Below are 57,671 nucleotides of genomic sequence, written 5' to 3' on the forward strand. Positions count from 1 at the left end.
CCTGGGTGCCGGCGGCCGGTATCCTAAGGCGCTGTGGGGCCTGACCGTATTGTAGTGACGCCGCCAGCGTTCGATTAGGATTTGGGCCTCGCGTAACGTGGTGAAGACCTCGCCATTGAGCAGCTCATCCCGGAAACGGGCGTTGAAGCTCTCGCAGTAGCCGTTCTCCCACGGTGAGCCTGGGGTGATGAATGCGGTTTTCGCGCCCACGGCACCGATCCAGGCGCGCATCTTCTTGGCGATAAATTCTGCGCCATTGTCCGACCTTATGTATTCCGGCGGACCGCGGAGGATGAACAGATCCGTCACCTGTCAAGCGACACCCACTTTTACGAGCTAATGTGACACCCAGTGTTATGAGGTTCGGCTCGACGGTAGCGGCTACGGGGTTCGCGCTGACCGCCACGAGTCAGAGCGCGCACCCCGTGGCCGCGGGATCGTCGTGATGGGGTCAGCCTTTCAGGGCCTCTTCGAGATCGCGTAGCCGATAGCTTCGGCCCTTGATGTTGAGGACGTGGGCGCGGTGAAGGAGTCGATCGAGGATGGCAGTCGCCAGCACTTCGTCGCCAGTGAGCGGTTCGGTCCAGTCTCGGATGCTTTTGTTGGTCGTGATGATCATGGCAACACGGCCGTAGCGATAACTGACAAGGCGGAAGAACAGGCTAGCCACATCGCGGTTCATCGGGTTGTAACCCCATTTCGTCAATCAGCAACACCGAACTGGACATGTACTTTTTGCTCTTCAGTCGGGAGGGTGGAATATGTGCGTCGGCCCCCAGCGCAGTCAGTAACTCGTCGAAGCGGTAGTACTGGACCGAGAAACCGATCTGGATCGCGCGGATTCCGAGGCTCACGAGGAGGTGGCTTTTCCCGATTCATGTCGCTCCCGGGCCAGATCCGAATGTCGCTGGACAATGCAAAAAATTATGCCGGTGGAATGCCAGTTTCAGAACGATTTATCCGTTGATCAGGCGCATGTAGCGTGACCTTGGCACATTGTGCTTTCGCAAGACACGGCTTTCCGTACGTACGATCGCGCGATCAAAGGTGTTGCGAACCCGTTGTGTTCTGCTTTTGCTTAGCCGAACGGGGTTTCCAACTGATATGCTAATCGTCAGTGATTCCCCATTGCCATACTCAAAAACTTTTCCGTCCAGTAAGTTCTGAATTTTATCCTCCAACTCAACGGAGGTCTCCAGGTTTTCTTTTCCGGCAACGACAATAAAGACACCGCTTCCAGTATAGGCCATCATGTAGTCATACCTTCTGAAGGTATTGCTGATTGCATCGGCCGTCTGAGTAAGTATGTACAGAAATTCTTCTTCAGACGCACGCGTATAAATCCTTTCGATTGTATCAATTTTGATGCCGACAACCTGCGAACAGACCATATCACCCTCAGGAATTTGATTCATGTAGTTCGCTAAGGCCATGTATCTGATAAGATATTTTATACCATGAATCGAAATTTCATGAGAAAGCGCAAATGAATGTTCATCTGCGTTAGGAAGCTCTCCTCCGTCAATTCCGGTTGCGTGTGCTGCCGTCTCGTTCAGCGTTGTCCATAACTTTTTTGCCATGCGGAGACAGGCCTGGAATACAGTAATATCGAGGGGCTTTTTCACGTAATCCGTAGCGCCCGCACCAAAAGCGCGATTAATGAAATCTCTTTCAGTCCTTGCGTTCAGAATAATGATCGGAATTTTACTGTAAGCAGGAATTTTACGCGCCAAGCTGCAGAGTTCAATTCCATCCATACCCGGCAAGCTGATGTCGAGAAGCAGGCAATCAAAACTGATGTTTTCATTACGCAGCATGTCCAATACTACTTCACCTGAAGCCGCAGTCGAAATCTCCGGAAAATCTGCTTTGGCAGCCATCTCAGACAAAAAATCAAGGACAAATGGATCGTTATCAACAGCAAGAATCTTCATATAGGATTCCTGTATTTTACATACTGTACCATATTGAGGATAACTCTATAGGTTATAGAAGGTCGTGTGAATGATTTGGGCGCGTCGATACAGGGCTATCGCGTTTGAAAATTTGAGCGTGAAGAGCGTGAACTTTTGGGCTCTCTCGCTGCGTTCGTGGTCAGGTTTCGATGATTTTCGACCTCTGCGTGACGAGACAGACCCAAACGCGATTCCCCTGCGCGTCGATAAGCTATCACGCTTATTGTAAATATACGAATAAGTATTCTGATTTTTGCTCTCACACCATGCCATCATCGGGACCGCAGGGACTGCTGTCCAGCACCTTAGGATGCGACGGGAAGCATGGAAACGGCAACCCACTTACTCGGCCACAATTTATCCGCAATTTGGACATATTTTGCTTTTAAGACCTGTTCGGCTGGTAGGAACACGTGGATCATAAGGCGGTACCAGCGAGAGGTATGAGCGCTTCAGTCCACTTGTGGGAATGCGCGCATCTGTCCTTGTTGCTGTCAGTTCATAGAGTGGTTACCACTATATGTGGCATCGAAAGGATGTGCGGTGTGATGTCACCTAAAGTACAGAGACCGGCAGTACGCTTCGGCGCGATCGCTTTTATAATGATGGTTGCGATGGTGAGCGGTTTACTTGCCTCAATCGCGACAGCAGACGAGATAGTGAGATTGGACATGCCTCCAGTTCCCGTCTCGCAAGTTCGCGCGCTAGACGGGTTAACAATCACGCGAGGTCACGCCCAGATCATTCGCTATACGCAAGAGCCGGGAACTGTAATTGTCGGGGATGCGGAGGTCGTGGTCGCGTCGATCGCCGCGTCGGACATCCTTATTTTGACGGGGCTGCAGGTGGGCGTGACGAATGTCATCGTACTGGACGATGACGGCGCTCAGATTGATCAGTTCGTACTGCGCGTCGCCCTGCCAGGAAGTAACGTCATCGTTCGGCGGGCGCTTGAGCGGCAGATTATGCGGTGCAATCCCCTTTGTGCGCCGACTGAAGAGGCGACCACAGCAGTCGAGCCCACTTTACCCGTTCTTGCGCCCCCGGTCGCGGCACAAACGTCTGAAGCCGCCCCGGGGCCCGGTGCCTGAAACAGGCGGGTACGGTCGGAGCTGTTCCCCCCCGTGTCAGGGAAGTTGTCCGCCGCTCCACTTTTCCTCTATCTTACAGGTGGGCGGGATAGGACAATGACTTGGGATATTCACCGGAACGTACGGATGATGTTGAGAAGCCCCTTTTTCCGACTTTTTCAGGTTGGCTTGGGTTTGGGCGGTTTGTCCCGCCAGGCTTCGACCATGCGGGCATAAGAAGCCTCTGAATTGGCGACCAGCTCCATCTCGCGGTGTCGGATCTCCTTTATCCAGTAGTCCCGCCCAGGTCCCGGCTTGTTGCCGTGCTGCTTGGTCGCTCCAGCGCGCAACTCGAGTTTGCGCATCTTCATCGCCACGAAGACCGGTCGGGCCCTGCGATACGGTTCTTCTTTCGCGAGGAGTGTCCAGATCAGCGTAGCGATCTTGCGCGCGGTGGCGACAGCCGCGACGTTAGAGACTGTGCAGAATTTTGTGCCCTGGCGTGGTAACCCCATGATGAGGAGACCCACGTATGAGCATCGACAAAGACCTTCTGGACCGGCTGATGGAAGGCCGTTCGCCCGGCGATCTGTTTGGCAAGACAGGCATACTTTCCGAGTTGACCAAGGCGCTGGCAGAGCGCGCGCTGAGCACGGAACTGGACGTTCACCTGGACGAGGAGCGCACGGACGATGTCCCTGAGGGCCAGAACCAGCCCCCGAACCGGCGCAACGGTCGCAGCCAGAAGACGGTGGAGTAACGCGCGAAAGTTGGTGATGCCCTGAGGGGCGGCATATCAAGGCGGTGTCGAGTCGCCGTCAATTCTCGATTCTTCGCCCAGATCGACAAGGAGGAGGTCGACCCGCTTCTCAGCATCACCACAAAAGCCGCATGATCATGACCTCAGGCCATCTCGTAATTTACACCACCTTGACGGACGTGACCCGGAATTTTGTCACTGCGATCAGCGTTGAACGTGTGCGGTATTTATAGCATCCTCAAGAGAATAAGCCGTGACCAATATCAGCCGAGTGGCGCTCCGTGCAACAAGGCTGTGCTTCAGTATGAATGTAACATATCGCCGTGGAAGCCCAGAGCGGCATCGTGTACCTTAAAAAGGTGCAGGGCATAGACACAGGTAAATAGTTGAGCGCGAAATCAGCAAATCTAGTGAGCTTTGTCATTCCGGTTTACAACGAAGAGGCGGTCTTGCCGGTTTTCTTTGAACGGATGGACGCGCTCTTGGGCGAGTTTGGCGCCGACGTTGAGGTCATCTTGGTCAACGACGGCAGCGTTGATGCGTCGCTGGATCTGTTGCGCGGCAAGTCACAGACCGATCCGCGCTATATCACGCGGGACCTATCACGTAACTTCGGCCACCAGATTGCCATAACCGCCGGGATCGATGCCGCCCGGGGCGATGCGGTGATTATAATGGATGCCGACCTGCAAGACCCGCCTGAGATCGCGCTGGAAATGATTGCAGTCTGGCGCCAAGGTGCGCAGGTTGTGTCGGCCCGCCGCCGCCGGCGCGAAGGCGAGACATTTTTCAAGCGCGCCACGGCCAAGCTCTATTATCAACTCCTGTCGCGGCTCTCGCCCGTGAAGATGCTCGAGGATGTAGGCGATTTCCGCCTGATCGACCGGCAGGTGGTCGACGCGCTGCGGTCGATGAAGGAACACAACCGCTATCTCAGAGGCATGATCTCTTGGGTTGGCTATAAGCATGCCGAGGTGCTTTACGACCGGCACGAGCGCGCGGCAGGCGCGTCGAAATACACCCTGAACAGCATGGCTTTGCTGGCCAGCAACGGGGTCATCGCTTTTTCTGAGGTGCCCTTGCGCATCGCGCTGTGGTTCGGACTTTGCGTTTCAATGGCTTCCTTCGCCGCAGTGATTTGGGTTCTGCTCGGCGTCATTCTTGGGGGCGAGATGGTCTCGGGATGGGCCTCGACCATGATCATGCTGTCGCTTCTGTCAGGCGTGCAGCTTCTGACCATTGGCGTCGTGGGGCTTTACGTGGGACGTATCTATAACGAGGTTAAGGGACGGCCGCTCTATTTTGTGAACGCTGAGATGGATGTCGCGATTCAACCTGCGGTAGAGTTCTTAACCGCGCCGACGGCGCGCCAGACATAAGCGGGAGTGGCAATGCAGGTTGTCTTGTTGTGCGGCGGGGTGGGGTCGCGGTTTCCTGAGGAGACCGAAGTGCGCCCGAAGCCGATGATCGAGATCGGGCACAAACCGATCCTGTGGCATATCATGCAGATATATAGTCATTTCGGCCATGACCGGTTCGTGCTCTGCACCGGCTACAAGGGCGACGTAATTAAGAAATACTTCCTCAACTATCGACACTTTAGCCAGGATATCGAGGTCGATCTCGCCAAGGGCCAGGTCCGCACCATTGGCGAGACCGTCACCGCGCCCCCCTGGTCGGTGCGTATCCAAGACACCGGCGTCCACACTATGACCGGCGCACGGCTGAAACGGGCGATGCGCTATGTTGATGACGACATCTTCCTCGCCACCTATGGTGACGGGGTAGCCAACGTGGATATCCTTCGACTGGTCGAAAAGCACAAGGAATCGGGAAAGCTGGCCACTGTAACCGCCGTGCGCCCCTCGTCACGCTTTGGCGAACTGGGGCTTGAGGGCGATCTGGTGACCTCGTTCCAGGAAAAGCCGCAGACCGGTCAGGGCTGGATTAACGGTGGCTTCTTCGTCTTCTCGAAATCCATCTTCGAGTCGCTACCCGACGACCCCTCGATTACCCTCGAGGAGGGTATATTACAGGATCTCAGCCGTAGCCGCCAGCTGGGCGTTTACGTGCATGACGGTTTCTGGCAATGTATGGACACGTTGCGCGAAAAGGCATTGCTTGAAAGCTACTGGAAAGCGGGCAATGCCCCGTGGAAGCTGTGGTGATGAGGTCTGGTGATTGGCAGGGTCGGCGGGTCTTTTTGACTGGCCATACCGGTTTCATGGGTGGGTGGCTGACGACCTATCTGATGATCCGCGGGGCCGAGGTACATGGCTTTGCGCTCACGCCCCCCACAGATCCATCCTTCTTCGACGTCACAGGGCTGGGCGCGCGCATGGCCTCTTCGACTATCGGCGACGTGCGTGACTTAGACAGCCTGACCCGTGCGATGCGCGCCGCCGCGCCAGAGGTGATCTGTCATCTCGCCGCGCAACCGCTGGTCCTACCCGCCTTTGAGGATCCGAAAACCACGTTCGAAATCAACGTTATGGGGACGCTCAACCTGATGCAAGCAGCCCGTGAACAAGAGGGGCTGGCTGCAATGCTGCTGGTGACCACTGACAAGGTTTATTTCAACCAGAACTGGCACTGGCCTTACCGCGAGAACGAACCCTTGGGCGGCCGCGAGCCCTACAGTGCCAGCAAGGTGGCTAGCGAGATGGTAATCTCGGCATATGCCAATAGCTATTTAGACGGTGTCGGCATTGCAGCACTGCGTGTAGGCAACATCATCGGCGGCGGCGATTGGGCGCGCCACCGGCTGATCCCCGACGCCGTGCGCTGCTTTTCAAACGGCGCACCGCTGGTCCTGCGCCACCCGCATGCTACCCGGCCGTGGCAGCACGTGCTCGACCCTCTGCCGGGGTATCTGGCATTGGCCGAGGCGCTCTTGCACGATCCATCTGGGTTCTCAGGTGGATGGAATCTTGGCCCGATCCAGCGGGATTGCCAGCCCGTGGACAGGGTGGCATACCTGATGACAGAGGCTTGGGGCGGGAGTGCCTGCGTTGCTGAAACTGGCGCCTCCGATATCTACGAAGAAACATTCCTGTCACTTGACAGCTCGAAGGCCACTCAACGGCTGGGGTGGGCGCCGCGTTGGAACTTGGAGACCGCCATCGCGCGGTCGGTCGAATGGTATCAGGCCGCCGCCGCAGGGCAGGACATGGCCGCACTCACGCAGGCCCAGATCGACGCCTTCGACAAGGCAGGGTAGGGGAACAGGATGCGACACACGTGCCGCTTCTGCACCGAACCGCTGACCGAGGTCGTGGCCGATCTGGGCTTATCGCCAGTCTCGAACCACTTTCGCTCGGCCGAAGCCGTGCGGCATGATGGGCGGCCGTTCTTTCCGCTGGTGGTAATGGTCTGCACATCGTGCTGGCTGGTACAACTGACCAAGGTGAAAACACCGCCGCACTTCCACGACGACTACGTATATTTCTCCAGCTTCTCCTCCTCGTGGCTGCGCCATTCGGAAGTCTATGCAAAAGCGATGATCAAGCGACTGGGTCTCGGGGAGGATAGCCTCGTGGTCGAACTTGCTAGCAATGACGGCTACCTTCTGCAATACTTCAAGGCTGCTGGTGTGCCCGTGATGGGGGTGGAACCCTCATGCAACGTGGCCGAACAAGCCAAGATGACCCACGGCATCGATAGCATCGTGGAGTTCTTTAGCGATGCGCTGGCCCGTAAGATGGCTGCTGATGGCCGGATGGCCGACCTGATCGTGGGCAACAACGTACTGGCCCATGTACCCGATATCGGCGATTTCGTCTCGGGCCTGCGGCACATCCTGAAATCCGAAGGCACCGTGACATTCGAGTTTCCGCACCTACTGAGGATGCTCGAAGAGGGACAGTTCGACACCATTTACCACGAGCATTTCAGCTATCTGTCGCTCCTGGCTGTGGAAAAGGTCGCCACCGCTTATGGGTTGGAGGTGTATGGCATCGAAGAACAGGGCACGCATGGCGGATCACTGCGGATCTACCTACGCCACAAGGATGCTGACGTCTCGGACATAGGGCTGGCCGAGGGGCTAGCCAAGGTGCGCGCCGACGAGGCTGCCGCAGGTCTCGACACGCTCTCACCCTACCGTGTGTTCCGCGCGCTTCCCGCGACTCGCAAGATGGCGTTGATGGAGTTCCTGATCGACGTCCGCCGCGCGGGCAAGACAGTGGTAGGCTATGGCGCGCCCGCTAAGGGCAACACGTTACTGAATTATTGCGAGATTGGGCCGGAGCTTTTGCCATTCACCACCGATCTCAACCCCGCCAAGCAGGGTAAGTACCTGCCCGGCGTCAACATTCCCGTCATGGCACCAGATGAGATCGACCGTGTGAAGCCCGACTACGTGCTGATCCTGCCCTGGAACCTGCGCGAAGAGATTGCCGAACAATTGGCCCATATCCGCGATTGGGGTGGGCTGTTCGTGGTCGCTATGCCCACGCTCGAGGTGTTTTGATGGAGTTCTTGCCCACCTCTCTGCCCGGTGTGACAATTATCCGCCCAAAACTAATGCGTGACGCGCGAGGACTCTTCGCGCGAACCTATTGCGCAGAGGCCTTCAGGAAGGCCGGGCTCGATCTGACTGTGGAGCAGATGGCACTGTCGCAGAACACGCTGCGCGGCACCCTGCGCGGATTGCACATAATCCCGGAAGCGGTGGGTGAGGTCAAGCTGGTGCGCTGCACCCGTGGTGCAGTTTTTGACGTGGTGGTTGACCTTCGGTTTGGCTCACCCGCTTTCGGGCAATGGATTTCGGTGGAGTTGAACGCGAAGAATTATCAGGCGCTTTACCTTCCCAAGGGGTTGGCGCACGGCTTTCTGACATTGGTCGACGATACCGAGATCGCCTACCAGTTCAGCGAACCGCACCGGCCTGGCATCGAAACCGGTTTGCGCTGGGACGATCCCGACCTCGCCATCAATTGGCCCTTTGCGCCGATCGTCTTGTCGGACCGAGACAGGGGCCTGCCGCTGCTGGCGGAATCAGAGTATGCGCCATGAGCCTGCGTATCCTCATGACCGGAGCGACCGGCTTTGTCGGGCGGGCCATAATCTCGCATCTTGGCGACGCAAACCTGCACATCGTGTCCCGGCGTCCAGTGACAGGCACGGGCCATTGGCACCACGCTGACTTGCGCGATGCCGCGCAGGCCGTGACACTCATCAGAACAGTGCGGCCCGATATCTTGATCCATGCGGCTTGGGAAACCGAACACGGGGCCTTTTGGCATGCCGACAGCAACCGCGATTGGCTGGCCGCAGGCAAGGCGATGTTCGACGCAATGAAACGCATGGGCGGGCAGCGGATCGTGTCCCTAGGCACTTGCGCCGAATACCCGTTCTCCAACCACCCCCTGTCCGAGGACAAGGCCGGTCCCGCGCCTGCCACGGTCTATGGTCAGACCAAGCTAGAGCTTCTTCGCCATCTCCACGGGCTGGGTATCTCTTACGCCTGGCCGCGCATCTTTCACTGCTACGGTGCGGGCGAGGACCCCCGCCGCCTTGTACCGAAAGTAGTCGCCGCGCTCGCGGCGGGCCAGCCTATCGCCTGTTCCTCAGGCACCCAGAAGCGCGACTTCATGGAGGTACGCGATACGGGCCGGACGGTCGCTGCGCTGTCGCTGTCGAATGTAGACGGCGCGATCAACCTCGGCTCAGGTGAGAGCGTGACCATAGGTCAGGTAGCGGGCACGCTTGGTGCCATCGCCGGGCGGCCAGACCTGATCCACCTCGGTGCGCTGCCCGACCGACCCGGCGATCCGCCCGTGCTGGTCCCCGACCTTACCCGCCAGCGCGAAAGCTTACGCTTTTCGCCGAACATCCCGCTGAAAACTGGCCTGCACGACGCCTTCGCCCATTGGTCCCAGTCACTTCAGCCCACCCCATCCTCCTTGACGGAGAAGACATGACAGATCCAAGCTTTGAGGCCGAGCGTCGCAACAACATCGCCCGCATGGCTGCCGACGACGCCTTGACGGCCAAGACGCTCGACTGGCTGGCCCATGCACAGGAGCGCAAGTATTCCTATCAGTTTGACTGGATGGGCCTGCCCCTCATCCAGTACCCGCAGGACGTGGTCGCCATGCAGGAACTGGTCTGGTCGCTGAAGCCCGATCTCGTGATTGAAACCGGCATCGCACGCGGCGGCTCTGCAATTTTCTACGCCTCGCTTCTGGAGATCAACGCCATGTGTGGCGGACCAAGCGATGCGGAAGTCGTAGCGATCGACATCGACATCCGCGCCGATAACCGCGCCGCGATCGCGACGCACCCCATGGCGAAACGCCTAACCATGCTGGAAGGCTCCAGCGTGGACAAGGGCATCGTCGCACAGGTGGCCAAGATGGCCGAAGGCAAATCCTCGGTCCTCGTCTGCCTCGATTCTGATCACACTCACGATCACGTTCTGGATGAACTGAAGGCTTACGCACCCATGGTCACTCCTGGCGGCTATTGCGTGGTCTTTGACACGCTGATCGAGGACCTACCCAAGACCGCCATCGGTGACCGCCCCTGGGGTGTCGGCAACAACCCGATGACGGCGCTCGACGCCTACTTAGCCGAGGACGACCAGTTCGAAATCGACAATGCGCGCCATGAAAAGCTGCAGATTACCGTGGCCCGCCGAGGATTTTTGAAACGCAAGGGATGATGTGAGCAGTTTCAGCGTCCTCGTACCCGTCCTGAACGGCGCCGAGCATATCGGTGACGCACTCAATTCCGTTGCCAATCAGACGCACGGAAACCTGCGCGTGGTGGTCAGCGACAACGCCTCGACCGACGCCACGCTCGAGTTGCTCGATAGTTGGCGTGACCGGCTGGATTTGAAGGTGATCCGGCAGCCTGAAACGCGGCCCATGCAGGAGCATTTCAACGCCATACTCGACCAGGTGCGCACCGATCACTACATGCTTTTATGCCACGACGACTACCTAGCGCAGCCGGATGCAGTGGCGCTGGCGGACCAGGCACTGATTGATCACCCCGACATCCCGGCGGTCTATTGCGACCTGGAATACGTGAACGCCGACAAGCGACGGCTTGCCACCCGCCGCTTTCCGCGCGGGGCACTCTTTGCCGCCGACACCGCCGGACGCGAGACCCTGCGCACAGCGCGCAACATGTTCGGCGTTCCTATTGGTGTACGCCGGTCCGCCTTGGGTGACCTGCGCTATGATCCGCGCTTTCACTACACAATGGATGTGGACTTGTCTTGGGCCATGGCGCGTGGGCAGATGCTAGTCCACATCGCCCAACCTTTGATCGCCAACCGCTACCGCGCGGGCAACACCACTTGGCAATTACTCAACAAGTCCCGCGGCGAGTTTCTCGCACTACACGACAAGTACGGCATACCGCTGAACCCCGTGGAGCACGTGCAGCTCAGCGCACGTATCTGGGCGGTGAACCAGCAGAAAAAGATCTTTGGACTTTTCGGACGGATGTTTGAATGGCTGGGCTGAAGCTGCCCTTTACCGGCCAGCTAGCCCGGTTTGGGGCGGTGGGGCTGGCCAACACCGCGCTCAGCTACGGCTTCTATGTACTGGGGCTGGCTCTGGGGCTGCCCTATTGGGCGGCAAGCCTCGTGGCACTAATCTTCGGGATCATTACCGGGTTCTTCGCCCAAGGCAAACTGGTGTTCTGCGCATCGACACAAAGGCGTTTCCCGTACTTCGTTGCGGTCTGGGCAGTGCTTTACTGCGTAAACGTTTGCCTGATCTTGGTTTTTTCTTGGCTGGGGTTCGACTACTACACTGCGGGTCTGATCGCGCTGATACCCACGGTATTGATGTCCTTCCTGCTAAATCGCGCGGTGGTGTTTCGACCATGAGCGCAGCTCGTCCCAATCGCCTACTAACGGCGCTCGTCCTCGCAGTGGGGTCGGCGCAGTTCGTCCTGATCTTCCGGTTCGAGGTGAACTGGGACGAATTTCTAAACCTTTCGATGCTCTACGAACACCAACGCGGAGAATTGCGCGAGATCCTGCAAACCGCCTTCATCCACCTGTTCCACTGGGTACCGCTCTTGTCCCAGAACGAGGTCACCCAGGTGATCGCCGCGCGCTGCCTTGTGGCGGGGTTCGCGCTGGTCACCTCGCTGGCGATCTGGGCCACCGCGCGGCATCTGACCAACCACGACGGCGGAAAAATCGCCGTCTTTGCCTATTGGAGCGTGAGTTACGTCATGCAGCACGGTCTCGCGTTGCGCACTGATACGCTGGCAGCGGCCCCTATCATGGTCGCGCTCTGGCTGACGGTCACCCGATGGCAAGACATGCGCGCGATTCTGGGCGCCGGCCTGCTTCTGGGGCTGGCGAGCGCGCTGACAATCAAGGCCGTCTTCTTTATGCCCATGCTGTTGATCGTGGCGTTGGTCCAGATGTGGGGCAGGATACCGGTGACCCAAATCCTGTGCTGGGTCCTCCTGGCGGGGCTTGCCGCGACATGTGCGTTTCTGGCAATCATCGGCCTGCACAGCCTGACCTTTAACGGTTTCGACAGCCCGCTGGCGTTTCTCGACCGCACCAAAGACGCAACCCTTCAGGCGCGGGACTACTCCATCTTCCGAAGTTACGCCCTTTATGGTGTCTTTCATAACCCCCTGTTCTTTGTGTTGCTGTTCATCGGGGTCATCCGTGCGCTGGAACAGCTTGCTACTCCTGCCGCGCGTCGCATGGGGCTTGTCAGCCTCGCCCTACTGGTCCCGCTCTTTGTGCCACTGGTCTATCGCGACATGTACCCTTATTTTTATGCACTTCTGTTGCCTCCAGTGGCCGTGGCAACCGCCTATGGGTTGAATACGTTTCAGCGGTTCAGTCATGTCACAGTCGCCGTTCTGGTTGCCTTCTGGGTATGGAACCTTGGCAATGCACTTTACCAGTCAAACGGTCACCAAGCGCGAATCCTCGATGTGGTACACCAAAGCTTCGCGCCGGAAAGCACTTATCTCGACGGGCGATCGATGGTATCGTCCTATGCCAAGAGGGGCCTCTTCATGAGCACATGGGGCATGACCGACTACCGCGCGCAGGGCCGCGCGATTTACACCGACCTCCTGCGCCGTGAGACGCCCGTTTTCCTTCTGGTCAACGCCGCTGCACTGTATTTTGATCGCTTCAATCCGGAAGCGGTCGAGGCGCATCCCCACGGACTTCTAGCCGAGGATTTCACCGTGTTGCATGACAGCTTCGTGCCCTTCTGGGGCCCGATCCGAGTGCCCGGTCGTGTCGTTGATCCCGAAATGGATGCTATTGAGATATTCACGCCCGGCCTTTACGCAAACCGCGGTCCGGGGATTCTTACGATTGACGAGATGACGCTCGATCCGGGGGCCGAGGCGATGCTTGATGCCGGTCATTATCGGGTCAAGACGTTAAACACGTCGACACTGGCGCTTGCCGTTAATCCTCCGACTGAGGCGGCCCCTAAGGGTCCGGTGTTCCACGGCTTCATGTACGCGCCTTTTACCCTGAGTGGGGGGCCTCTAGTCATGCTAAGTTTGAGCAAGACCCGCTTAACACTATTAGGCCCTACCGGATCGAAGCTGCGAAAGTGGCCAGAATTTAGAACATTTGTGAACACTGTTAATCTTGGGCTGCTTCATTGAGCGCCCGGTAGACGCTCATGCGTGAAATCTCCCCCGTCAGACGCACAGCAATAAACCAACAAAGCAGAGCTAATAGCACGCCAGCATAGACGTCAACTGCATAGTGCCAAGCCAAAAGGACAGCCCCGATTGCGATCACTGCTGCAAATCCTGTCAGCAGCCATCCAGCCCATTGGGCTCGGCGGAAGCCATATAGCGCCAGTAAGGTTGCACTAGCCATATGCATACTAGGCATCGCAGAAATTCCTGCTACAGAGCCGTCGTAGGCATAGCCCTGCCAGAGCATGTCCTGCGTCTTAAGACCCGGGTTGAGTATGATCCTGTCGAACTCGGCCAGCGTAGTATTAAGTTGGGTAAAGTCAGTGCCAAAACCGAGTTTCTCAAAATAAACTGGCCCACCTGACGAAAATACAGTGGCCATTATATTTCCACCCAACGCCCAAGTCAGAACAAACGCCACTAGGAGGGTATTGCGCGTCTTCTGCTGATCAGATTCAGTTGTAAAACATGCTAAGAAAACAACGAAGAACATAACAAAGAACCAAGCTTGGTAGGCGGCGTTGACCATACTTACAAGGCGGGGCGTACCAAATACCTGCATCAAGTATTGATACGGTGCCACACCACCATGCAATATCACGTCGAGCCGCGCCAGCGCAGGGTCCCAGCTAAACGGATTCAATTGGGGAATGATCTCCTTAAAATAACTGAAAGACCCGGTAAAAACCGCAAGCATTAACAGGGTCAGACCGCCCTCAATCAGGCGATTACCATCGCCAAAGATACGCCAGAGATCCCGCGCAAACCATCGGATTGGCCGCTTTGGCTGGACCCTCACCGCCATGTAGCAGAACCGCCAGATAAATATTACGATTACAAAACAGGGCAGCAGTAACCCGAAAAGAAGCGAAAGCGCGTTGAAGGTTCCCATTTTGAAGGGCACCTCAGAAATTTGTCCTGCAGCCAAAGTGGCGACAAAATGCAGGCCGATCAACCCGATTAGTACTCGGTTGCGCCACACACCCTGCGACAGATACTGCCAAAGAGAAGGATTAAATTGGCTGATATAGCCAAATGGCTTCTCCGTCATTATTATCTGTACCTTCCCACTACTCGCTGGGGTTACAACATGGCCAGCGCCAGCCTCGCAACAATAATACTCTGATACAAGCAACATGTCACATCCCGGAAGGTAGTACGGCTGTTTTTGAACAGTTCCGGTTTGAGTTTGTGCCAGTCCTTCATCGCTTGCAAGGATGTGGGACTTGAGTACGCACTGGAGTGATGCCCAAAAGTTAGTGACGGCTTGATCAGGCGGCGTTTTGTAATTGCTTGATACCGTCCTTGAAGGCAATACCTTGGATCACTTCGGCAGGGGAATCGCGTTTGGAACTGAAGGCGTGAACGGTCGCTCTTGCCTGTGAGGGCGAGATGGATTCTGAACTGGGGATTGGGTTCACGGAGTCCTCATCATCATGCAGATTTTTCTATCCGCCTTCGACGACGTCCCCGATCCGCGGGCCAGTAACGCCCGCCACGACCTTGGGGAACTGCTTGTCATCGCTTTCGTATCGGTCCTGTGCGGGTCAGCCTCGTGCGCCGAAATGGCCGCCTTTGGTCGCGCAAAAGAGCGCCTTTTCAGAGACTTCCTGAAGTTGAAGCATGCCATCCCTTCGCATGACACCTTCTCTGAGATCTTCCGGGTGATCGACCCAAAGGCACTCGATGCCGCCTTTGGCAAAGTGCTCGCCGATGTCGCAGCTCTTCTCAAGGACGGCGATGTCATCGCCATCGACGGCAAGGCATTACGCGGTGCTCGTGACAAAGGTGAGAGTGCCCGGACGCGCATGATGGTCTCAGCCTATGCCTCGCGGCTGCGCCTCACGCTGGCGACAGTGACCGCCGACCGGGGCACAGAGCTCGACGCGGCCATCGAGGCTCTGGGACTGATTGCGCTCAAGGGCAAGGTGGTGACCGGTGACGCTCTGCACTGCAACCGCCGCACAGTGGCCGCTATCAACGCAGGGGGCGGTGATTGGTGCCTGGCGCTGAAAGGCAATCAGGAGTCCCTTCTGTCAGACGCCCGCGGCTGTTTCAGCAATCTGAAGGATGGCCACCCCGTGGCCAGCTCCGCGGACACGGCCCATGGTCGCAAAGAGACCCGGACCGGCGTGGTCGTATCGGCTAAAGCATTGGGTGAATATCATGAATTTCCCGGTCTCAAAGGGTTCGCCAAGATTGATGCAACCCGAGATACCGGAGGCAAAGTGACCTCCCAGACACGGTATTTTGCCTTATCCTGGATGCCGACACCCGAGGTCTTGCTCGCCACGGTGCGCGACCACTGGGCCATCGAAAACGCTTTGCATTGGCAGCTTGACGTCTCGTTCCGCGAAGACGCCGCACGCAACCGAAAGGACAACGGACCGGGCAACATCGCCGTGCTGCGCCGCCGCGCTCTGGATGTCGTCCGACGCGACACATCCAAAGGCTCTCTCAGCATCAAACTCAAGCGAGCTGGCTGGGACGAGGCATTCTTATGCAGCGTTCTCAATGGGCTGTAAGACGCATGATGCCAAACGCGATTGCCCTGCAAGGTCGTGGCGGGCGTTACTGACGCGCGGATCGGGGACGTCGTCGAAGGCGGATAGAAAATCTTCATGATGAGGAGGACTCCATGAACGCAATCCCAGATTCTTTCGTATCATCTCGCTCAGGCCATATTTGACCCATAATTTGAACAACTTTTGATTCTACGTCTGTCTGAGGCAAACGGTGAAAATGGTGATCCGAGAATTTGAAGTGTAAATAAGGCGATACCCTGCAAGAGCTCTGCAGATTGAAAAAAAAGTCGCCCCAAACCTCGAAGCGGATGTCGACCGCACGTGTTTTAGACTGCCTGACTACCCTCATCATCTGACAACCAGCAAGGAATAAAAGAAGTGAAGCTCATCAATAAGTTTATCCGTGACGAAAACGGTGCCACCGCCATCGAATACGGCCTGATTGCCGGCCTGATTGCAGTTGTGATCATTGTAGCCGTCAGAGCCGTTGGCGCGGATCTGCTTGTCAAATTTAACGCAATCAGCAGTGCTTTGTGACTGCTCCGTAATACGCCAACCTATCCTGATTGGATCGGCCGCAAAAAGTCGGCCGATCCTTCTCTTTAAGGTGTGCCAATGCTCCAGAAATCCAATGGTTTCGGTCGCAGAAGTGGCTCTTTCGACCAAGCATCTCAGCGCGTTCAAGCCGAGCCAGTCAGCAAAGCCACGGTGACGACACCACCCGTCCAACCTAGTCTCGTACAGGTGGCGCCTCTCGTTCTCAAGCGTACCGATGCCGAAACCGAACTGTTTCGCGACATCAAGCAGCAGCTGTTTTCGGCTCTCGTTGATCTCGTTGATCTTCCGGCACTCTCGAAGCTCACACCAGAGGCGGCCCGAGGGGAGATCGAACAGATACTCTCCGAGATTATTGCGGACCGTCAGATCGCTGTGGTCAGCAAGGACCGCGTCCGGATCGTCGCAGAAATTGCCGATCAGGTTCTCGGCTACGGACCATTGCAGCCCCTTCTTGATCGCGACGACATTGCCGACATTATGGTGAATGGGGCCGGCCGGGTTTTTATCGAGGTGGCCGGTAAAACACAGCAAACCGATATCGTCTTCGACAGCAACGAGCAGCTTCTCAACCTGTGCCAGCGCATCGTCAGTGCCGTTGGCCGCCGGGTTGATGAAAGCTCGCCGATCTGCGATGCCCGCTTGCCTGATGGTAGCCGGGTCAACGTCATCGCACCGCCTTTGGCGATTGACGGTCCCACGCTGACGATCAGAAAGTTCAAGCGTGACAAGCTCACGCTCGATAGTCTGGTTCGGTTTGGCTCGATCACGCCCGAAGGTGCAACGATCCTGCGGATCATTGGCCGGGTACGCTGCAACGTTCTAATCTCGGGTGGCACGGGGTCAGGCAAGACGACGTTGCTGAACTGCATGACCGCTGCGATTGACGCCGAGGAACGTATTGTGACCTGCGAGGACTCGGCCGAGCTGCAGTTGCAGCAGCCGCATGTCGTCCGGCTCGAGACCCGGCCCTCCAATCTCGAGGGCGAGGGCGAAGTCACCATGCGTGATCTCGTCAAAAACTGCCTTCGGATGCGGCCAGAGCGGATCATTGTCGGCGAAGTCCGTGGCCCTGAGGCCTTTGATCTGCTTCAGGCGATGAATACGGGTCACGATGGCTCCATGGGCACGCTGCACGCCAACAGCCCGCGGGAGGCGCTTTCGCGGCTTGAGTCGATGATTTCTGTCGGTGGTTTTAACCTGCCTTCCAAGACCGTTCGGGAAATGATGGTGTCCTCGATTGACGTAATCGTGCAGGCGTCGCGGCTTCGGGATGGCCGTCGTGTCATCACACACATCACCGAGGTGATGGGAATGGAAGGTGATGTCATCACGACGCAGGACCTCTTTATTTACGAAATCACCGGAGAGGATGCGAACGGTAATATTTTGGGCCTGCACCGCTCGAACGGCAATGGTCGGCCGCATTTTTGGGAGCGCGCGCGCTACTACGGTGAGGACGTCCGTCTGCTCAACGCCCTGGACGGATCCGAGCCACGTGAACGACGCCGTGACATGGACGACGACCGCACGTCTTTTGGAAAAGGCCAATGAGCCTGATCCATCCTGTTTTCGCACCCTTTGTCATCGCGGGGCTGGTTCTTGTCGCTGTCTCTGCTGGAATTTGGGCCGTTTTTTCCAAACAGGTGGCCGAACGGGATCGCTCTTACCGCAGGCTTCGCCGTTTTGTGACGTCCGCTGCCTCCTCGGGGCAGCAGAGTGAAAGCAGTGAAGACGAAGTGCGGCGCAATTCGAAAGAAATTCTGGCACGCCGGCGGACTGGCCGGGGCATGTCATTACGAGCCACGCTCCAACAAGCGGGACTGCTCTGGCCCGTTTGGGCGGTCCCAATCGTTGTACTCTGCCTTGCTTTACTGCTGGGCGGCGGCAGCCGCCTGATGGGCCTTTCGCCCCTGATGGCCGGTATGTTCGGCCTCACAACGGGCCCCGGTGCATTTCTTATGTTCCTGCGCGTCCGGCGAAATCGTCGCAAGAAGGCCATGGAGAAGGATTTTCCGGCGGCCCTCGATATTATCGTCCGGGGTGTGAAGACCGGGCTACCGCTCAACGATTGCCTGCGCATGGTGTCGCGCGAAATCGCGGATCCTCTTGGCGCTGAATTTGGCCTGATGGTCGAGCAGCAGAGCCATGGTTTGCCAATGGCGGAAGCCGTAGATCGTCTGGCCGATCGGGTCCCGCTCACGGAAGCTGGTTTTTTCGCGATTGTCATAGGTCTGCAAACCAAGACAGGTGGCCGTCTCGCTGAATCCCTCGACAATCTTGTTTCCGTGCTGCGCGCGCGCGTGCAACTGCGGGCAAAAATCCGATCCATGAGCTCGGAGGCGAAAGCGTCGGGCGGCATTATCGGGGCACTCCCTGTGGTCGTCACGCTGCTCGTCTATATTACGAGCCCGGATTATATCGGACTTCTCTTCACGGAGCCGGTTGGAAATGTTGTCTTGGTCGGTTCCGGTCTGTGGATGCTCATCGGCGTGTTCGTGATGCGCAAGATGATCGCATTCGATTACTAGGAGCGGCAAGCATGAACCTCCTCGACATCATTTACAGCGTCCTTGATGACCCGACGCGCCTTGCGCCGGTTGTTGCCGCGGTTTCGGCTGTCGCAACAGTAACGGCGTTGTCCTGGCCATTTCTTGATGCGCAGAGCCGCCGGCATCGGATGGCCCGCGCTACAGGCTCTGAGCGCTATTTGCGTGATCGCGCCACTGAGGCCCGTAACAAGAATCAGGATGAGGTGATCAGCTTACGCCATGCGGCGCCGCGCCGGCTTTATACGGTGATCGTCGAGCGGCTAAATCTGGGGAAGTTGATCCAGAACCCGCAGACCCGGGCCCTGATCCACCAGGCCGGTTATCGTGGTCCTGCCGCTGCCATCAAGGTGACCGCGATGCGGGTGCTGCTTGGTCTTGGGTTTGGGGCGGCTGCAGCGTTTTACGGTACTCTCGTCTTCCAGGTTGCGTTGCAGCTGCATGCGGCCATCATTGCAACTGCCGCTTTTTTTGGCTGGTACTTGCCTATCGTATTGCTGAAAAACCGGCTCCAGAAGCGGCGGACAGAGATTTCGCGGAACTGGCCTGACGCGATGGATCTGCTTCTTATCTGCGTCGAGTCGGGCATGTCGATCGAAGCGGGCTTTCGTAAAGTCGCCGAAGAAATCTCGATCCAGAGCCTTGTGCTCAGTGAAGAGCTTTCACTCACGACGGCCGAGCTTACCTATCTACCAGACCGACATGCAGCCTATCGTCGCCTGGCGGCGAGAACCGATGTCGAGGGTGTTCGGTCGGTTGTCACCAGCCTGATCCAGTCCGAAAAGTACGGCACGCCGGTGGGTCAGGCGCTCCGGGTGCTTGCACAGGAGAGCCGGTCCTTACGGATGGCCGCGGCGGAGAAAAAGGCTGCGGCACTGCCCCCGAAGCTGACAGTCCCGATGGTCCTGTTTTTTCTGCCGGTTCTGTTTGCCGTCATCATGACGCCCGCAATCATTCAGATCATGCGGAGCTGAAGGTGGGATTGCATATGATCATTTTTAAAAAACGCGGCACATGGGGACGCTTCGCTTGTGATACCCGCGGCGCGGTGGCCGTGATGGCGGCCTTGGCTTTTCCAGTGTTGGTCGGGGGAATGGCTCTCGGAACTGAGGCAGGCTACTGGTATTTGAGCCAGCGCAAGCTGCAGCAGGCAAGCGATCTTGCGGCCTACGCAGCTGCGGTACAACTGCGGTCGGGGCGCGGCAGACCTGACATGGTGGCGGCCGCGTCAGATATGGCAGTCGCCAGCAACTTTCGTCTCGGTAATGATACGATGGACCTCAACCACCCGCCGACAAGCGGAAGCCGAACCGCCGATGCGAAGGCCGTTGAAGTCGTCCTCAACCGTCAGCAGGTGCGGTTTTTTACCCTGATCTACGACACCGATCCGGTTGCTATATCGGCACGCGCGGTGGCCGAGATCCGCGGCGGCGGAGATGCCTGCCTGCTTACACTTGATCCTACTACCTCAGGAGCAATCACCGTATCAGGATCATCGGAAATTATCTTTCAGGGTTGTGACGTCGCCACAAACTCGAACGCCCAGGACGCTTTTTTGATGTCAGGCGGCAAAGTCGAACTGACGGCGGGTTGTGTCCATAGTGTCGGCGGCGTCAGCGCTACTTCCGGTCTCACGCAGACTTCTTGTACCGGCGCAAACACGGAGTCGCCGGTTATCCGCGATCCCTATGCAGACCTTGCCGAGCCGCTGAACGTCGGAACCTGTGTCCCAGGCAGTGTGGGAAGCAACAACGCCACAACGACTGTGACCCCCACTGAAACCCATCCTCTTGGCATGCCGCTGCGCCGGTATTGTGCCGGCCTCAACATCAGCGGAAACGTGACCTTCGGAGCAGGTCTTTACATCGTGGACGGTGGGACACTCCAAATAAATGCCTCTACAGACGTATCGGGCAATGGCGTGACGTTTTTTCTGACCAATGGAGCCACGCTGGCCATCAATGGAGGGGCAACCCTCAACCTGTCTGCGCCAGAGTCTGGCCCGCTGGCGGGTTTGCTATTCTACGCCGCGCGCGGCAGTGTCGGAGTAAAGCATTCCATCAATGGTACTGCAGGCTCGACCCTCAACGGTGCGGTTTATTTCCCGACCAGCGATCTGGATTACAGTGGGAACTTCAGCGGAACCTATGGCTGTACGCAGATCGTCACCCGTCGCGTCACATTCACAGGCAACTCCTCTCTCAATGTCGATTGCTCGGCGGCAGGCACGCGACGCATTCCTGTAGCCGAGACGATTGCATTGGTGGAATAGGGAGCCCTGTCATGATCAGCATCTGGATATACGCGACCCTCTTCTTGGGATTTATGGTGCTTGCGGCGCGGAGTGACGCCCGGGATCTGCGGATTTCAAACAGGCTGACACTGACGATGGCTGCAAGTGGCCTGGCAGCCGTTGGGCTGTTGGGTGGTGGTGCAGCCGCTCTGCTTGTCGCAGCCGCTACGGGCGCTGCAACGCTCGCCATCGCCTGGGTTTTGTTCGAGTTTGGCTGGCTGGGCGGTGGGGATGTCAAGCTTGCCGGTGCCGCCGCGATCTGGCTCGGACCGGAAGCAACACTGGCCTTCGTGCTTGCCACAACGGTTTTTGGGGCAGTGCTTGCCGTGCTGCTGCTCGTACTCAGCCGGTGGGACATGATGCTTGAGATGGTGGGGTCCCATTGGCGCACCCGGCTGACGGCCGACACCATCAGCGTTCCCTATGCTCTGGCGATGGCACCTGCGGGTGTTCTGGCAATACTTGCCCGCTTTCCCGACCTGTTCTGAGGAGACCTCGAAATGATGCGCCTTATTGTTGTTCTGATCGCGCTCCTCGCTGGGGGTGGTGCCGGCTGGCTCGCCCTTGAAGCCACCTGGCGGGAGCCGCCCCTGCAAGAGACCATTGCCATAGAAGCGCCGAAGGTCGATGTCCTGACCCCCAGACTTGACCTTATGCGGGGGGCCAAACTCGACAAATCCCTTCTCACTTGGGCGTCCTGGCCCGCCGATCGGGTCTCTCCGGGCATGATCCTGAAGGATGAACAGCCGGAGGCTCTCTCAGACCTGTCAGGAAGTGTTCTGCGTTCCAACCTTTATGCCGGCGAGCCGGTCCGCTCGCAGCATCTTTCTGAAAATGCCGGCGGGTTCATGTCTATGGTCCTGCAGCCAGGAATGCGTGGAATTGGCATCCAGATCAGTGATGACAAGACCGCGGGTGGCTTTGTGCTTCCGAACGACCGTGTTGATGTGCTCCATACCGTCGTACGGGACGTTGATCGCGACGGAGCCGCAACGGGGACCACACGCACAGTTCTAACCAATATTCGGGTTCTTGCGATCGGGCAGGAGAGCTTCGATGAGGGCACTCTGGTCGAAAGCGAGACAGCCGGGGAGGCTCCTGCGACCAGTGATGCCGATCAGTCCACATTGATCGGAACGACGGCAACACTGGAGGTAACGGCAGAGCAGGCGGAAATCTTGATGGCTGCGGCGGCATCGGGTCAGTTGGCCCTTGCCCTGCGTGCGGCTGACGATTTTGGTCTGAGTGGCATCGGTGACCTGGCGATGCTCGAAGGCATGGCACCCGAGACTTTCATAGAGCCCAAACCGGAACAAAGCGCACCTCCTGTTGAAACTGCCGAAGTTGGAGCAAGCCAGCGTGAGATAACAATCATCTCGACGGGAGTTCCGACGACTGTGCGTACAACCACAAGAAGGGTTTCCCCATGAGCAGCGTGCAAGCCATTTATGTGAACCCAAAGGTCGCGCACAAAAATGAAATACAACCTCAGCACAATGAGACTTTTCGCGAGATCGAGACAAGCGACGCAATAACCACTGAAGCCTTTGATACTGAAAACGGCGCGGCGCAGATGCGTCTCATGCTGCCCAGGATCCGCATTGATGCGTTCATCGCATCGAAAGACCTTGCATCGGTCTTTGGCCGGGTTGCCGCAGACCGACGTGCCGCACGTGCAGAAGTGGTGCTTCATCAAGGCGGGTTCAAAGAGGCCATTGACCAGTTTCGCGACCGGTCACCAGCTCATCTCATCGTTATAGAGGATCCGGGATCCGGCAAAGATCTGGAACGTAACATCGAAGCCCTTGCCGATTACTGCCCGTCATCGGCCCGGTTAGTTATTATCGGGTCCCGGAATGACATCGCACTCTACCGCAGGCTGACCCGGATCGGGGTCAGCGATTATCTTGTTCAGCCAATCAGCCCACGTGACCTTCTTGGGTGTATCCTGTCGATTTTTGGGGATACCGATCAGAATGAGCTGGGGACCGTATTGGCCTTCATCGGCGCGCGCGGAGGATCTGGTGCATCTACCGTTGCACATAATGTCGCGGCCTCACTGAGTGGAACATCTGAGGCGACAACGCTGCTGATTGATGCTGACATTTTTGGAACGGCGGCATTGCAGTTCGATTTCAGTACCCCGCAAGGATTTGTGGAGGCGGTAAAAGAAGGTGAAGCGCTTGATTACGAGATGCTCGACCGTCTCGTCCATTGGCGCGACAAGCGCCTGGGTGTGTTGTCCGCACCTCACAGGCCAGATGAGAGCCTGGCACCTGATGCAGGGTCGCTCCGGCATCTTATCGATCAAGCGCGCCGCATGGCTCAGTTCGTCGTTCTGGATTTGCCGCACGGCTGGAATCCCTGGATCGCCGCAGCGCTTGCTTCGTCTGATCGTATTGGTCTTGTCACGACACCGGACCTGCCATCGCTGCGCAATTCCCGCACGTTGCTTGACCTGATTCAGAAGCTGCGTCTGAACGATCGTCCACCCGAAATTATCCTGAACCGGGTTCCGCCACGGGGCAAGCCGCCGGTTTCCCCAGCCGACTACGAGCGTATACTGGGCAGGCAAATGGCCACTACGATCCCGCTCGATCCAGCGGTTCCATCAGCAGAGATGTCAGGCCGCGTCCTGATCGAAGGTGCACCAAATGCGCCTGCGGCAAAGGCTATAGGCACCCTTACAGCGCAGATGATAGGACGCGGCCCTATTGTCGAAGGAAAAAGTACTTCGATGAATGTATTAAGACGGCTCTTGAAGGGAAAGCGGAAATGAGACGCCAGCGTCGCGGTTCATCTTCTGGCACTGCCGGACTCGAATTTGCGATTATCGCTCCCGTTCTCATTCTTGCTGTGCTGTCGACAGCCGATATCGGCCTCGCAATCCATGAATCGTTCGAGGTTGACCAGGCCCTGCGGAACGGCGCTGAAGTGGCCCTAAGTGATCCGGGTGAAAGCCGCGTCGCGGCTATTTTGAGTGCTGTCGATGACACTAGGGGGGAGCAGCTAAGTACAACTTGGGAGGTTAATCGCTATTACGCGTGCTCCGAAACACCCAACACGAAATTGGAAGTTGATTCCCGTAACTGTAGTGGAAAGCGTCCCACCGCCATTTTCTATGAAATAAAAGGTGTGCGTGCCTACCGTGGATTTCTTTTGCCAGCCCGGAATTTAACACGTCTTGCGTCTGTTCAAGTGCGATGAAAGGCCCCCGGCATCTTTTAAAGAGTCAACGCGGTGCTGCTGCGGTGGAATTTGCCCTGATCGGGCTCCCCTTTATTCTCTTGCTGCTGGGTCTCATAGAGTTCGGCCGCGGCCTGTATATTCGCAACGCTCTAGACTCCGCCGCTGATCGGGCGCAGCGGGTCATTATAATCAATCCTTCGGCAAATACAGATACGCTTGAACAGACTATTCGTTCTGCATTCCAGGCGGGACCTTCAGAATCTCTTACCCTCAGCTATGCAGTAGAAACCATTGACGGTGTGAACTACCGACGCGTGTCTCTTGAATACTCCATGCAACTCTTGCTACCCGCCCCACTTGGGCGCACAGTAAATATTGTTTCATCTCGTCGTGTTGCTCTGCCCAGCTGAACAACAGTTTTGAATTTTTGCATTTCAGCAGCCGCTCCCAACGCATTCGGTCTACTTCGGCTTACTTTGACCGTGCCAAAAATCTGGCTCCGACAGTTACTTGTCTGCAAATAGGCAACTTTGCCATCCTCTCACCACATTTTGATCGCAAAATTAATTAGAATTTCAGTCATCACTGTCAAAATGCATTTAAATGGGTCGAAACAAGAGTTCCATGACTGGGTACTTACTTATAAGCATGATCGCGGGCTTTATCGCCTTTCTGATGACCTATGTCGCAGGTGCCAGCTTAGGTCTGATGGTGTTTTCATACGCTTCGGTCGGCGGGATTACCTTTACTTTTTTTGCTATACTCGTCTTTGTCACTGAGATGATCAAGCGGATGGTGAGCGATAAGAACCATGGCGATTACCGAGCTACAGTCGAACAAATCAAGCAGTCAAAGCCCCTTCGGATAGGAAATGGATTATCGCCCGAATCCACACTCAAGATTCTTGCTGTTGACGACGACCCGCTGATACTCGAACTCATTTCGATGATCGCGCCGACAGATGCAGGATTTGATGTTACGTCGGTAATATCAGCGGACGCCGCCCTTAAGTATCTGGCCAAAAAAAACACAAAGATCGACTGTTTTTTACTAGATATAAACATGCCTGGCATGAATGGCATCGAACTGTGTCGCGCGATCCGCGCAATATCGGGCTATGGTCATACACCAGTTATCATGCTATCCGGGGTGCGAGATGCATTTAGTATGGCCGAAGCATTTAAGGCTGGGGCAACAACCTACGTCACTAAGCCTTTCGACGTCGAAGAGTTCATAATGCATCTTCAATTCGTTTACGAAATCAAGCTGTCGCGAACTGCTGATCCGGGCGCGTCTGATGTTCCAGCAACCTTGGCTCAGCACTTGGTACCGGCGCGCAAGTCGTCGTTCACTGCGCCATTACCAGTGCAAAATTTCATGGTCGATATAAACATTGTAGCCGATTATCTTTCGCAACTTCCGCCGAAGATCGCGCAGGAGATTCAGGTTTTTGGGATTTCATTTACACAGTTGAAGTCTCATACAAGAGCGCTTCCGCCGCTACAGATGGAAGCATTTAATTATAATGTCACACTTGCCGCGAAAAATTGCTTTGATGTAGAAGTGTTCCTAATTGCCAATTTTGATAGTGATAGCTTTGTATTAGTTACAACAGGGGTCAATCTCTCTCAGATCCGAGAACTTGAAAAAAATATTGAGCGCAAGTTGGCTCAGCTCAATTCTTTGAACAGTGAGTTAAGCGACTTGTATTTTTTCACCGCGATCGGCGGACCTCTCCAACCGCAACCCTTATTGCCAAATGATGCTGAATCGCGGATCACTCGCTCGGTCCGAATGGCGCAATGCCGGGCAAGAGGTCTCGCTGAAGCCGTTGTCGCTTAGTCTCTCGCCCGGCTCTTTGTACAGAAAGGGTGAGGGATTCATGTCGTGAATCCCGTGTGGTAGCTCGCCCGCATGAGCAAACTGTCATCGGCTACCTACAAAACCACAAACTATGCAGTCCGCACTGAAGCGCTGAAGCGCACGGGTCATTGGTCTGGCCAGATCAGGGGGCGGGCGTCAGTTTTGCAGACCATGACGCCTATCTGGCCTGTGGTGTGATCGATATGCGCAAGGGGGATCGGGGGGTTGGACCTATAGTTCATACCCATCGTCGATCCCCCTACTCAGCTCGCGTTCCAGTTCCAGCGCCTGCACCCGTTGTTCCTTGATCTCGTTAGCACGTGCGTTGGCCGGATCTGCGATGTCACCAAAATCACAGCCAAAGCGATCAGCGGCGGCTTCGACCTGCGAGATCAGCGCCTTTTGCCGCGCGTCGCTCAGATCCCCGTCTTCGATCTCACGACTGTCCTGCCAGGCGCGGGCGATCTGTTCGATGAACTGTGCCCGCTCGGCCTCCAGCACCGCCAACCGCTCCACCTCACGCGCCTGCGACCTCTCCTCCGCCAAGGCCCGCTGTCGCTCTGCCTCCTTCCCCTGATAGGCCCGGCTGAAACTGGCGGCGAAGTCCCTGGCCCCTGCCCCGGTAAAAAGCGCCCGCGCCGCTTCAGTAGCTGCAGACAACCGACTGACGTCCGCCTCGCGCGCCGCGGTGTAGATATCGCGGGCCTGCACCATGCGCTCCAGCAGATCGGCCATGAGACTGCGCTGCTGACGGACCCCGTGCACCTGCGCCCCGCGCTGGGTGACGGGGGTATAGTCCGTGCCGTCGATCTCAGCCACGCGCCGCGCCTTGCGCTCCATGGCGTTGGCGGCTGGTCCCAGCTTGATCTCGGGATCGCGGTCCAGCGTCATGGCGACCAGCTCCTCGCCGCGATCCAGCGCAGCCTCGCGCTGGTCCTCCAATGAGCGGTGATCAACCCGCGCCTCCAGCCCGGCCAGCTCAAGGGCATGGTTCTGCATCTGCGCCCAGAGGCCGCGCATGTCCTCGATCTCGGCCCCGCCGGTCTTGGCCGCGTCCAGGATGCGGGTCTTGTCGGTCAGACCGTCGGCTGACAGCACACGGGTCGTGGTCAGGATGTGGGCGTGATGGTTGCGCTGATCGCCCTCGCGGTGCGGGGCATGCAGGGCAACATCCGCGGCGATGCCGTAGCGGTCGACCAGCGCCTGGGCGAAGTCCCGCGCCAGGGCGGCCCGGCCTTCCACCGAGAGCTCTGACGGCAGGGCCAGCTCCCACTCGCGGGCGGTGACGGAGTTCTTGCGGGTCTCGCGCGCCTCGGCCGCGTTCCACAGACCGGCGCGATCGGAGGCCCATTCGGGGGCGCCGGTAGGCACGAGGATGAAAGCATCCTCGATACCCTGCTTGCGGGTATAATCATGCACCCGGCCCTCCCGCTCGCAGGACAGGCACTCGCCCGCCCGGTAGGCCGCAGCGGCCGTCGCCGTACGCCCAACGCTGCGCTTCACAGTCTTGACGCTGAGGTGGTAGCTCGCCATGCGCCCTACCCCTCCAGCAGACCGGGACAGGCGGCGGACACCAGCCCGCCGCGGCCTGCCAACACACAACGCAAACCCCGGCACCAGCCACAGGGATGCGGGGTGCGTGGCCCGGTCTGTCGCCCGGCGCGCCGCGCCCCGCAACGCGGAGCGGGCCGGGCGACAGGAGGCAGCAGCGTAGGCGTCCATCCGGACGGCAAGCCGCTGCCTGCCCCGTCGCATCCCTCACTCTGACCGGCCGCACCTGGGCGGTCAGAGTGAGGGACAGACAGGACCGTTTGCCGGACAAGCGCAGCGCGGCAAACGTGGCGAGGAACCGGGCCACAAGGCTCGCTGTTCCGACGCCTCCGGGCTGACGAAGCTGTCAGCAGACCCGGCACCCGCAAGGTGCCACGGTCGCACTGGCGGCGCGTCAGCCCGGCACGCCATCCAATCGCGCAGGTTGGTCTGGGAAGGTTTGGAAGGGGCGATGCGCCCTTCCATTCCAATGTGCATAGCTTCATTGGACGGGGACGCTGTCGGCGGGGGCTCTGCCCCGGTGAGACCGCACGCAAACTTGGCAAGGAACGCAGTGACGGACAAGTTTGCATAAGTGCGCCATTCAATCCTATCGGCTTTCATGGTAGCCCTCCCTCAACGTAGCGCACCACCCCCTCAAAAGGAACCCCGTCATGGCCGACCCTAATCTGGAAAAGCTCGAACGCCAGTACGAACAAGCCAAGGCACGACTTCAATCCGCACGCGCCCGAAAGGCGACACAGGACCGCAAGATCGATGCCCGGCGCAAGATTGTCCTCGGCGGTGCCCTCATCGAACGGGCCAGCCGCGATCCCGATGTGACCCGGTTGCTGAAGTCCCTGGTGGAAGGTCTCGCTCGTGCTCAGGACCGCAAGGCCTTCGAGGGATGGTCTCCCCCAGCTTCGGAGGCAGACAGAGACATCGACACTGTCCTGAACGGAGGTGGAGGCGCGGACAGTGCCGGTGCCCACAGGGGCGATGTCGAGGGGGCGCATGCTGACGATCCGTCGCGAACATCGGACCCTGCAACGGCCAGCAATCTGAATGCCGCGCAAAGTGTCCGGATGGAGAAACCGTCATGAGCGACATCACCGATGCCGAGCCGGACCAGACACCGGAGACCATGCCCAGTTTACGGGATATTTTCTACAAGGAGATCACGACCAACGGTGGTGACAGCGCCGCGGCCTTCATTGAGATCTTGGATGAACTGGACAGCCGCACCGGGGTGACGGACCAGCTGATCGAGCAGGTCAGCCAGAACTTCGATCTGCTCGTGAAATGGCTGATCACGGTAGATGGACGGCTGAAGAATATTCCAGACGACATTGAGACAAGCACACAGGGCGCCACTGACAGCCTGAGCGCCGCAGCAGAGCGTGGGGCAGCCACAGGGGCCAAGCAGGGCACTGCACCCTCACACGACGCCCTGGAGGCCCTCAGGGTGGCCGTGAAGGACTACGCAGCCCGTGAGGCCGTCATCAAGCAGCGCGCCGCTGTAGGGCTGCCCCTCGTCTTTGGCGCAGGTCTCATTGTAGCTCTATTCCTCGGCAGCGTCCTCATCCCCGCCCTGCCCCAGCACTGGCAATGGCCCTGCAAGATCATCGGGGCAGAGTTCAGGCCAAACATCGATCCAGACAGGACGACGACGTTCTGCGTGATCGTCAGGGAGTGAGACATGGCTTTTCTGGGCTCTCAGCATCTTCGGTGCGTCTGTTCTGACAGGTCGCTTCGAGGTGAAAAATGGGCTGATCTTGGCCACGCCCGATCAAGCTGGGTGTTATATATGTGTTAGAGTCTGTGTTACGCGAATCAGTGAGGTTGTTAACCAATTGATTTAATGTCTTTAATCAGCCTGTTTTTTGGCTCCCGGTGGGTGATATTACGAAAGACGGTGGGTGATATTACGAAAGACGGTGGGTGATATTACGAAAGCGTTCCGGTGGGTGATATTACGAACCGCTTGCATCGGTGGGTGATATTACGAATATTGTAGGCATGGTGGGTGATATTACGAAACAGGACAGGACGCCTCTGCTTCCCTTGCGACACGCGCAGGGAGACTTTTTTGTTTGCGATATTTTCGATGCCGCACCTAAGGGTGACATGGCTTCCATGGCGTACCCCATCTTCACCCTTTCGACTAAGCCGGACACAAAAAAACGGCGTTACGTGGCCACCGACGGCAAGAGCTACGTCGAAGTCCGACCAAACATGATCGGTCTCGCCACAGTTCATGACCGCGACGTGCTGATCTATTGCATTTCGCAGGTCATGTCGGCACTGAACGATGGGAAGCAGGTCCATCGGACCTTGCGATTCAAGGCATACGATCTGCTCGTTGCAACCAACCGGCCCGTCGCCGGAACCGGCTACATCGGCCTCAAGGCCGCGCTGGAGCGGTTACAGGGAACCCAGATCGAGACGAACATCACCACAGGCGGTGTCGAACAGATTGACGGTTTCAGCCTGATTGATCGCTACCGGATCGTGCGTGAAACCCGTGACGGCCGGATGCTCGACCTCGAAGTCACCCTCTCGGATTGGGTCTTTAACGCGATTGCCGGTGATGATGTTCTGACACTGAACCGTCGCTATTTTCAGCTCCGCAAACCTCTGGAACGCCGTCTGTATGAGCTGGCTCGCAAGCAATGCGGAACCCAGCCGGAATGGAAATGCGGTCTTGAAAAGCTACAGGGCCGCACCGGCTCGACATCGTCGGACAAGGAGTTCCGGCGTCTCGTAAAAGCGATCTGCAAGGCCGATGAGGAACATAATCACATGCCGGATTATGCTTTCCGACTGCAAGCCGACATATTGACGGTCACGCCGAAGCGCGAGTTTCTTGATACCTATGCGGCGAAACCCCAACAGGATCGGTTGACCGGCGGCTATATCCTGCCCCTCTCGCCTGATACCCTCGAACGGGCGCGGGAGCTGGCCCCGACATGGGACATCAAGGTTCTTGTCGGGGAATGGCGAACCTACGCAGCAAGGCAGAAAGAGCCTCCGAAGAACCCGGACGCCGCATTCCTCGGGTTCTGCAAGATTTGGTATAAGAAACGTGGCCGCAGCGGGTGGTAGAGTAAATACTCAAAAACTCATTTACTCAAATACTCAATCCATAATTTACGGGTGATGCTGGATATGGTTTGGCCTTCTTCCGCCGCCCGCCCCTTGATGCGACGGTAGAGCGAGTCCTCGATCTCCGCGTTCAGACGGCGCTTTTTCTCGTTGGTTTCGGTCACATCGTTCAGGAGCTTGGACTTGATCTCGTCACGCTGGCTTGGGCGTTTACTGGAGAGTGCCATCATGCACCCTCCGCGTGGACGAAGGCGAGAATTTCGTCCGTAAGGGCGTTCATCTCCGCCAGTGCATCGGCGTTCCTGCCGTCGAAAACCGTACCCCCTTCGCTTGCTGTCTGGGGATAGACCTGTCGCTGCGTGATATGTGTAGTGAACACACCCAAACCCTGTTCCGCGAGTGCCCTGCCTATCTCGTCGCCAAGACGTGTTCCAGCGATTGCGCGGCTGATGATGAACCGGGCCGCAGGTTTGCCGTCTGTCACTTCCTGACGGGCCTTGATGAACTCCACCAAGTCCGACGCGGCCCAAAGATCATAAGGGCTTGGTGTGACCGGAACGAACACAAAATCGGCGATCTTGATGCTTGCGGCGATCATGTCCTCCAGCTTAGCTGCGCCATCCATTATGACAAAATCGTAGGCGGCAGCGACATCCGACAGGCTTTTGACGTTGTTTGCCCGATCCAGGGCGACGAGGGGGAGGGGATTCTCTTCGTTGGCCGCGTGCCAGTCGCGGGCGCTGCCCTGCGGATCGGAATCGACTATCAGAACTTTGTGGCCGCGTTCATGCAGCGAACGGGCAAGATTCGTGGCAATGGTAGTTTTTCCGCTGCCGCCCTTGGGATTCAGTATCGCGATAATCGGCAAGTTAGTCACCTTGTGTAAATGAGTTTTTACTCAAATGAGTATATACTCATTTCTGGATGGCGCAATTACCGTTTTGGCAGAAGGCCTACAGCCGGTCCTTCAGCCGTCGCATAAAATCCATCCGCTCGTGTAGGATGGCGATAATGACCGGCCGATCTCCGTCCAGCCAGAAGATGTAGTGGTGCTCGCAGCGATGGATCCGAATACCGTTCGGCAGTCCGTCGAGTGTCTTTGATTGCGCATGTTTGCGTCCAACGGCTTCGCAACACGCCTCAATCCGGTCAAAGTATGTCTCGGCCCGCTTGAAGCCCCAAGTCTCGTAAGTATAGCGCCAGATGCCGCGCAAATCCTCTTCGGCGGCAAGCGTGAGGTCATGGAACTGCATGTGGGCGGCTATCGACCGGCCTGTTCGTGCGCTTCGCGCCGGATGTCGGCCATCGACTTCGTGGAAAGTCCGCCGCGCCGCGCCTGCTCGATCCGGGGACGGAGAAAGTCGGACAAGGCGGCAACCGCCTCGTCTTCGCTCAAGTTATCCAGGGCAGGGGCATCGCCAAGGGTGCGCTTTAGCACATAGTCCTTGATGCTCTCGCCTTTCAGCGCAGCGATGGCCTTCAGCTTCTGATGTTCTTCTAGAGTGAGATCGATCGAGAGTCTGGGCATACTCAGAAGGTAGCATAACATGACCAACAAAACAACATTTGTTGTCTAGAAAATTGACAAACGGTAGTGTCGTTAAGTCCGAACGATAACGAATTGAGCAGGGCAGGGCGCAGCCTTTACCTGAGCGCCGCAAAGTGTCCCGCTAAAATGCAGAAGCACGGCTCACGCCTCAAACATGTCCAATTGCTGCGGCTCGACCCAATACCCGCGCCGGCGCTTGGCGGCTTCCAGCACGATGAGCGCCCCCACGGCAAGGTCCTCGCTGTCAAACCACTCCATGCAGACCTTGCCGCCCTGGCCGATCCGGCCCCACTCGCGGTACAGGGTCCAGGCCCCGAACAGGTTCGGCAGCACCAGCATGCGATAGTACCGGGCCTGATTGGTCGCCGCGTCACGCTTTTCGAGGTAGGTTTGCATGGGTCAGAGGTGATACTTGCGAGCGATATCGAGCGCCTCGGCCTGTTCGGTGCCGATGTACTCCTTGGTACTCTCGATGCTGACGTGTCCCAGCAGGAGCTGGGCGGCACGCAGGTTGCCGGTTTGCTGGTGGATGTACGTCGGGAAGGTCCGGCGCAACGAGTGCAGCCCGTAAAGGGCGGGATCGAGCCGGGCCCGGACCAGCCAGCCTTTGAACAGGCGCCAGAGCTGGCTTTCGCTCAGATGACTGTTGGACCACCGCACGCCCTGTCCGGTGAAGAGCCAACCGTGCAGCGGCCGCTCGCTGACCGCGAGATAGACCCGCAGGCTGTCGCGCGTCACGGCCGACAGCCGGGCCTGCACCGGACGGGCATTCCGGGTCTCGGTCTTCTTCTGGCGGATCTCGACAATCTCGCGCACGCCGAGCGGGGTGGCCACATCGGCCACCCGCAGGCGCACCAGGTCGGAGCCCCGGAAGCAGGTATCGAGGCCAACGTTGAACAGCGCCAAGTCGCGCACCGCCGCCGGCTGGGTCCGGCTGTCCTGCCGCAACAGCAGGCGGATCAGGCTGACCTCGTCGGGGGTGAGGGGGGGCTTCTTGCCCACCACCTTGCCGCGGTTCCAGGCCGGTTTCGGAGGGGGTATCATGAGGCCGATCCTTGCAGGCTATACACTCACCATGGCGGCAAAGCGTGCATGCTGGAAGAAGCAAAGTGCGAAGAACCTATGAAACCCCTACTTTACAAGGCTGCAGCCCACTGGTCGCCATGCGAGCTAATAGTCAAAAGCTTGCATAAAGATCCTGAAGGAGGATACTGGAAAGCTAGACGCAGCAGGTACGCAATTTCGACCTTTCGCATTTGCACTCAACCGGTTCGATCCGACGCAAACGGCCCTAGGCGTCTGACCGCCCAAACGGCTAAGACTCGTCAAAAATCCCAATCTCAGCCTTAGAATTCCATTCTAACCCCGCCGTCAGGCGCGTTTCCACACGCTCTGGAGCGTTTCGGGTAGAAATTTAAAGCGCCTATATTGAGCGCGTTGGCCATCAATCCATCAAACACGTAGCTACCAACTACACCTGCCGGTTGAAACACAGATGGGCAGGTCTAACAGGCTGCTGAAATAGTCCCGCCTCGACAGTAAATTGAGAACATGATTCACTCTCCGCACGGCAATGTCGGGGGTGAAGATGCGCGGGACAGACGAGACGAGCGGGTCGCTGTTTAGCTATGTCGATCTCGAGGAGCGCATCCCTGCCAAGCATCCGCTGCGCAAGATCCGGCAAGTGGTCAATGACGCCCTGGCCAGCCTCGATGACGAGTTTGCCTCACTCTATGTCGACTTCGGCCGTCCTTCTATCGCACCTGAGCGGCTGATCCGGGCCAGCTTGATCCAGATCCTGTTCTCGGTTCGGTCCGAGCGCCAGTTGATGGAGCAGATGCAATACAACCTGATGTTTCGCTGGTTTGTCGGCCTTGGTATCGACGCCCCGGTTTGGGTCCCCACAGTGTTCACCAAAAACCGCGACCGACTTCTGACGACGGACATATCGCGCAAGGTGATGGCGGCAATTCTGGCACACCGCGAGGTGGCACCGCTGTTATCGGATGAGCATTTCTCGGTCGATGGGACATTGATCAAGGCATGGGCTTCAATGAAAAGTTTCCAGCCGAAGGCGGGCGTCACGCCACCCGACGATCAAGGACCGGATGATCCGCCAACGTCCACCATCGCCCCTGACAACCAACCCACCCAATCTGAGCCCGAGACCGAACCGATGCCCCGCCCCCATCACCGCAACCGGAATGCCGAGGTCGACTTCAAGGGCGAGAAGCGCTCGAACGCTACCCACGCGTCAACCACGGATTCGGAGGCACGCCTCTACAAGAAATCGCCCGGCGCCGGCGCGACACTGTGCTTCATGGGCCATGCGCTGATGGAGAACCGCCACGGTCTGGTTGTTCAGGGCGACTTGACGCAGGCAGACGGCCATGCCGAGCGGCGTGCCGCCCTGGACATGGTGCATCGCCACTCTCCCGGATCAACCCGGCGGCTGACGCTTGGGGCGGACAAGGGGTATGACGCTGCCGAGTTCGTCTCTGACCTCAGGGAGGCCTGCGTCACACCGCATGTCGCGCAGAAATCGCGATACTCAGCGATCGACAGGCGCACGACCAGACATCAGGGCTACGCCTTGTCGATCAAGCACCGAAAGCGGATCGAGGAAGCCTTCGGTTGGGCCAAGACCGTCGGCGGCATGGCGCAAACCGTCTATCGGGGCGTCGAACGGGTGCGATCCCGCTTCATCCTGACGATGGCCGCCAATAACCTGGCCCGACTGCCCAGATTACTGGGAACATGAGGCGGAAGACGACTGAATGGGGGTTGAAAGTTTCGGACCCTTGTTGACGAGCGAAGCGCGCAATCACCCCACAGGCAGATCAACGTTCCCGCGCATCGACTAATTCAGCGGCCTGCTAAAATGCTTGACCTGACACCTTCAACCGAACGAAAATTCATTGAAATCGATAATTTTTTAGGTTTAGGGATATTTGATGCTGAGAGACTTACTGAAGGCAGATGAAATCCAGTCAGGGGTTTCCGCTCAGGAAATAGTAGATATCGCAATTTCCAACATCGGCATCGACTGGACAATCGATGGGTGCACCGATTTCGTTTGGGGGGTCTCCAACCTCGCCGGTGCTCCGTTCTTCGATTTGAAGGACAACACCATCGGCGGCGACCCGGCTCAACCGCAGGATATCACCTACATTGTACCGCACTCGCCGGGCATCAAGTCTGGCACCGACGACGTGGCAGGCGATGGCTGGAAGTCGATCTTCGTAGGGACCTCGGCCAGCGCTATGACGGCAGCTCTGCGACCGGGCGACGTGGTGCGGGTCTACACGGCGGGCAACGCTGCGGAGGAATCGCTGTTGCCTGGTGGAGGCTATGGCGCGCATTCGTTCGTTGTCGCCTCGGTCACCGAGGCGGGCGTCGAGGTGGTGGATAACTGGAACACCGCCGGGATCGTGCGGCATTCGCTCGACGACATCACGGCAGCATTCGCGCCGGGCGGTCAGTTCGAGGCGGCGTTCGTGTCGAGGCTGGATGATGTGTACATCGCTGCGACCTTCGAGAACGACCTAGGAGGAAACGGGTTCGGATCGTTCTCAGGGCTCGTCGATTCGGGTGGGAGCCATTCTACACCGGTCGACGGAGGGGGCACACCGAGATCAATTTCCCTGCGCGACAGCTTCCAATTGAACCAAACGGAAAGCGGTCCGCAATGGTATAGTAAACTCGTGCCGTTATCAGACTCGAACTTTCTTGCCGTTTGGCGTTCTACGGACGCTCCGGGCGGGACCTACGCCCGGCTCATGAATAGCGACGGGCCATTGACCGACGAAATCGCTGTCTCTGAAAGAGACTCTGATTTTGGGCTTTTCAAGTTGACGTCTGGAGACATTGCGCTTGTTCACACAAGCGCTGAATACTTTAGACCAGTCGTTTACATTACTATGATTAGGTTAGACGAAGAGACAGCACAAATTTCGGCCGACACGGTCTCAACTAGAATTGATTCTGACGGAACAATGGGAATTGATCGTCTGAACGTGAATGATCAGGTCTCATTGGGCTTGCAAGACGGCGGCCTTACTCTCATTCTGACAGAGACGACTGAAGAAGACTTCATATTCTTGAAGTTTGATCAGGATGGAGCGCTTGAAATCGAGGCGCGCCTTGATTTGAAGGTGCAAAAGACGTCAGATATCCCAAATGGATTTCTGATAGCGACAGAGCTATCTTCGGGCGACCTGATGTTACTTTGGGGTGAGGCAACAGGAGATCCATTTGATCACGACCCGGTGCGGTACTACGCCCAAACTCTTTCGATATTAGGCGAACCTGTTGGCGATCCAGTTTTAATAACGGACAAAGGTGCGCGTTTTGCGATAGGCTTGGAAGTGCTGAACATGGAAGATGGCACTCTTTTTGTGTCATGGCGAGAGCGTGATCCCGATACCACGACATACACTCTGTCGGGGAAATTCATTAATTCCGACGGTTCTATGGTTCCTGGACCGCCCGCGCTAAGCATAGATAATGTCGGAGGCGAGCCAAGTCTTGAAGTAATAGACGGTGGTGTCCTGTTGTTCTACGGCCAAAGGGAGGCAGGCTTCGGTTCGGTTATAACTCAGAAGGCAGCGTTTTATGGGGCAGATGGGACGGTTGCTCAAGTCTCCGATGATGTTGGCGTTCAATTTGGGCAAAGGCCGGACCTCATTCGTCTTGAGACGGGAGAGTTCGTGGTCGCCAGCGAGTTCAGGCGAACTGAGCAACTTCCAGGTGAGGACTCTTTTGATCTAATTGAAGTCGGTGTTTCTGTCTTTTCGATTTCCACCTCGGATGGACCAAATGACCCGCCCGTCGCATCAGGAGATACCCATAAAACGTATTCGACTCTCGATTCGATTCCGCTTGCCAACCTTTTTGCGCTGACCGATCCAGATGGCGCAGACGACATAGTTTCGATCGAAATCTCCGACAACACGCCCGGAAGCGACGGTGGAGTATTCCTTAGCAATCCACTTTTCGGGTCACCTTTTATCGTGACGCGTCCAATGTCGGAGCCATACCGGATCAACATCACGCCCGAAGACCTGAAATACTGGTTCTATCAGCCCAACACCTTTGGCACTAACGCGATCCAGATCGAGGCAACTGATCGCGAAGGTAATGTCAGCAACCCACTGATTGTTAATCTCAGCTTTACTGACGAAACGTCCTCGATAGGTTCGGCTCCTATTATTACAGGCCCGACCCTGATCGAGCTTGATGCACAGGGATCGGGCGGGATTACTTCGATCATCTTCGACAGCTCGGTCATTAATGTCTCTGATGTGGACAGCGACGTCTCATACATCCGCTTCTATGATACCACGCCGGGAGAAGACGGCGGCTACCTCGCGCTGGACGGTGTGCGGATCACAGGCACTTTCCAAGATGTCGGTCTGAATGGACTTGATAGGATTTCCTACGTAGCCGGACAAAATCAGGGCTTTAATGATATTGCCATTGAGGCATTTGACGCTGAGGGCAACGACAGCAACGACCTACTTGTTCGGATTAATGTCATAGAACCGGCTCCTGAGAATCGTGCGCCAGATGTCGCGCCACGGATGCTGCCCGGCGTAATCGAAAGGGGACAGGCCGTCCGGCTTGATCAGTTGTTTGCCGTAAGTGACCCCGATGGCAACTCGGACATCTCCTCGATTCGAGTGAGCGTGGACCAAAATGCAATTTTGCGTCTGGATGATTCTGAAACAGTCAGAACTGTTTTTAACTTTGATGAGTTTGGTCGTCTTACGGTAGTGCCGATTGGCCAGGCATCGCAATTTACGGTCGAGGCAAGCGACGGATTATTATCCGACACAGCAAGTCTGACGTTGTCAGTCGGCGAGCTTCAGTATGCTAACAATTTAGAACTTGAATATTTTTCTCGCCAGTCGGCGTACGGAGATGGACCCGTTGCACAGATTGGTGAAAACGGGATCGTCGGACACAACGGGCAAATACTAATTGATGGTTGGACCGTCAAACATGAGTTTGTCCAAAATACTTTCCGCGCCATTGTGCTTGAGAAGGCCGGTTATGCACCGGTCCTTGCATTCAGGGGAACTGATGCAATCATATCTGATTGGATCGAGAATGGCCCAATTGATGGAGTAGGCTACCGCGAAATTAAGGCCGCATGGGACGATAATATTAGGTCTTCCGACGGCGGTCCGGGTTTCCATGATTGGCTCGTTGAAAATCGTAACGCCAGCATTTCCGGTCATAGCCAAGGCGGATCTCAAGCGCAACTTGCCATCGAATTCATGATCGGGGAAAATGTTCGCCCGACCGGATACCTTACGACGTTCAACACGGCGGGAATCAACAAAGGCAGTGACGCGACCGACTACGGTAGCCTTCAGGGGGTTGTCCATTTCGTCTCAGCGGGAGACATCGTCAGTCAAGTCGGTAATCGATTCACGCCAGGCGAAGTAGTCTATTACGATATGGACAGCGTCGCGCCTGATGGAAATGCCACTGATCTACTTGCGCGCGCGCATACAGGCCACTGGTCACAGCCTGAACTTTATAGCCGGGCATGGGTAAACGACGTGCCAGTTCTCGACGAGTATCCAGAAATTTATTACGCGGCGACACCGAACACGACAGAAGTCCTCGGAAGTCCGTTCTTCAGCCATGGTGCCATACGATCTGGTGTCGATAGCGAGTACCATCAACTCTACTCGCTTATGTTGGGCGCGGCGTTCGCGTCTGGACCCGGAGCGGTCGTGGCCGTTCCATTTGTGACAGCCCTCTTTGCCAATCGTGCATCGACCGAAGAGACACGATCAACAGCTGGAAACCTCCTTTCATCTCTCATCGAGACCGCAGGGGTGCTTGGACAGAATGCTAAAAATGTCCTCCAGTGGCTTGAGAATGACGCCGACAATCAGATCGCGTCGATTGCGAATCTTTCCGACAGCACTTCGTTGGCTGAGGTAGTAGCTGCAGACAGAGTCATCTACCAAGTTAACGAATCCTTCGTTCCGTTTGACGTTCCTAACGGACAGGATGCGTTGTTTGTCGGGCAAGTAGATAACTTGAACGGACTTAGAATATCTTCGTTTGACTCACGATCAGCGTTCCTCATCCAAGATCCGAACATTAATTTTCAGAATATCAATATTCGTAAGGGCTCGGCAATTATTGAGATCGATGAGGATCTCGACGGAATAGTCGACGCTACGATTACGTTGGAGGGCAACTTTCGACTGGCAAGCTTCACCGGAACACAAACTGGATACGGGCTGGAGTTAAATTATCTTGGCAACGCAATACCTGAAGCAATTAAGGACGCATTCACTACTTCAGAATCTACTGCATTCATAACTCGAGATGTGCTTCTGAACGACACCGATGGTGACGGCGATGAGTTGAACATCGTCGGCCTGGACCTGACCGGAACGCTCGGGATCGTGACCGACAACGGTGATGGAACTTTCGGCTACGATCCGAACGGTGCCTTTGACAGCTTGCTCAATGGTGAAACGGCCGCAGACACGTTTGTCTACTTGGTCTCTGACGGAACCGAAACGGTTTGCGGTGAAGTTACCATAACTATCACGGGTGAGGGTACACCGGCGTCTATCCTGAACCCGATTAATGGCACGACCGGCAGCGACAGCATTGTTGGAACAGATCAGGCCGACGATATCGACGCGATGTCTGGTGATGATGTTGTCGCTTCTCGGGGAGGCGCTGATATTATATCACTCGGCTCAGGTGCCGATATATTGGTTGGTAGTGCGTCAGATCATTTTGGCGACACCGTTCGAGACTTCAATGGGCAAGACAGCATTATTTTTGAAGGGGTCAGATTCGCACGATCAGATATGACCGTGAGCGGTGATCCGACCGTATTGGGTATAGATATAGACCAAGACGGTAACGCTGATGGCTCCATGACTTTGCTTGGTGATTTTTCTTCAGGAGATTTTATGGCTGTAGCGTTTGAAGAGGATACGACACTAAGCTTCGAGACATTTCTGCCTGAACTACAAGAACGGCAAGCCGTCGACCCAGAACTTGTCAATGGGATCATTAATCAGAATTTTTTGAAAGGCGATGGCTCGACTGATTTTAAGGTCACATTGCGGGATATGGGTTTTGCTGGCTACAATAATGTAGTCGGCGTTTATGAAATCAATGCAAGCGGCAACATCGTTGATGCTCGCATTCTTTTTAAGAATGCTAATTCTGATAAAGTGGCAGAAACTGGTATCACAGATGTAGAAGCGGACAATAAATTAGGGTTTTTCATCGTTCAAGACGCCGCCCTTTGGGCGACGACACTGGTTTCGACCGACACGCTTAGTTTTATAAATAGTTCTGGGGCAGCGGCAACCATCGCAGATGGTAAGGATATCTCAATCGCAGTGAATGGCACTGCTGTTGATGAAATGGTATTCCACAGCTTTGCAGAAGATATGAACTCTGACGGCGTGCAGCATGCCTTGTCAGGCGTTGATGTCGGTGGAGAATCTATCTCCATTGGCTTTGAGGACCTGACAGGCGGCGGTGATCTGGACTATGAGGACGTGGTCTTCCGTGTAGAATTGGTAGATAACTTCGTGTTTGTTTGAGGTCTTTGCCCGAAACAATTGAGGTCAAGAAGGCTTTCTATGGGAGTGTCATAAACTCTGCGCATCTGGGCTGGCCCATATTGAACCCGAAGATCACCGACCTCGAACCTGCAGATTTTTGTTATGGGCGGCGGGCAGGTCACGGCGTTAGTCCGGGCAGCAGGGTGACGCTACCGCTTCAAAGCCCATACCCCTCCCCGATCCCGCGGCTCAACTCGCGCTCGATCTCCAACGCCTTCACCCGTTCGTCCTTGATCTCGTTGGCGCGTGCGTTGGCCGGCCCTGCGATGTCATCGAAGTCACAGCCAAAGCGATCGGCTGCGGCATCGACCTGTGAGATCAGCGCCTGCTGCCGCTCCTCACTGAGATCCCCGTTGTCGAGCTCGCGGCTGTCCTGCCAAGCGCGGGCGATCTGCTCGATGAACTGCGCGCGCTCGGCTTCCAGTGCCGCCAGCCGTTCCGCTTCACGCGCCTGCGTCCTCTCCTCCGCCAAGGCCCGCTGCCGCTCGGCCTCCTTCCCTTGGTACGCCCGGCTGAAGCTCGCAGCGAAGTCCTTCGCCCCTGCCCCAGAAAACAATACCCGCGCGGCTTCAGTCGCCGCATTCAAGCGACTGGCGTCGGCCTCACGGGCTGCCGTGTAGATGTTGTGGGCCTCAACCATGCGTTCCAGCAGATCGGCCATGAGGCTGCGCTGCTGGCGGACCCCGTGCACCTGCGCCCCGCGCTGGGTGACGGGCGTGTAGTCCGTGCCATCACGTTCAGCCACGCGCCGGGCCTTGCGCTCCATGGCGTTGGCTGCCGGTCCCAGCTTGATCTCAGGGTCACGGTCCAGCGTCATGGCGACCAGCTCTTCGCCGCGCTCCAGCGCCGCCTCGCGCTGATCCTCCAGTGAGCGGTGATCGACCCGCACCTCAAGGCCAGCGCGTTCCAAGGCATGGTTCTGCATCTGCGCCCAGAGGCCGCGCATGTCCTCGATCTCGGCGCCGCCGGTCTTGGCCGCATCCAGGATGCGGGTCTTGTCGGTCAGACCGTCCGCTGACAGGACACGCGTGGTGGTCAGGATGTGGGCGTGGTGGTTGCGCTGATCGCCTTCGCGGTGCGGGGCGTGCAAGGCCACATCCGCTGCGATGCCGTAGCGGTCGACCAGCGCCTGGGCGAAGTCTCGCGCCAAGGCGGCCCGACCTGCGGCGGACAGCTCCGACGGCAGGGCGAGCTCCCACTCGCGGGCGATGACGGAGTTCTTGCGGGTCTCGCGCGCCTCGGCCGCGTTCCACAGACCGGCGCGATCGGAGGCCCATTCGGGGGCGCCGGTAGGCACGAGGATGAAAGCATCCTCGATACCCTGCTTGCGGGTATAATCATGCACCCGGCCCTCCCGCTCGCAGGACAGGCACTCGCCCGCCCGGTAGGCCGCAGCGGCCGTCGCCGTACGCCCAACGCTGCGCTTCACAGTCTTGACGCTGAGGTGGTAGCTCGCCATGCGCCCTACCCCTCCAGCAGACCGGGACAGGCGGCGGACACCAGCCCGCCGCGGCCTGCCAACACACAACGCAAACCCCGGCACCAGCCACAGGGATGCGGGGTGCGTGGCCCGGTCTGTCGCCCGGCGCGCCGCGCCCCGCAACGCGGAGCGGGCCGGGCGACAGGAGGCAGCAGCGTAGGCGTCCATCCGGACGGCAAGCCGCTGCCTGCCCCGTCGCATCCCTCACTCTGACCGGCCGCACCTGGGCGGTCAGAGTGAGGGACAGACAGGACCGTTTGCCGGACAAGCGCAGCGCGGCAAACGTGGCGAGGAACCGGGCCACAAGGCTCGCTGTTCCGACGCCTCCGGGCTGACGAAGCTGTCAGCAGACCCGGCACCCGCAAGGTGCCACGGTCGCACTGGCGGCGCGTCAGCCCGGCACGCCATCCAATCGCGCAGGTTGGTCTGGGAAGGTTTGGAAGGGGCGATGCGCCCTTCCATTCCAATGTGCATAGCTTCATTGGACGGGGACGCTGTCGGCGGGGGCTCTGCCCCGGTGAGACCGCACGCAAACTTGGCAAGGAACGCAGTGACGGACAAGTTTGCATAAGTGCGCCATTCAATCCTATCGGCTTTCATGGTAGCCCTCCCTCAACGTAGCGCACCACCCCCTCAAAAGGAACCCCGTCATGGCCGACCCTAATCTGGAAAAGCTCGAACGCCAGTACGAACAAGCCAAGGCACGACTTCAATCCGCACGCGCCCGAAAGGCGACACAGGACCGCAAGATCGATGCCCGGCGCAAGATTGTCCTCGGCGGTGCCCTCATCGAACGGGCCAGCCGCGATCCCGATGTGACCCGGTTGCTGAAGTCCCTGGTGGAAGGTCTCGCTCGTGCTCAGGACCGCAAGGCCTTCGAGGGATGGTCTCCCCCAGCTTCGGAGGCAGACAGAGACATCGACACTGTCCTGAACGGAGGTGGAGGCGCGGACAGTGCCGGTGCCCACAGGGGCGATGTCGAGGGGGCGCATGCTGACGATCCGTCGCGAACATCGGACCCTGCAACGGCCAGCAATCTGAATGCCGCGCAAAGTGTCCGGATGGAGAAACCGTCATGAGCGACATCACCGATGCCGAGCCGGACCAGACACCGGAGACCATGCCCAGTTTACGGGATATTTTCTACAAGGAGATCACGACCAACGGTGGTGACAGCGCCGCGGCCTTCATTGAGATCTTGGATGAACTGGACAGCCGCACCGGGGTGACGGACCAGCTGATCGAGCAGGTCAGCCAGAACTTCGATCTGCTCGTGAAATGGCTGATCACGGTAGATGGACGGCTGAAGAATATTCCAGACGACATTGAGACAAGCACACAGGGCGCCACTGACAGCCTGAGCGCCGCAGCAGAGCGTGGGGCAGCCACAGGGGCCAAGCAGGGCACTGCACCCTCACACGACGCCCTGGAGGCCCTCAGGGTGGCCGTGAAGGACTACGCAGCCCGTGAGGCCGTCATCAAGCAGCGCGCCGCTGTAGGGCTGCCCCTCGTCTTTGGCGCAGGTCTCATTGTAGCTCTATTCCTCGGCAGCGTCCTCATCCCCGCCCTGCCCCAGCACTGGCAATGGCCCTGCAAGATCATCGGGGCAGAGTTCAGGCCAAACATCGATCCAGACAGGACGACGACGTTCTGCGTGATCGTCAGGGAGTGAGACATGGCTTTTCTGGGCTCTCAGCATCTTCGGTGCGTCTGTTCTGACAGGTCGCTTCGAGGTGAAAAATGGGCTGATCTTGGCCACGCCCGATCAAGCTGGGTGTTATATATGTGTTAGAGTCTGTGTTACGCGAATCAGTGAGGTTGTTAACCAATTGATTTAATGTCTTTAATCAGCCTGTTTTTTGGCTCCCGGTGGGTGATATTACGAAAGACGGTGGGTGATATTACGAAAGACGGTGGGTGATATTACGAAAGCGTTCCGGTGGGTGATATTACGAACCGCTTGCATCGGTGGGTGATATTACGAATATTGTAGGCATGGTGGGTGATATTACGAAACAGGACAGGACGCCTCTGCTTCCCTTGCGACACGCGCAGGGAGACTTTTTTGTTTGCGATATTTTCGATGCCGCACCTAAGGGTGACATGGCTTCCATGGCGTACCCCATCTTCACCCTTTCGACTAAGCCGGACACAAAAAAACGGCGTTACGTGGCCACCGACGGCAAGAGCTACGTCGAAGTCCGACCAAACATGATCGGTCTCGCCACAGTTCATGACCGCGACGTGCTGATCTATTGCATTTCGCAGGTCATGTCGGCACTGAACGATGGGAAGCAGGTCCATCGGACCTTGCGATTCAAGGCATACGATCTGCTCGTTGCAACCAACCGGCCCGTCGCCGGAACCGGCTACATCGGCCTCAAGGCCGCGCTGGAGCGGTTACAGGGAACCCAGATCGAGACGAACATCACCACAGGCGGTGTCGAACAGATTGACGGTTTCAGCCTGATTGATCGCTACCGGATCGTGCGTGAAACCCGTGACGGCCGGATGCTCGACCTCGAAGTCACCCTCTCGGATTGGGTCTTTAACGCGATTGCCGGTGATGATGTTCTGACACTGAACCGTCGCTATTTTCAGCTCCGCAAACCTCTGGAACGCCGTCTGTATGAGCTGGCTCGCAAGCAATGCGGAACCCAGCCGGAATGGAAATGCGGTCTTGAAAAGCTACAGGGCCGCACCGGCTCGACATCGTCGGACAAGGAGTTCCGGCGTCTCGTAAAAGCGATCTGCAAGGCCGATGAGGAACATAATCACATGCCGGATTATGCTTTCCGACTGCAAGCCGACATATTGACGGTCACGCCGAAGCGCGAGTTTCTTGATACCTATGCGGCGAAACCCCAACAGGATCGGTTGACCGGCGGCTATATCCTGCCCCTCTCGCCTGATACCCTCGAACGGGCGCGGGAGCTGGCCCCGACATGGGACATCAAGGTTCTTGTCGGGGAATGGCGAACCTACGCAGCAAGGCAGAAAGAGCCTCCGAAGAACCCGGACGCCGCATTCCTCGGGTTCTGCAAGATTTGGTATAAGAAACGTGGCCGCAGCGGGTGGTAGAGTAAATACTCAAAAACTCATTTACTCAAATACTCAATCCATAATTTACGGGTGATGCTGGATATGGTTTGGCCTTCTTCCGCCGCCCGCCCCTTGATGCGACGGTAGAGCGAGTCCTCGATCTCCGCGTTCAGACGGCGCTTTTTCTCGTTGGTTTCGGTCACATCGTTCAGGAGCTTGGACTTGATCTCGTCACGCTGGCTTGGGCGTTTACTGGAGAGTGCCATCATGCACCCTCCGCGTGGACGAAGGCGAGAATTTCGTCCGTAAGGGCGTTCATCTCCGCCAGTGCATCGGCGTTCCTGCCGTCGAAAACCGTACCCCCTTCGCTTGCTGTCTGGGGATAGACCTGTCGCTGCGTGATATGTGTAGTGAACACACCCAAACCCTGTTCCGCGAGTGCCCTGCCTATCTCGTCGCCAAGACGTGTTCCAGCGATTGCGCGGCTGATGATGAACCGGGCCGCAGGTTTGCCGTCTGTCACTTCCTGACGGGCCTTGATGAACTCCACCAAGTCCGACGCGGCCCAAAGATCATAAGGGCTTGGTGTGACCGGAACGAACACAAAATCGGCGATCTTGATGCTTGCGGCGATCATGTCCTCCAGCTTAGCTGCGCCATCCATTATGACAAAATCGTAGGCGGCAGCGACATCCGACAGGCTTTTGACGTTGTTTGCCCGATCCAGGGCGACGAGGGGGAGGGGATTCTCTTCGTTGGCCGCGTGCCAGTCGCGGGCGCTGCCCTGCGGATCGGAATCGACTATCAGAACTTTGTGGCCGCGTTCATGCAGCGAACGGGCAAGATTCGTGGCAATGGTAGTTTTTCCGCTGCCGCCCTTGGGATTCAGTATCGCGATAATCGGCAAGTTAGTCACCTTGTGTAAATGAGTTTTTACTCAAATGAGTATATACTCATTTCTGGATGGCGCAATTACCGTTTTGGCAGAAGGCCTACAGCCGGTCCTTCAGCCGTCGCATAAAATCCATCCGCTCGTGTAGGATGGCGATAATGACCGGCCGATCTCCGTCCAGCCAGAAGATGTAGTGGTGCTCGCAGCGATGGATCCGAATACCGTTCGGCAGTCCGTCGAGTGTCTTTGATTGCGCATGTTTGCGTCCAACGGCTTCGCAACACGCCTCAATCCGGTCAAAGTATGTCTCGGCCCGCTTGAAGCCCCAAGTCTCGTAAGTATAGCGCCAGATGCCGCGCAAATCCTCTTCGGCGGCAAGCGTGAGGTCATGGAACTGCATGTGGGCGGCTATCGACCGGCCTGTTCGTGCGCTTCGCGCCGGATGTCGGCCATCGACTTCGTGGAAAGTCCGCCGCGCCGCGCCTGCTCGATCCGGGGACGGAGAAAGTCGGACAAGGCGGCAACCGCCTCGTCTTCGCTCAAGTTATCCAGGGCAGGGGCATCGCCAAGGGTGCGCTTTAGCACATAGTCCTTGATGCTCTCGCCTTTCAGCGCAGCGATGGCCTTCAGCTTCTGATGTTCTTCTAGAGTGAGATCGATCGAGAGTCTGGGCATACTCAGAAGGTAGCATAACATGACCAACAAAACAACATTTGTTGTCTAGAAAATTGACAAACGGTAGTGTCGTTAAGTCCGAACGATAACGAATTGAGCAGGGCAGGGCGCAGCCTTTACCTGAGCGCCGCAAAGTGTCCCGCTAAAATGCAGAAGCACGGCTCACGCCTCAAACATGTCCAATTGCTGCGGCTCGACCCAATACCCGCGCCGGCGCTTGGCGGCTTCCAGCACGATGAGCGCCCCCACGGCAAGGTCCTCGCTGTCAAACCACTCCATGCAGACCTTGCCGCCCTGGCCGATCCGGCCCCACTCGCGGTACAGGGTCCAGGCCCCGAACAGGTTCGGCAGCACCAGCATGCGATAGTACCGGGCCTGATTGGTCGCCGCGTCACGCTTTTCGAGGTAGGTTTGCATGGGTCAGAGGTGATACTTGCGAGCGATATCGAGCGCCTCGGCCTGTTCGGTGCCGATGTACTCCTTGGTACTCTCGATGCTGACGTGTCCCAGCAGGAGCTGGGCGGCACGCAGGTTGCCGGTTTGCTGGTGGATGTACGTCGGGAAGGTCCGGCGCAACGAGTGCAGCCCGTAAAGGGCGGGATCGAGCCGGGCCCGGACCAGCCAGCCTTTGAACAGGCGCCAGAGCTGGCTTTCGCTCAGATGACTGTTGGACCACCGCACGCCCTGTCCGGTGAAGAGCCAACCGTGCAGCGGCCGCTCGCTGACCGCGAGATAGACCCGCAGGCTGTCGCGCGTCACGGCCGACAGCCGGGCCTGCACCGGACGGGCATTCCGGGTCTCGGTCTTCTTCTGGCGGATCTCGACAATCTCGCGCACGCCGAGCGGGGTGGCCACATCGGCCACCCGCAGGCGCACCAGGTCGGAGCCCCGGAAGCAGGTATCGAGGCCAACGTTGAACAGCGCCAAGTCGCGCACCGCCGCCGGCTGGGTCCGGCTGTCCTGCCGCAACAGCAGGCGGATCAGGCTGACCTCGTCGGGGGTGAGGGGGGGCTTCTTGCCCACCACCTTGCCGCGGTTCCAGGCCGGTTTCGGAGGGGGTATCATGAGGCCGATCCTTGCAGGCTATACACTCACCATGGCGGCAAAGCGTGCATGCTGGAAGAAGCAAAGTGCGAAGAACCTATGAAACCCCTACTTTACAAGGCTGCAGCCCACTGGTCGCCATGCGAGCTAATAGTCAAAAGCTTGCATAAAGATCCTGAAGGAGGATACTGGAAAGCTAGACGCAGCAGGTACGCAATTTCGACCTTTCGCATTTGCACTCAACCGGTTCGATCCGACGCAAACGGCCCTAGGCGTCTGACCGCCCAAACGGCTAAGACTCGTCAAAAATCCCAATCTCAGCCTTAGAATTCCATTCTAACCCCGCCGTCAGGCGCGTTTCCACACGCTCTGGAGCGTTTCGGGTAGAAATTTAAAGCGCCTATATTGAGCGCGTTGGCCATCAATCCATCAAACACGTAGCTACCAACTACACCTGCCGGTTGAAACACAGATGGGCAGGTCTAACAGGCTGCTGAAATAGTCCCGCCTCGACAGTAAATTGAGAACATGATTCACTCTCCGCACGGCAATGTCGGGGGTGAAGATGCGCGGGACAGACGAGACGAGCGGGTCGCTGTTTAGCTATGTCGATCTCGAGGAGCGCATCCCTGCCAAGCATCCGCTGCGCAAGATCCGGCAAGTGGTCAATGACGCCCTGGCCAGCCTCGATGACGAGTTTGCCTCACTCTATGTCGACTTCGGCCGTCCTTCTATCGCACCTGAGCGGCTGATCCGGGCCAGCTTGATCCAGATCCTGTTCTCGGTTCGGTCCGAGCGCCAGTTGATGGAGCAGATGCAATACAACCTGATGTTTCGCTGGTTTGTCGGCCTTGGTATCGACGCCCCGGTTTGGGTCCCCACAGTGTTCACCAAAAACCGCGACCGACTTCTGACGACGGACATATCGCGCAAGGTGATGGCGGCAATTCTGGCACACCGCGAGGTGGCACCGCTGTTATCGGATGAGCATTTCTCGGTCGATGGGACATTGATCAAGGCATGGGCTTCAATGAAAAGTTTCCAGCCGAAGGCGGGCGTCACGCCACCCGACGATCAAGGACCGGATGATCCGCCAACGTCCACCATCGCCCCTGACAACCAACCCACCCAATCTGAGCCCGAGACCGAACCGATGCCCCGCCCCCATCACCGCAACCGGAATGCCGAGGTCGACTTCAAGGGCGAGAAGCGCTCGAACGCTACCCACGCGTCAACCACGGATTCGGAGGCACGCCTCTACAAGAAATCGCCCGGCGCCGGCGCGACACTGTGCTTCATGGGCCATGCGCTGATGGAGAACCGCCACGGTCTGGTTGTTCAGGGCGACTTGACGCAGGCAGACGGCCATGCCGAGCGGCGTGCCGCCCTGGACATGGTGCATCGCCACTCTCCCGGATCAACCCGGCGGCTGACGCTTGGGGCGGACAAGGGGTATGACGCTGCCGAGTTCGTCTCTGACCTCAGGGAGGCCTGCGTCACACCGCATGTCGCGCAGAAATCGCGATACTCAGCGATCGACAGGCGCACGACCAGACATCAGGGCTACGCCTTGTCGATCAAGCACCGAAAGCGGATCGAGGAAGCCTTCGGTTGGGCCAAGACCGTCGGCGGCATGGCGCAAACCGTCTATCGGGGCGTCGAACGGGTGCGATCCCGCTTCATCCTGACGATGGCCGCCAATAACCTGGCCCGACTGCCCAGATTACTGGGAACATGAGGCGGAAGACGACTGAATGGGGGTTGAAAGTTTCGGACCCTTGTTGACGAGCGAAGCGCGCAATCACCCCACAGGCAGATCAACGTTCCCGCGCATCGACTAATTCAGCGGCCTGCTAAAATGCTTGACCTGACACCTTCAACCGAACGAAAATTCATTGAAATCGATAATTTTTTAGGTTTAGGGATATTTGATGCTGAGAGACTTACTGAAGGCAGATGAAATCCAGTCAGGGGTTTCCGCTCAGGAAATAGTAGATATCGCAATTTCCAACATCGGCATCGACTGGACAATCGATGGGTGCACCGATTTCGTTTGGGGGGTCTCCAACCTCGCCGGTGCTCCGTTCTTCGATTTGAAGGACAACACCATCGGCGGCGACCCGGCTCAACCGCAGGATATCACCTACATTGTACCGCACTCGCCGGGCATCAAGTCTGGCACCGACGACGTGGCAGGCGATGGCTGGAAGTCGATCTTCGTAGGGACCTCGGCCAGCGCTATGACGGCAGCTCTGCGACCGGGCGACGTGGTGCGGGTCTACACGGCGGGCAACGCTGCGGAGGAATCGCTGTTGCCTGGTGGAGGCTATGGCGCGCATTCGTTCGTTGTCGCCTCGGTCACCGAGGCGGGCGTCGAGGTGGTGGATAACTGGAACACCGCCGGGATCGTGCGGCATTCGCTCGACGACATCACGGCAGCATTCGCGCCGGGCGGTCAGTTCGAGGCGGCGTTCGTGTCGAGGCTGGATGATGTGTACATCGCTGCGACCTTCGAGAACGACCTAGGAGGAAACGGGTTCGGATCGTTCTCAGGGCTCGTCGATTCGGGTGGGAGCCATTCTACACCGGTCGACGGAGGGGGCACACCGAGATCAATTTCCCTGCGCGACAGCTTCCAATTGAACCAAACGGAAAGCGGTCCGCAATGGTATAGTAAACTCGTGCCGTTATCAGACTCGAACTTTCTTGCCGTTTGGCGTTCTACGGACGCTCCGGGCGGGACCTACGCCCGGCTCATGAATAGCGACGGGCCATTGACCGACGAAATCGCTGTCTCTGAAAGAGACTCTGATTTTGGGCTTTTCAAGTTGACGTCTGGAGACATTGCGCTTGTTCACACAAGCGCTGAATACTTTAGACCAGTCGTTTACATTACTATGATTAGGTTAGACGAAGAGACAGCACAAATTTCGGCCGACACGGTCTCAACTAGAATTGATTCTGACGGAACAATGGGAATTGATCGTCTGAACGTGAATGATCAGGTCTCATTGGGCTTGCAAGACGGCGGCCTTACTCTCATTCTGACAGAGACGACTGAAGAAGACTTCATATTCTTGAAGTTTGATCAGGATGGAGCGCTTGAAATCGAGGCGCGCCTTGATTTGAAGGTGCAAAAGACGTCAGATATCCCAAATGGATTTCTGATAGCGACAGAGCTATCTTCGGGCGACCTGATGTTACTTTGGGGTGAGGCAACAGGAGATCCATTTGATCACGACCCGGTGCGGTACTACGCCCAAACTCTTTCGATATTAGGCGAACCTGTTGGCGATCCAGTTTTAATAACGGACAAAGGTGCGCGTTTTGCGATAGGCTTGGAAGTGCTGAACATGGAAGATGGCACTCTTTTTGTGTCATGGCGAGAGCGTGATCCCGATACCACGACATACACTCTGTCGGGGAAATTCATTAATTCCGACGGTTCTATGGTTCCTGGACCGCCCGCGCTAAGCATAGATAATGTCGGAGGCGAGCCAAGTCTTGAAGTAATAGACGGTGGTGTCCTGTTGTTCTACGGCCAAAGGGAGGCAGGCTTCGGTTCGGTTATAACTCAGAAGGCAGCGTTTTATGGGGCAGATGGGACGGTTGCTCAAGTCTCCGATGATGTTGGCGTTCAATTTGGGCAAAGGCCGGACCTCATTCGTCTTGAGACGGGAGAGTTCGTGGTCGCCAGCGAGTTCAGGCGAACTGAGCAACTTCCAGGTGAGGACTCTTTTGATCTAATTGAAGTCGGTGTTTCTGTCTTTTCGATTTCCACCTCGGATGGACCAAATGACCCGCCCGTCGCATCAGGAGATACCCATAAAACGTATTCGACTCTCGATTCGATTCCGCTTGCCAACCTTTTTGCGCTGACCGATCCAGATGGCGCAGACGACATAGTTTCGATCGAAATCTCCGACAACACGCCCGGAAGCGACGGTGGAGTATTCCTTAGCAATCCACTTTTCGGGTCACCTTTTATCGTGACGCGTCCAATGTCGGAGCCATACCGGATCAACATCACGCCCGAAGACCTGAAATACTGGTTCTATCAGCCCAACACCTTTGGCACTAACGCGATCCAGATCGAGGCAACTGATCGCGAAGGTAATGTCAGCAACCCACTGATTGTTAATCTCAGCTTTACTGACGAAACGTCCTCGATAGGTTCGGCTCCTATTATTACAGGCCCGACCCTGATCGAGCTTGATGCACAGGGATCGGGCGGGATTACTTCGATCATCTTCGACAGCTCGGTCATTAATGTCTCTGATGTGGACAGCGACGTCTCATACATCCGCTTCTATGATACCACGCCGGGAGAAGACGGCGGCTACCTCGCGCTGGACGGTGTGCGGATCACAGGCACTTTCCAAGATGTCGGTCTGAATGGACTTGATAGGATTTCCTACGTAGCCGGACAAAATCAGGGCTTTAATGATATTGCCATTGAGGCATTTGACGCTGAGGGCAACGACAGCAACGACCTACTTGTTCGGATTAATGTCATAGAACCGGCTCCTGAGAATCGTGCGCCAGATGTCGCGCCACGGATGCTGCCCGGCGTAATCGAAAGGGGACAGGCCGTCCGGCTTGATCAGTTGTTTGCCGTAAGTGACCCCGATGGCAACTCGGACATCTCCTCGATTCGAGTGAGCGTGGACCAAAATGCAATTTTGCGTCTGGATGATTCTGAAACAGTCAGAACTGTTTTTAACTTTGATGAGTTTGGTCGTCTTACGGTAGTGCCGATTGGCCAGGCATCGCAATTTACGGTCGAGGCAAGCGACGGATTATTATCCGACACAGCAAGTCTGACGTTGTCAGTCGGCGAGCTTCAGTATGCTAACAATTTAGAACTTGAATATTTTTCTCGCCAGTCGGCGTACGGAGATGGACCCGTTGCACAGATTGGTGAAAACGGGATCGTCGGACACAACGGGCAAATACTAATTGATGGTTGGACCGTCAAACATGAGTTTGTCCAAAATACTTTCCGCGCCATTGTGCTTGAGAAGGCCGGTTATGCACCGGTCCTTGCATTCAGGGGAACTGATGCAATCATATCTGATTGGATCGAGAATGGCCCAATTGATGGAGTAGGCTACCGCGAAATTAAGGCCGCATGGGACGATAATATTAGGTCTTCCGACGGCGGTCCGGGTTTCCATGATTGGCTCGTTGAAAATCGTAACGCCAGCATTTCCGGTCATAGCCAAGGCGGATCTCAAGCGCAACTTGCCATCGAATTCATGATCGGGGAAAATGTTCGCCCGACCGGATACCTTACGACGTTCAACACGGCGGGAATCAACAAAGGCAGTGACGCGACCGACTACGGTAGCCTTCAGGGGGTTGTCCATTTCGTCTCAGCGGGAGACATCGTCAGTCAAGTCGGTAATCGATTCACGCCAGGCGAAGTAGTCTATTACGATATGGACAGCGTCGCGCCTGATGGAAATGCCACTGATCTACTTGCGCGCGCGCATACAGGCCACTGGTCACAGCCTGAACTTTATAGCCGGGCATGGGTAAACGACGTGCCAGTTCTCGACGAGTATCCAGAAATTTATTACGCGGCGACACCGAACACGACAGAAGTCCTCGGAAGTCCGTTCTTCAGCCATGGTGCCATACGATCTGGTGTCGATAGCGAGTACCATCAACTCTACTCGCTTATGTTGGGCGCGGCGTTCGCGTCTGGACCCGGAGCGGTCGTGGCCGTTCCATTTGTGACAGCCCTCTTTGCCAATCGTGCATCGACCGAAGAGACACGATCAACAGCTGGAAACCTCCTTTCATCTCTCATCGAGACCGCAGGGGTGCTTGGACAGAATGCTAAAAATGTCCTCCAGTGGCTTGAGAATGACGCCGACAATCAGATCGCGTCGATTGCGAATCTTTCCGACAGCACTTCGTTGGCTGAGGTAGTAGCTGCAGACAGAGTCATCTACCAAGTTAACGAATCCTTCGTTCCGTTTGACGTTCCTAACGGACAGGATGCGTTGTTTGTCGGGCAAGTAGATAACTTGAACGGACTTAGAATATCTTCGTTTGACTCACGATCAGCGTTCCTCATCCAAGATCCGAACATTAATTTTCAGAATATCAATATTCGTAAGGGCTCGGCAATTATTGAGATCGATGAGGATCTCGACGGAATAGTCGACGCTACGATTACGTTGGAGGGCAACTTTCGACTGGCAAGCTTCACCGGAACACAAACTGGATACGGGCTGGAGTTAAATTATCTTGGCAACGCAATACCTGAAGCAATTAAGGACGCATTCACTACTTCAGAATCTACTGCATTCATAACTCGAGATGTGCTTCTGAACGACACCGATGGTGACGGCGATGAGTTGAACATCGTCGGCCTGGACCTGACCGGAACGCTCGGGATCGTGACCGACAACGGTGATGGAACTTTCGGCTACGATCCGAACGGTGCCTTTGACAGCTTGCTCAATGGTGAAACGGCCGCAGACACGTTTGTCTACTTGGTCTCTGACGGAACCGAAACGGTTTGCGGTGAAGTTACCATAACTATCACGGGTGAGGGTACACCGGCGTCTATCCTGAACCCGATTAATGGCACGACCGGCAGCGACAGCATTGTTGGAACAGATCAGGCCGACGATATCGACGCGATGTCTGGTGATGATGTTGTCGCTTCTCGGGGAGGCGCTGATATTATATCACTCGGCTCAGGTGCCGATATATTGGTTGGTAGTGCGTCAGATCATTTTGGCGACACCGTTCGAGACTTCAATGGGCAAGACAGCATTATTTTTGAAGGGGTCAGATTCGCACGATCAGATATGACCGTGAGCGGTGATCCGACCGTATTGGGTATAGATATAGACCAAGACGGTAACGCTGATGGCTCCATGACTTTGCTTGGTGATTTTTCTTCAGGAGATTTTATGGCTGTAGCGTTTGAAGAGGATACGACACTAAGCTTCGAGACATTTCTGCCTGAACTACAAGAACGGCAAGCCGTCGACCCAGAACTTGTCAATGGGATCATTAATCAGAATTTTTTGAAAGGCGATGGCTCGACTGATTTTAAGGTCACATTGCGGGATATGGGTTTTGCTGGCTACAATAATGTAGTCGGCGTTTATGAAATCAATGCAAGCGGCAACATCGTTGATGCTCGCATTCTTTTTAAGAATGCTAATTCTGATAAAGTGGCAGAAACTGGTATCACAGATGTAGAAGCGGACAATAAATTAGGGTTTTTCATCGTTCAAGACGCCGCCCTTTGGGCGACGACACTGGTTTCGACCGACACGCTTAGTTTTATAAATAGTTCTGGGGCAGCGGCAACCATCGCAGATGGTAAGGATATCTCAATCGCAGTGAATGGCACTGCTGTTGATGAAATGGTATTCCACAGCTTTGCAGAAGATATGAACTCTGACGGCGTGCAGCATGCCTTGTCAGGCGTTGATGTCGGTGGAGAATCTATCTCCATTGGCTTTGAGGACCTGACAGGCGGCGGTGATCTGGACTATGAGGACGTGGTCTTCCGTGTAGAATTGGTAGATAACTTCGTGTTTGTTTGAGGTCTTTGCCCGAAACAATTGAGGTCAAGAAGGCTTTCTATGGGAGTGTCATAAACTCTGCGCATCTGGGCTGGCCCATATTGAACCCGAAGATCACCGACCTCGAACCTGCAGATTTTTGTTATGGGCGGCGGGCAGGTCACGGCGTTAGTCCGGGCAGCAGGGTGACGCTACCGCTTCAAAGCCCATACCCCTCCCCGATCCCGCGGCTCAACTCGCGCTCGATCTCCAACGCCTTCACCCGTTCGTCCTTGATCTCGTTGGCGCGTGCGTTGGCCGGCCCTGCGATGTCATCGAAGTCACAGCCAAAGCGATCGGCTGCGGCATCGACCTGTGAGATCAGCGCCTGCTGCCGCTCCTCACTGAGATCCCCGTTGTCGAGCTCGCGGCTGTCCTGCCAAGCGCGGGCGATCTGCTCGATGAACTGCGCGCGCTCGGCTTCCAGTGCCGCCAGCCGTTCCGCTTCACGCGCCTGCGTCCTCTCCTCCGCCAAGGCCCGCTGCCGCTCGGCCTCCTTCCCTTGGTACGCCCGGCTGAAGCTCGCAGCGAAGTCCTTCGCCCCTGCCCCAGAAAACAATACCCGCGCGGCTTCAGTCGCCGCATTCAAGCGACTGGCGTCGGCCTCACGGGCTGCCGTGTAGATGTTGTGGGCCTCAACCATGCGTTCCAGCAGATCGGCCATGAGGCTGCGCTGCTGGCGGACCCCGTGCACCTGCGCCCCGCGCTGGGTGACGGGCGTGTAGTCCGTGCCATCACGTTCAGCCACGCGCCGGGCCTTGCGCTCCATGGCGTTGGCTGCCGGTCCCAGCTTGATCTCAGGGTCACGGTCCAGCGTCATGGCGACCAGCTCTTCGCCGCGCTCCAGCGCCGCCTCGCGCTGATCCTCCAGTGAGCGGTGATCGACCCGCACCTCAAGGCCAGCGCGTTCCAAGGCATGGTTCTGCATCTGCGCCCAGAGGCCGCGCATGTCCTCGATCTCGGCGCCGCCGGTCTTGGCCGCATCCAGGATGCGGGTCTTGTCGGTCAGACCGTCCGCTGACAGGACACGCGTGGTGGTCAGGATGTGGGCGTGGTGGTTGCGCTGATCGCCTTCGCGGTGCGGGGCGTGCAAGGCCACATCCGCTGCGATGCCGTAGCGGTCGACCAGCGCCTGGGCGAAGTCTCGCGCCAAGGCGGCCCGACCTGCGGCGGACAGCTCCGACGGCAGGGCGAGCTCCCACTCGCGGGCGATGACGGAGTTCTTGCGGGTCTCGCGCGCCTCGGCCGCGTTCCACAGACCGGCGCGATCGGAGGCCCATTCGGGGGCGCCGGTAGGCACGAGGATGAAAGCATCCTCGATACCCTGCTTGCGGGTATAATCATGCACCCGGCCCTCCCGCTCGCAGGACAGGCACTCGCCCGCCCGGTAGGCCGCAGCGGCCGTCGCCGTACGCCCAACGCTGCGCTTCACAGTCTTGACGCTGAGGTGGTAGCTCGCCATGCGCCCTACCCCTCCAGCAGACCGGGACAGGCGGCGGACACCAGCCCGCCGCGGCCTGCCAACACACAACGCAAACCCCGGCACCAGCCACAGGGATGCGGGGTGCGTGGCCCGGTCTGTCGCCCGGCGCGCCGCGCCCCGCAACGCGGAGCGGGCCGGGCGACAGGAGGCAGCAGCGTAGGCGTCCATCCGGACGGCAAGCCGCTGCCTGCCCCGTCGCATCCCTCACTCTGACCGGCCGCACCTGGGCGGTCAGA

At 57.2% G+C, this 57,671-nt stretch carries 53 protein-coding genes and 2 pseudogenes; 34 read left to right on the forward strand and 21 right to left on the reverse strand.

Features of this window, described 5'->3' with window-relative positions; genetic code table 11:
• The 4 genes and pseudogenes from ACOI1H_RS05755 to ACOI1H_RS05770 form a co-directional block, all read right to left on the reverse strand.
• Positions 1-309: pseudogene (locus tag ACOI1H_RS05755) on the reverse strand (integrase core domain-containing protein); the annotation flags it as partial.
• Between the two features lie 142 nt (positions 310-451).
• Entirely contained in the window at positions 452-670 is a 219-nt protein-coding gene (locus ACOI1H_RS05760) for an ATP-binding protein (protein ID WP_422435845.1), read from the reverse strand.
• Positions 663-875: an ATP-binding protein gene (locus ACOI1H_RS05765; RefSeq protein ID WP_422435903.1), complete on the reverse strand. Its 213-nt coding sequence runs from the start codon at positions 873-875 to the stop codon at positions 663-665. Before ACOI1H_RS05765 ends, ACOI1H_RS05760 begins: the two co-directional genes overlap by 8 nt.
• A gap of 81 nt (positions 876-956) precedes the next feature.
• Entirely contained in the window at positions 957-1,934 is a 978-nt protein-coding gene (locus ACOI1H_RS05770; RefSeq protein ID WP_422435846.1) for a response regulator, read from the reverse strand.
• Between the two features lie 569 nt (positions 1,935-2,503).
• Between ACOI1H_RS05770 and ACOI1H_RS05775 the strand changes: the two genes are divergently transcribed.
• Entirely contained in the window at positions 2,504-3,046 is a 543-nt protein-coding gene (locus ACOI1H_RS05775) for a pilus assembly protein N-terminal domain-containing protein (protein ID WP_422435904.1), read from the forward strand.
• Between the two features lie 158 nt (positions 3,047-3,204).
• On the opposite strand, the pseudogene ACOI1H_RS05780 reads toward ACOI1H_RS05775, so the two are convergent.
• A pseudogene (locus ACOI1H_RS05780) lies at positions 3,205-3,498 on the reverse strand (IS110 family transposase); the annotation flags it as partial.
• 59 nt (positions 3,499-3,557) lie between these two features.
• Between ACOI1H_RS05780 and ACOI1H_RS05785 the strand changes: the two are divergent.
• From ACOI1H_RS05785 to ACOI1H_RS05835, 11 genes are all read left to right on the forward strand, one after another.
• Positions 3,558-3,785 carry a transposase gene (locus ACOI1H_RS05785; protein ID WP_422435848.1) on the forward strand — a complete coding sequence of 76 codons (228 nt, stop codon included), beginning with the start codon at positions 3,558-3,560 and terminating at the stop codon, positions 3,783-3,785.
• A 386-nt stretch (positions 3,786-4,171) separates the two neighbouring features.
• Positions 4,172-5,164: a glycosyltransferase family 2 protein gene (locus ACOI1H_RS05790; protein ID WP_422435849.1), complete on the forward strand. Its 993-nt coding sequence runs from the start codon at positions 4,172-4,174 to the stop codon at positions 5,162-5,164.
• A 12-nt stretch (positions 5,165-5,176) separates the two neighbouring features.
• On the forward strand, positions 5,177-5,953 hold the full coding sequence (rfbF, locus tag ACOI1H_RS05795) for a glucose-1-phosphate cytidylyltransferase (protein WP_422435850.1): 777 nt from the start codon (positions 5,177-5,179) through the stop codon (positions 5,951-5,953).
• Complete coding sequence (rfbG, locus tag ACOI1H_RS05800) at positions 5,953-7,005, forward strand: CDP-glucose 4,6-dehydratase (RefSeq protein WP_422435852.1); 1,053 nt, start codon at positions 5,953-5,955, stop codon at positions 7,003-7,005. Before rfbF ends, rfbG begins: the two co-directional genes overlap by 1 nt.
• Positions 7,006-7,014: 9 nt before the next feature.
• Positions 7,015-8,256 (forward strand): methyltransferase domain-containing protein, encoded by a 1,242-nt coding sequence (locus ACOI1H_RS05805; RefSeq protein WP_422435853.1) that lies wholly within the window; start codon positions 7,015-7,017, stop codon positions 8,254-8,256.
• Positions 8,256-8,801: a dTDP-4-dehydrorhamnose 3,5-epimerase gene (gene rfbC, locus ACOI1H_RS05810; RefSeq protein ID WP_422435854.1), complete on the forward strand. Its 546-nt coding sequence runs from the start codon at positions 8,256-8,258 to the stop codon at positions 8,799-8,801. Before ACOI1H_RS05805 ends, rfbC begins: the two co-directional genes overlap by 1 nt.
• On the forward strand, positions 8,798-9,709 hold the full coding sequence (locus ACOI1H_RS05815; protein WP_422435856.1) for an NAD-dependent epimerase/dehydratase family protein: 912 nt from the start codon (positions 8,798-8,800) through the stop codon (positions 9,707-9,709). The genes rfbC and ACOI1H_RS05815 overlap by 4 nt, the downstream gene beginning before the upstream one ends.
• A complete protein-coding gene (locus ACOI1H_RS05820) occupies positions 9,706-10,452 on the forward strand; it encodes a cephalosporin hydroxylase family protein (RefSeq protein ID WP_422435857.1) in 747 nt (248 codons plus the stop codon). Before ACOI1H_RS05815 ends, ACOI1H_RS05820 begins: the two co-directional genes overlap by 4 nt.
• A 1-nt stretch (position 10,453) precedes the next feature.
• A complete protein-coding gene (locus ACOI1H_RS05825) occupies positions 10,454-11,263 on the forward strand; it encodes a glycosyltransferase family 2 protein (protein WP_422435859.1) in 810 nt (269 codons plus the stop codon).
• Entirely contained in the window at positions 11,251-11,631 is a 381-nt protein-coding gene (locus tag ACOI1H_RS05830; protein ID WP_422435860.1) for a GtrA family protein, read from the forward strand. The genes ACOI1H_RS05825 and ACOI1H_RS05830 overlap by 13 nt, the downstream gene beginning before the upstream one ends.
• Complete coding sequence (locus tag ACOI1H_RS05835) at positions 11,628-13,406, forward strand: glycosyltransferase family 39 protein (RefSeq protein ID WP_422435861.1); 1,779 nt, start codon at positions 11,628-11,630, stop codon at positions 13,404-13,406. Before ACOI1H_RS05830 ends, ACOI1H_RS05835 begins: the two co-directional genes overlap by 4 nt.
• Here the strand turns inward: ACOI1H_RS05835 and ACOI1H_RS05840 are convergent.
• Positions 13,384-14,496 carry a phosphatase PAP2 family protein gene (locus ACOI1H_RS05840; protein ID WP_422435862.1) on the reverse strand — a complete coding sequence of 371 codons (1,113 nt, stop codon included), beginning with the start codon at positions 14,494-14,496 and terminating at the stop codon, positions 13,384-13,386. The genes ACOI1H_RS05835 and ACOI1H_RS05840 overlap by 23 nt on opposite strands.
• Before the next feature lie 385 nt (positions 14,497-14,881).
• Here ACOI1H_RS05840 and ACOI1H_RS05845 point away from each other — a divergent pair, with 385 nt between their 5' ends.
• The 12 genes from ACOI1H_RS05845 (at position 14,882) to ACOI1H_RS05900 (ending at position 26,398) form a co-directional block, all read left to right on the forward strand.
• A complete protein-coding gene (locus ACOI1H_RS05845; RefSeq protein ID WP_422435864.1) occupies positions 14,882-15,970 on the forward strand; it encodes an ISAs1 family transposase in 1,089 nt (362 codons plus the stop codon).
• A 378-nt stretch (positions 15,971-16,348) separates the two neighbouring features.
• Positions 16,349-16,507 carry a Flp family type IVb pilin gene (locus tag ACOI1H_RS05850; RefSeq protein WP_422435866.1) on the forward strand — a complete coding sequence of 53 codons (159 nt, stop codon included), beginning with the start codon at positions 16,349-16,351 and terminating at the stop codon, positions 16,505-16,507.
• A gap of 78 nt (positions 16,508-16,585) precedes the next feature.
• On the forward strand, positions 16,586-18,079 hold the full coding sequence (locus ACOI1H_RS05855; protein ID WP_422435868.1) for a CpaF family protein: 1,494 nt from the start codon (positions 16,586-16,588) through the stop codon (positions 18,077-18,079).
• On the forward strand, positions 18,076-19,056 hold the full coding sequence (locus ACOI1H_RS05860) for a type II secretion system F family protein (RefSeq protein ID WP_422435870.1): 981 nt from the start codon (positions 18,076-18,078) through the stop codon (positions 19,054-19,056). The genes ACOI1H_RS05855 and ACOI1H_RS05860 overlap by 4 nt, the downstream gene beginning before the upstream one ends.
• Positions 19,057-19,067: 11 nt before the next feature.
• Positions 19,068-20,048 carry a type II secretion system F family protein gene (locus tag ACOI1H_RS05865; protein WP_422435871.1) on the forward strand — a complete coding sequence of 327 codons (981 nt, stop codon included), beginning with the start codon at positions 19,068-19,070 and terminating at the stop codon, positions 20,046-20,048.
• Positions 20,049-20,062: 14 nt separating this feature from the next.
• Entirely contained in the window at positions 20,063-21,346 is a 1,284-nt protein-coding gene (locus ACOI1H_RS05870; protein WP_422435873.1) for a pilus assembly protein TadG-related protein, read from the forward strand.
• 11 nt (positions 21,347-21,357) lie between these two features.
• Complete coding sequence (locus ACOI1H_RS05875) at positions 21,358-21,855, forward strand: A24 family peptidase (RefSeq protein ID WP_422435874.1); 498 nt, start codon at positions 21,358-21,360, stop codon at positions 21,853-21,855.
• 12 nt (positions 21,856-21,867) lie between these two features.
• A complete protein-coding gene (gene cpaB / locus ACOI1H_RS05880; RefSeq protein ID WP_422435875.1) occupies positions 21,868-22,797 on the forward strand; it encodes a Flp pilus assembly protein CpaB in 930 nt (309 codons plus the stop codon).
• Positions 22,794-24,146, forward strand: coding sequence for an AAA family ATPase (locus ACOI1H_RS05885; RefSeq protein ID WP_422435876.1), 1,353 nt, complete (start codon positions 22,794-22,796; stop codon positions 24,144-24,146). The genes cpaB and ACOI1H_RS05885 overlap by 4 nt, the downstream gene beginning before the upstream one ends.
• The gene (locus ACOI1H_RS05890) at positions 24,143-24,574 is read left to right on the forward strand and encodes a TadE/TadG family type IV pilus assembly protein (RefSeq protein ID WP_422435877.1); all 432 of its coding nucleotides are present in this window, start codon (positions 24,143-24,145) and stop codon (positions 24,572-24,574) included. The genes ACOI1H_RS05885 and ACOI1H_RS05890 overlap by 4 nt, the downstream gene beginning before the upstream one ends.
• A gap of 44 nt (positions 24,575-24,618) precedes the next feature.
• On the forward strand, positions 24,619-24,966 hold the full coding sequence (locus ACOI1H_RS05895) for a TadE/TadG family type IV pilus assembly protein (RefSeq protein WP_422435878.1): 348 nt from the start codon (positions 24,619-24,621) through the stop codon (positions 24,964-24,966).
• Positions 24,967-25,180: 214 nt separating this feature from the next.
• Positions 25,181-26,398: a response regulator gene (locus tag ACOI1H_RS05900; protein ID WP_422435880.1), complete on the forward strand. Its 1,218-nt coding sequence runs from the start codon at positions 25,181-25,183 to the stop codon at positions 26,396-26,398.
• Positions 26,399-26,650: 252 nt separating this feature from the next.
• On the opposite strand, the gene mobQ (ACOI1H_RS05905) is transcribed toward ACOI1H_RS05900, so the two are convergent.
• Positions 26,651-27,952, reverse strand: a complete 1,302-nt coding sequence (gene mobQ, locus ACOI1H_RS05905; protein ID WP_422435882.1) for a MobQ family relaxase — start codon at positions 27,950-27,952, stop codon at positions 26,651-26,653.
• A 671-nt stretch (positions 27,953-28,623) separates the two neighbouring features.
• On the opposite strand from mobQ (ACOI1H_RS05905), the gene ACOI1H_RS05910 reads away from it, so the two are divergent.
• The 3 genes from ACOI1H_RS05910 (at position 28,624) to ACOI1H_RS05920 (ending at position 31,054) form a co-directional block, all read left to right on the forward strand.
• Entirely contained in the window at positions 28,624-29,052 is a 429-nt protein-coding gene (locus tag ACOI1H_RS05910; RefSeq protein ID WP_422435883.1) for a hypothetical protein, read from the forward strand.
• Positions 29,049-29,645, forward strand: coding sequence for a hypothetical protein (locus ACOI1H_RS05915; RefSeq protein WP_422435885.1), 597 nt, complete (start codon positions 29,049-29,051; stop codon positions 29,643-29,645). Before ACOI1H_RS05910 ends, ACOI1H_RS05915 begins: the two co-directional genes overlap by 4 nt.
• Before the next feature lie 323 nt (positions 29,646-29,968).
• Positions 29,969-31,054, forward strand: a complete 1,086-nt coding sequence (locus ACOI1H_RS05920) for a replication initiator protein A (RefSeq protein WP_422435905.1) — start codon at positions 29,969-29,971, stop codon at positions 31,052-31,054.
• Positions 31,055-31,071: 17 nt separating this feature from the next.
• Here the strand turns inward: ACOI1H_RS05920 and ACOI1H_RS05925 are convergent, their stop codons facing one another.
• The 6 genes from ACOI1H_RS05925 to ACOI1H_RS05950 form a co-directional block, all read right to left on the reverse strand.
• Positions 31,072-31,284 (reverse strand): hypothetical protein, encoded by a 213-nt coding sequence (locus ACOI1H_RS05925; RefSeq protein WP_411724340.1) that lies wholly within the window; start codon positions 31,282-31,284, stop codon positions 31,072-31,074.
• Positions 31,281-31,922: a ParA family partition ATPase gene (gene parA / locus ACOI1H_RS05930; protein WP_422435887.1), complete on the reverse strand. Its 642-nt coding sequence runs from the start codon at positions 31,920-31,922 to the stop codon at positions 31,281-31,283. Before parA (ACOI1H_RS05930) ends, ACOI1H_RS05925 begins: the two co-directional genes overlap by 4 nt.
• Before the next feature lie 85 nt (positions 31,923-32,007).
• Positions 32,008-32,307, reverse strand: a complete 300-nt coding sequence (locus ACOI1H_RS05935; RefSeq protein WP_422435888.1) for a type II toxin-antitoxin system RelE/ParE family toxin — start codon at positions 32,305-32,307, stop codon at positions 32,008-32,010.
• Positions 32,308-32,315: 8 nt separating this feature from the next.
• Positions 32,316-32,582: an antitoxin gene (locus ACOI1H_RS05940; RefSeq protein WP_422435890.1), complete on the reverse strand. Its 267-nt coding sequence runs from the start codon at positions 32,580-32,582 to the stop codon at positions 32,316-32,318.
• A gap of 162 nt (positions 32,583-32,744) precedes the next feature.
• Positions 32,745-32,999, reverse strand: a complete 255-nt coding sequence (locus tag ACOI1H_RS05945) for a WGR domain-containing protein (RefSeq protein ID WP_422435892.1) — start codon at positions 32,997-32,999, stop codon at positions 32,745-32,747.
• Between the two features lie 3 nt (positions 33,000-33,002).
• On the reverse strand, positions 33,003-33,647 hold the full coding sequence (locus ACOI1H_RS05950) for a tyrosine-type recombinase/integrase (RefSeq protein WP_422435894.1): 645 nt from the start codon (positions 33,645-33,647) through the stop codon (positions 33,003-33,005).
• A 544-nt stretch (positions 33,648-34,191) separates the two neighbouring features.
• On the opposite strand from ACOI1H_RS05950, the gene ACOI1H_RS05955 reads away from it, so the two are divergent.
• A complete protein-coding gene (locus tag ACOI1H_RS05955) occupies positions 34,192-35,364 on the forward strand; it encodes an IS5 family transposase (protein WP_422435896.1) in 1,173 nt (390 codons plus the stop codon).
• 193 nt (positions 35,365-35,557) lie between these two features.
• A complete protein-coding gene (locus ACOI1H_RS05960) occupies positions 35,558-41,203 on the forward strand; it encodes a cadherin-like domain-containing protein (RefSeq protein ID WP_422435897.1) in 5,646 nt (1,881 codons plus the stop codon).
• A gap of 178 nt (positions 41,204-41,381) precedes the next feature.
• Here the strand turns inward: ACOI1H_RS05960 and mobQ (ACOI1H_RS05965) are convergent, their stop codons facing one another.
• Positions 41,382-42,683, reverse strand: coding sequence for a MobQ family relaxase (gene mobQ / locus ACOI1H_RS05965; protein WP_422435898.1), 1,302 nt, complete (start codon positions 42,681-42,683; stop codon positions 41,382-41,384).
• A 671-nt stretch (positions 42,684-43,354) separates the two neighbouring features.
• On the opposite strand from mobQ (ACOI1H_RS05965), the gene ACOI1H_RS05970 reads away from it, so the two are divergent.
• The 3 genes from ACOI1H_RS05970 to ACOI1H_RS05980 all read left to right on the forward strand — a co-directional run bounded on the left by ACOI1H_RS05970 (position 43,355) and on the right by ACOI1H_RS05980 (position 45,785).
• Positions 43,355-43,783 carry a hypothetical protein gene (locus ACOI1H_RS05970; protein WP_422435883.1) on the forward strand — a complete coding sequence of 143 codons (429 nt, stop codon included), beginning with the start codon at positions 43,355-43,357 and terminating at the stop codon, positions 43,781-43,783.
• Positions 43,780-44,376 (forward strand): hypothetical protein, encoded by a 597-nt coding sequence (locus ACOI1H_RS05975; protein ID WP_422435885.1) that lies wholly within the window; start codon positions 43,780-43,782, stop codon positions 44,374-44,376. Before ACOI1H_RS05970 ends, ACOI1H_RS05975 begins: the two co-directional genes overlap by 4 nt.
• A gap of 323 nt (positions 44,377-44,699) precedes the next feature.
• Positions 44,700-45,785: a replication initiator protein A gene (locus tag ACOI1H_RS05980; RefSeq protein ID WP_422435905.1), complete on the forward strand. Its 1,086-nt coding sequence runs from the start codon at positions 44,700-44,702 to the stop codon at positions 45,783-45,785.
• A 17-nt stretch (positions 45,786-45,802) separates the two neighbouring features.
• Here the strand turns inward: ACOI1H_RS05980 and ACOI1H_RS05985 are convergent, their stop codons facing one another.
• The 6 genes from ACOI1H_RS05985 to ACOI1H_RS06010 form a co-directional block, all read right to left on the reverse strand.
• Positions 45,803-46,015: a hypothetical protein gene (locus tag ACOI1H_RS05985; RefSeq protein ID WP_411724340.1), complete on the reverse strand. Its 213-nt coding sequence runs from the start codon at positions 46,013-46,015 to the stop codon at positions 45,803-45,805.
• On the reverse strand, positions 46,012-46,653 hold the full coding sequence (parA, locus tag ACOI1H_RS05990) for a ParA family partition ATPase (protein WP_422435887.1): 642 nt from the start codon (positions 46,651-46,653) through the stop codon (positions 46,012-46,014). Before parA (ACOI1H_RS05990) ends, ACOI1H_RS05985 begins: the two co-directional genes overlap by 4 nt.
• An 85-nt stretch (positions 46,654-46,738) precedes the next feature.
• Complete coding sequence (locus ACOI1H_RS05995; protein ID WP_422435888.1) at positions 46,739-47,038, reverse strand: type II toxin-antitoxin system RelE/ParE family toxin; 300 nt, start codon at positions 47,036-47,038, stop codon at positions 46,739-46,741.
• Between the two features lie 8 nt (positions 47,039-47,046).
• Positions 47,047-47,313, reverse strand: a complete 267-nt coding sequence (locus ACOI1H_RS06000; protein ID WP_422435890.1) for an antitoxin — start codon at positions 47,311-47,313, stop codon at positions 47,047-47,049.
• Positions 47,314-47,475: 162 nt separating this feature from the next.
• Positions 47,476-47,730, reverse strand: a complete 255-nt coding sequence (locus ACOI1H_RS06005) for a WGR domain-containing protein (protein ID WP_422435892.1) — start codon at positions 47,728-47,730, stop codon at positions 47,476-47,478.
• Between the two features lie 3 nt (positions 47,731-47,733).
• Positions 47,734-48,378, reverse strand: coding sequence for a tyrosine-type recombinase/integrase (locus ACOI1H_RS06010; RefSeq protein WP_422435894.1), 645 nt, complete (start codon positions 48,376-48,378; stop codon positions 47,734-47,736).
• Positions 48,379-48,922: 544 nt separating this feature from the next.
• Here ACOI1H_RS06010 and ACOI1H_RS06015 point away from each other — a divergent pair.
• Positions 48,923-50,095, forward strand: a complete 1,173-nt coding sequence (locus ACOI1H_RS06015; RefSeq protein ID WP_422435896.1) for an IS5 family transposase — start codon at positions 48,923-48,925, stop codon at positions 50,093-50,095.
• 193 nt (positions 50,096-50,288) lie between these two features.
• Positions 50,289-55,934: a cadherin-like domain-containing protein gene (locus ACOI1H_RS06020; protein ID WP_422435897.1), complete on the forward strand. Its 5,646-nt coding sequence runs from the start codon at positions 50,289-50,291 to the stop codon at positions 55,932-55,934.
• A gap of 178 nt (positions 55,935-56,112) precedes the next feature.
• Here the strand turns inward: ACOI1H_RS06020 and mobQ (ACOI1H_RS06025) are convergent, their stop codons facing one another.
• Entirely contained in the window at positions 56,113-57,414 is a 1,302-nt protein-coding gene (gene mobQ / locus ACOI1H_RS06025; RefSeq protein WP_422435898.1) for a MobQ family relaxase, read from the reverse strand.
• Positions 57,415-57,671: the final 257 nt, after the last annotated feature.

Source organism: Loktanella sp. DJP18, assembly GCF_049310965.1.
Classification (GTDB): domain Bacteria; phylum Pseudomonadota; class Alphaproteobacteria; order Rhodobacterales; family Rhodobacteraceae; genus Loktanella.

Coding starts and splice junctions, on each gene's coding strand:
- ACOI1H_RS05770 (WP_422435846.1), bottom strand. CDS start 1,934: ATGAAGATTCTTGCTGTTGATAACGATCCATTTGTCCTTGATTTTTTG.
- ACOI1H_RS05775 (WP_422435904.1), top strand. CDS start 2,504: ATGTCACCTAAAGTACAGAGACCGGCAGTACGCTTCGGCGCGATCGCT.
- ACOI1H_RS05785 (WP_422435848.1), top strand. CDS start 3,558: ATGAGCATCGACAAAGACCTTCTGGACCGGCTGATGGAAGGCCGTTCG.
- rfbF (WP_422435850.1), top strand. CDS start 5,177: ATGCAGGTTGTCTTGTTGTGCGGCGGGGTGGGGTCGCGGTTTCCTGAG.
- rfbG (WP_422435852.1), top strand. CDS start 5,953: ATGAGGTCTGGTGATTGGCAGGGTCGGCGGGTCTTTTTGACTGGCCAT.
- ACOI1H_RS05805 (WP_422435853.1), top strand. CDS start 7,015: ATGCGACACACGTGCCGCTTCTGCACCGAACCGCTGACCGAGGTCGTG.
- rfbC (WP_422435854.1), top strand. CDS start 8,256: ATGGAGTTCTTGCCCACCTCTCTGCCCGGTGTGACAATTATCCGCCCA.
- ACOI1H_RS05815 (WP_422435856.1), top strand. CDS start 8,798: ATGAGCCTGCGTATCCTCATGACCGGAGCGACCGGCTTTGTCGGGCGG.
- ACOI1H_RS05820 (WP_422435857.1), top strand. CDS start 9,706: ATGACAGATCCAAGCTTTGAGGCCGAGCGTCGCAACAACATCGCCCGC.
- ACOI1H_RS05830 (WP_422435860.1), top strand. CDS start 11,251: ATGGCTGGGCTGAAGCTGCCCTTTACCGGCCAGCTAGCCCGGTTTGGG.
- ACOI1H_RS05835 (WP_422435861.1), top strand. CDS start 11,628: ATGAGCGCAGCTCGTCCCAATCGCCTACTAACGGCGCTCGTCCTCGCA.
- ACOI1H_RS05840 (WP_422435862.1), bottom strand. CDS start 14,496: ATGACGGAGAAGCCATTTGGCTATATCAGCCAATTTAATCCTTCTCTT.
- ACOI1H_RS05845 (WP_422435864.1), top strand. CDS start 14,882: ATGCAGATTTTTCTATCCGCCTTCGACGACGTCCCCGATCCGCGGGCC.
- ACOI1H_RS05855 (WP_422435868.1), top strand. CDS start 16,586: ATGCTCCAGAAATCCAATGGTTTCGGTCGCAGAAGTGGCTCTTTCGAC.
- ACOI1H_RS05860 (WP_422435870.1), top strand. CDS start 18,076: ATGAGCCTGATCCATCCTGTTTTCGCACCCTTTGTCATCGCGGGGCTG.
- ACOI1H_RS05865 (WP_422435871.1), top strand. CDS start 19,068: ATGAACCTCCTCGACATCATTTACAGCGTCCTTGATGACCCGACGCGC.
- ACOI1H_RS05870 (WP_422435873.1), top strand. CDS start 20,063: ATGATCATTTTTAAAAAACGCGGCACATGGGGACGCTTCGCTTGTGAT.
- ACOI1H_RS05875 (WP_422435874.1), top strand. CDS start 21,358: ATGATCAGCATCTGGATATACGCGACCCTCTTCTTGGGATTTATGGTG.
- cpaB (WP_422435875.1), top strand. CDS start 21,868: ATGATGCGCCTTATTGTTGTTCTGATCGCGCTCCTCGCTGGGGGTGGT.
- ACOI1H_RS05885 (WP_422435876.1), top strand. CDS start 22,794: ATGAGCAGCGTGCAAGCCATTTATGTGAACCCAAAGGTCGCGCACAAA.
- ACOI1H_RS05890 (WP_422435877.1), top strand. CDS start 24,143: ATGAGACGCCAGCGTCGCGGTTCATCTTCTGGCACTGCCGGACTCGAA.
- ACOI1H_RS05900 (WP_422435880.1), top strand. CDS start 25,181: ATGACTGGGTACTTACTTATAAGCATGATCGCGGGCTTTATCGCCTTT.
- mobQ (WP_422435882.1), bottom strand. CDS start 27,952: ATGGCGAGCTACCACCTCAGCGTCAAGACTGTGAAGCGCAGCGTTGGG.
- ACOI1H_RS05910 (WP_422435883.1), top strand. CDS start 28,624: ATGGCCGACCCTAATCTGGAAAAGCTCGAACGCCAGTACGAACAAGCC.
- ACOI1H_RS05915 (WP_422435885.1), top strand. CDS start 29,049: ATGAGCGACATCACCGATGCCGAGCCGGACCAGACACCGGAGACCATG.
- ACOI1H_RS05920 (WP_422435905.1), top strand. CDS start 29,969: ATGGTGGGTGATATTACGAAACAGGACAGGACGCCTCTGCTTCCCTTG.
- ACOI1H_RS05925 (WP_411724340.1), bottom strand. CDS start 31,284: ATGATGGCACTCTCCAGTAAACGCCCAAGCCAGCGTGACGAGATCAAG.
- ACOI1H_RS05935 (WP_422435888.1), bottom strand. CDS start 32,307: ATGCAGTTCCATGACCTCACGCTTGCCGCCGAAGAGGATTTGCGCGGC.
- ACOI1H_RS05940 (WP_422435890.1), bottom strand. CDS start 32,582: ATGCCCAGACTCTCGATCGATCTCACTCTAGAAGAACATCAGAAGCTG.
- ACOI1H_RS05945 (WP_422435892.1), bottom strand. CDS start 32,999: ATGCAAACCTACCTCGAAAAGCGTGACGCGGCGACCAATCAGGCCCGG.
- ACOI1H_RS05950 (WP_422435894.1), bottom strand. CDS start 33,647: ATGATACCCCCTCCGAAACCGGCCTGGAACCGCGGCAAGGTGGTGGGC.
- ACOI1H_RS05955 (WP_422435896.1), top strand. CDS start 34,192: ATGCGCGGGACAGACGAGACGAGCGGGTCGCTGTTTAGCTATGTCGAT.
- ACOI1H_RS05960 (WP_422435897.1), top strand. CDS start 35,558: ATGCTGAGAGACTTACTGAAGGCAGATGAAATCCAGTCAGGGGTTTCC.
- mobQ (WP_422435898.1), bottom strand. CDS start 42,683: ATGGCGAGCTACCACCTCAGCGTCAAGACTGTGAAGCGCAGCGTTGGG.
- ACOI1H_RS05970 (WP_422435883.1), top strand. CDS start 43,355: ATGGCCGACCCTAATCTGGAAAAGCTCGAACGCCAGTACGAACAAGCC.
- ACOI1H_RS05975 (WP_422435885.1), top strand. CDS start 43,780: ATGAGCGACATCACCGATGCCGAGCCGGACCAGACACCGGAGACCATG.
- ACOI1H_RS05980 (WP_422435905.1), top strand. CDS start 44,700: ATGGTGGGTGATATTACGAAACAGGACAGGACGCCTCTGCTTCCCTTG.
- ACOI1H_RS05985 (WP_411724340.1), bottom strand. CDS start 46,015: ATGATGGCACTCTCCAGTAAACGCCCAAGCCAGCGTGACGAGATCAAG.
- ACOI1H_RS05995 (WP_422435888.1), bottom strand. CDS start 47,038: ATGCAGTTCCATGACCTCACGCTTGCCGCCGAAGAGGATTTGCGCGGC.
- ACOI1H_RS06000 (WP_422435890.1), bottom strand. CDS start 47,313: ATGCCCAGACTCTCGATCGATCTCACTCTAGAAGAACATCAGAAGCTG.
- ACOI1H_RS06005 (WP_422435892.1), bottom strand. CDS start 47,730: ATGCAAACCTACCTCGAAAAGCGTGACGCGGCGACCAATCAGGCCCGG.
- ACOI1H_RS06010 (WP_422435894.1), bottom strand. CDS start 48,378: ATGATACCCCCTCCGAAACCGGCCTGGAACCGCGGCAAGGTGGTGGGC.
- ACOI1H_RS06015 (WP_422435896.1), top strand. CDS start 48,923: ATGCGCGGGACAGACGAGACGAGCGGGTCGCTGTTTAGCTATGTCGAT.
- ACOI1H_RS06020 (WP_422435897.1), top strand. CDS start 50,289: ATGCTGAGAGACTTACTGAAGGCAGATGAAATCCAGTCAGGGGTTTCC.
- mobQ (WP_422435898.1), bottom strand. CDS start 57,414: ATGGCGAGCTACCACCTCAGCGTCAAGACTGTGAAGCGCAGCGTTGGG.